The sequence below is a fragment of the Arthrobacter sp. TJ-217 genome, from assembly GCF_058269255.1.
The window spans coordinates 223,869-281,539 of record NZ_JBZCNJ010000002.1 but is presented as its reverse complement, the minus strand read 5'-3'; the positions used below and the strand labels follow the sequence as shown (position 1 = coordinate 281,539).

Annotated in this window: 46 protein-coding genes, 1 pseudogene and 1 riboswitch (2 of these 48 cut by a window edge); of the genes and pseudogenes, 22 read left to right on the top strand and 25 right to left on the bottom strand. The window is 65.9% G+C overall.

Annotated elements, in window-relative coordinates; genetic code table 11:
- On the top strand, positions 1–234 hold the 3' portion of the coding sequence (locus tag AC4D2R_RS04400; RefSeq protein WP_490937877.1) for a hypothetical protein. Its footprint begins 150 nt before the window's first position; the window shows 234 of its 384 coding nt (coding positions 151–384); the start codon falls outside the window, past its left edge; it ends in the stop codon at positions 232–234.
- A gap of 619 nt (positions 235–853) precedes the next feature.
- Here AC4D2R_RS04400 and AC4D2R_RS04395 read toward each other — a convergent pair.
- Positions 854–2,938 carry a hypothetical protein gene (locus tag AC4D2R_RS04395; RefSeq protein WP_490937875.1) on the bottom strand — a complete coding sequence of 695 codons (2,085 nt, stop codon included), beginning with the start codon at positions 2,936–2,938 and terminating at the stop codon, positions 854–856.
- Positions 2,939–3,280: 342 nt separating this feature from the next.
- Here AC4D2R_RS04395 and AC4D2R_RS04390 point away from each other — a divergent pair, with 342 nt between their 5' ends.
- Positions 3,281–4,408 (top strand): MvaI/BcnI family restriction endonuclease, encoded by a 1,128-nt coding sequence (locus AC4D2R_RS04390; protein WP_490938365.1) that lies wholly within the window; start codon positions 3,281–3,283, stop codon positions 4,406–4,408.
- On the opposite strand, the gene AC4D2R_RS04385 is transcribed toward AC4D2R_RS04390, so the two are convergent.
- The gene (locus tag AC4D2R_RS04385; protein WP_490938363.1) at positions 4,378–5,790 is read right to left on the bottom strand and encodes a DNA cytosine methyltransferase; all 1,413 of its coding nucleotides are present in this window, start codon (positions 5,788–5,790) and stop codon (positions 4,378–4,380) included. The two genes, AC4D2R_RS04390 and AC4D2R_RS04385, sit on opposite strands and share 31 nt — an antisense overlap.
- A 142-nt stretch (positions 5,791–5,932) precedes the next feature.
- On the opposite strand from AC4D2R_RS04385, the gene AC4D2R_RS04380 reads away from it, so the two are divergent.
- Both AC4D2R_RS04380 and AC4D2R_RS04375 read left to right on the top strand, forming a co-directional pair.
- The gene (locus AC4D2R_RS04380; RefSeq protein ID WP_490937873.1) at positions 5,933–6,382 is read left to right on the top strand and encodes a very short patch repair endonuclease; all 450 of its coding nucleotides are present in this window, start codon (positions 5,933–5,935) and stop codon (positions 6,380–6,382) included.
- Between the two features lie 875 nt (positions 6,383–7,257).
- The gene (locus AC4D2R_RS04375) at positions 7,258–8,067 is read left to right on the top strand and encodes an IclR family transcriptional regulator (RefSeq protein ID WP_490937871.1); all 810 of its coding nucleotides are present in this window, start codon (positions 7,258–7,260) and stop codon (positions 8,065–8,067) included.
- Between the two features lie 3 nt (positions 8,068–8,070).
- Here the strand turns inward: AC4D2R_RS04375 and AC4D2R_RS04370 are convergent, their stop codons facing one another.
- The gene (locus AC4D2R_RS04370) at positions 8,071–9,207 is read right to left on the bottom strand and encodes an aromatic ring-hydroxylating oxygenase subunit alpha (protein WP_490937869.1); all 1,137 of its coding nucleotides are present in this window, start codon (positions 9,205–9,207) and stop codon (positions 8,071–8,073) included.
- A gap of 37 nt (positions 9,208–9,244) precedes the next feature.
- Positions 9,245–10,432 (bottom strand): NAD(P)/FAD-dependent oxidoreductase, encoded by a 1,188-nt coding sequence (locus AC4D2R_RS04365; protein ID WP_490937867.1) that lies wholly within the window; start codon positions 10,430–10,432, stop codon positions 9,245–9,247.
- 220 nt (positions 10,433–10,652) lie between these two features.
- Between AC4D2R_RS04365 and AC4D2R_RS04360 the strand changes: the two genes are divergently transcribed.
- The 4 genes from AC4D2R_RS04360 to AC4D2R_RS04345 are packed head-to-tail and all read left to right on the top strand — an operon-like array spanning position 10,653 to position 16,353.
- Positions 10,653–11,003: a bifunctional 3-phenylpropionate/cinnamic acid dioxygenase ferredoxin subunit gene (locus AC4D2R_RS04360; protein ID WP_490901898.1), complete on the top strand. Its 351-nt coding sequence runs from the start codon at positions 10,653–10,655 to the stop codon at positions 11,001–11,003.
- A gap of 31 nt (positions 11,004–11,034) precedes the next feature.
- Entirely contained in the window at positions 11,035–12,939 is a 1,905-nt protein-coding gene (locus tag AC4D2R_RS04355) for a BCCT family transporter (RefSeq protein WP_490937865.1), read from the top strand.
- Positions 12,939–13,847, top strand: coding sequence for a formyltetrahydrofolate deformylase (purU, locus tag AC4D2R_RS04350; RefSeq protein ID WP_490937863.1), 909 nt, complete (start codon positions 12,939–12,941; stop codon positions 13,845–13,847). Before AC4D2R_RS04355 ends, purU begins: the two co-directional genes overlap by 1 nt.
- Positions 13,848–13,866: 19 nt before the next feature.
- Positions 13,867–16,353 carry a GcvT family protein gene (locus AC4D2R_RS04345; protein WP_490937861.1) on the top strand — a complete coding sequence of 829 codons (2,487 nt, stop codon included), beginning with the start codon at positions 13,867–13,869 and terminating at the stop codon, positions 16,351–16,353.
- 207 nt (positions 16,354–16,560) lie between these two features.
- Here the strand turns inward: AC4D2R_RS04345 and AC4D2R_RS04340 are convergent, their stop codons facing one another.
- Positions 16,561–17,967, bottom strand: a complete 1,407-nt coding sequence (locus AC4D2R_RS04340; RefSeq protein ID WP_490937859.1) for an LLM class flavin-dependent oxidoreductase — start codon at positions 17,965–17,967, stop codon at positions 16,561–16,563.
- Between the two features lie 41 nt (positions 17,968–18,008).
- A riboswitch (SAM riboswitch) is annotated at positions 18,009–18,128 on the bottom strand.
- 108 nt (positions 18,129–18,236) lie between these two features.
- Positions 18,237–18,788 (bottom strand): hypothetical protein, encoded by a 552-nt coding sequence (locus AC4D2R_RS04335; protein ID WP_490937857.1) that lies wholly within the window; start codon positions 18,786–18,788, stop codon positions 18,237–18,239.
- 386 nt (positions 18,789–19,174) lie between these two features.
- Between AC4D2R_RS04335 and AC4D2R_RS04330 the strand changes: the two genes are divergently transcribed.
- Both AC4D2R_RS04330 and AC4D2R_RS04325 read left to right on the top strand, forming a co-directional pair.
- Positions 19,175–19,549 carry an excalibur calcium-binding domain-containing protein gene (locus AC4D2R_RS04330; RefSeq protein ID WP_490937855.1) on the top strand — a complete coding sequence of 125 codons (375 nt, stop codon included), beginning with the start codon at positions 19,175–19,177 and terminating at the stop codon, positions 19,547–19,549.
- Positions 19,550–19,594: 45 nt separating this feature from the next.
- Positions 19,595–20,290: a class F sortase gene (locus tag AC4D2R_RS04325; protein ID WP_490937853.1), complete on the top strand. Its 696-nt coding sequence runs from the start codon at positions 19,595–19,597 to the stop codon at positions 20,288–20,290.
- A 60-nt stretch (positions 20,291–20,350) separates the two neighbouring features.
- On the opposite strand, the gene AC4D2R_RS04320 is transcribed toward AC4D2R_RS04325, so the two are convergent.
- Positions 20,351–21,907 (bottom strand): GntP family permease, encoded by a 1,557-nt coding sequence (locus tag AC4D2R_RS04320; protein ID WP_490937850.1) that lies wholly within the window; start codon positions 21,905–21,907, stop codon positions 20,351–20,353.
- 160 nt (positions 21,908–22,067) lie between these two features.
- On the opposite strand from AC4D2R_RS04320, the gene AC4D2R_RS04315 reads away from it, so the two are divergent.
- The 5 genes from AC4D2R_RS04315 (at position 22,068) to AC4D2R_RS04295 (ending at position 26,473) form a co-directional block, all read left to right on the top strand.
- Complete coding sequence (locus AC4D2R_RS04315; protein WP_490937845.1) at positions 22,068–23,510, top strand: four-carbon acid sugar kinase family protein; 1,443 nt, start codon at positions 22,068–22,070, stop codon at positions 23,508–23,510.
- A 43-nt stretch (positions 23,511–23,553) separates the two neighbouring features.
- Entirely contained in the window at positions 23,554–24,534 is a 981-nt protein-coding gene (locus AC4D2R_RS04310) for an NAD(P)-dependent oxidoreductase (protein ID WP_490937843.1), read from the top strand.
- Positions 24,512–25,228, top strand: a complete 717-nt coding sequence (locus AC4D2R_RS04305; RefSeq protein WP_490937841.1) for a FadR/GntR family transcriptional regulator — start codon at positions 24,512–24,514, stop codon at positions 25,226–25,228. The genes AC4D2R_RS04310 and AC4D2R_RS04305 overlap by 23 nt, the downstream gene beginning before the upstream one ends.
- A gap of 5 nt (positions 25,229–25,233) precedes the next feature.
- Positions 25,234–26,010: an SDR family NAD(P)-dependent oxidoreductase gene (locus AC4D2R_RS04300; RefSeq protein ID WP_490937839.1), complete on the top strand. Its 777-nt coding sequence runs from the start codon at positions 25,234–25,236 to the stop codon at positions 26,008–26,010.
- Positions 26,011–26,071: 61 nt separating this feature from the next.
- Positions 26,072–26,473 carry a GNAT family N-acetyltransferase gene (locus AC4D2R_RS04295; protein WP_490937837.1) on the top strand — a complete coding sequence of 134 codons (402 nt, stop codon included), beginning with the start codon at positions 26,072–26,074 and terminating at the stop codon, positions 26,471–26,473.
- On the opposite strand, the gene nagA is transcribed toward AC4D2R_RS04295, so the two are convergent.
- From nagA to murQ, 5 genes are read right to left on the bottom strand one after another with little or no spacing between them, the layout of a single operon-like run.
- Positions 26,448–27,584, bottom strand: coding sequence for an N-acetylglucosamine-6-phosphate deacetylase (nagA, locus tag AC4D2R_RS04290; RefSeq protein WP_490937835.1), 1,137 nt, complete (start codon positions 27,582–27,584; stop codon positions 26,448–26,450). The genes AC4D2R_RS04295 and nagA overlap by 26 nt on opposite strands.
- Before the next feature lie 5 nt (positions 27,585–27,589).
- On the bottom strand, positions 27,590–28,372 hold the full coding sequence (gene nagB / locus AC4D2R_RS04285; protein ID WP_490937834.1) for a glucosamine-6-phosphate deaminase: 783 nt from the start codon (positions 28,370–28,372) through the stop codon (positions 27,590–27,592).
- Entirely contained in the window at positions 28,369–29,859 is a 1,491-nt protein-coding gene (locus AC4D2R_RS04280) for a sodium:solute symporter (protein WP_490937832.1), read from the bottom strand. The genes nagB and AC4D2R_RS04280 overlap by 4 nt, the downstream gene beginning before the upstream one ends.
- Before the next feature lie 16 nt (positions 29,860–29,875).
- On the bottom strand, positions 29,876–31,114 hold the full coding sequence (locus AC4D2R_RS04275) for an anhydro-N-acetylmuramic acid kinase (RefSeq protein WP_490937830.1): 1,239 nt from the start codon (positions 31,112–31,114) through the stop codon (positions 29,876–29,878).
- 2 nt (positions 31,115–31,116) lie between these two features.
- Positions 31,117–32,076 carry an N-acetylmuramic acid 6-phosphate etherase gene (gene murQ, locus AC4D2R_RS04270; protein WP_490937828.1) on the bottom strand — a complete coding sequence of 320 codons (960 nt, stop codon included), beginning with the start codon at positions 32,074–32,076 and terminating at the stop codon, positions 31,117–31,119.
- Between the two features lie 142 nt (positions 32,077–32,218).
- Here murQ and AC4D2R_RS04265 point away from each other — a divergent pair, with 142 nt between their 5' ends.
- The 4 genes and pseudogenes from AC4D2R_RS04265 to AC4D2R_RS04250 form a co-directional block, all read left to right on the top strand.
- Positions 32,219–33,289, top strand: coding sequence for an N-acetylglucosamine kinase (locus AC4D2R_RS04265; RefSeq protein WP_490937826.1), 1,071 nt, complete (start codon positions 32,219–32,221; stop codon positions 33,287–33,289).
- Positions 33,286–36,102, top strand: coding sequence for an FAD-binding and (Fe-S)-binding domain-containing protein (locus tag AC4D2R_RS04260; protein WP_490937824.1), 2,817 nt, complete (start codon positions 33,286–33,288; stop codon positions 36,100–36,102). The genes AC4D2R_RS04265 and AC4D2R_RS04260 overlap by 4 nt, the downstream gene beginning before the upstream one ends.
- 297 nt (positions 36,103–36,399) lie before the next feature.
- Entirely contained in the window at positions 36,400–37,380 is a 981-nt protein-coding gene (locus AC4D2R_RS04255) for a hypothetical protein (RefSeq protein WP_490937822.1), read from the top strand.
- Between the two features lie 13 nt (positions 37,381–37,393).
- A pseudogene (locus AC4D2R_RS04250) lies at positions 37,394–37,561 on the top strand (AAA family ATPase); the annotation flags it as partial.
- Positions 37,562–37,654: 93 nt separating this feature from the next.
- Here the strand turns inward: AC4D2R_RS04250 and allB are convergent.
- The 8 genes from allB to aceB form a co-directional block, all read right to left on the bottom strand.
- The gene (gene allB / locus AC4D2R_RS04245) at positions 37,655–39,010 is read right to left on the bottom strand and encodes an allantoinase AllB (protein ID WP_490937820.1); all 1,356 of its coding nucleotides are present in this window, start codon (positions 39,008–39,010) and stop codon (positions 37,655–37,657) included.
- Entirely contained in the window at positions 39,007–40,173 is a 1,167-nt protein-coding gene (locus tag AC4D2R_RS04240; RefSeq protein WP_490937818.1) for a glycerate kinase, read from the bottom strand. The genes allB and AC4D2R_RS04240 overlap by 4 nt, the downstream gene beginning before the upstream one ends.
- Positions 40,174–40,183: 10 nt before the next feature.
- Positions 40,184–41,962, bottom strand: a complete 1,779-nt coding sequence (gcl, locus tag AC4D2R_RS04235) for a glyoxylate carboligase (RefSeq protein ID WP_490937816.1) — start codon at positions 41,960–41,962, stop codon at positions 40,184–40,186.
- Between the two features lie 13 nt (positions 41,963–41,975).
- Positions 41,976–42,878 carry a 2-hydroxy-3-oxopropionate reductase gene (locus AC4D2R_RS04230; protein WP_490937814.1) on the bottom strand — a complete coding sequence of 301 codons (903 nt, stop codon included), beginning with the start codon at positions 42,876–42,878 and terminating at the stop codon, positions 41,976–41,978.
- A 29-nt stretch (positions 42,879–42,907) separates the two neighbouring features.
- Positions 42,908–43,690: a hydroxypyruvate isomerase family protein gene (locus tag AC4D2R_RS04225; protein WP_490937812.1), complete on the bottom strand. Its 783-nt coding sequence runs from the start codon at positions 43,688–43,690 to the stop codon at positions 42,908–42,910.
- A gap of 160 nt (positions 43,691–43,850) precedes the next feature.
- A complete protein-coding gene (locus tag AC4D2R_RS04220) occupies positions 43,851–44,684 on the bottom strand; it encodes a bifunctional allantoicase/(S)-ureidoglycine aminohydrolase (protein WP_490901864.1) in 834 nt (277 codons plus the stop codon).
- Positions 44,681–45,961 carry a DUF6986 family protein gene (locus AC4D2R_RS04215; protein ID WP_490937810.1) on the bottom strand — a complete coding sequence of 427 codons (1,281 nt, stop codon included), beginning with the start codon at positions 45,959–45,961 and terminating at the stop codon, positions 44,681–44,683. Before AC4D2R_RS04215 ends, AC4D2R_RS04220 begins: the two co-directional genes overlap by 4 nt.
- Positions 45,961–47,559, bottom strand: coding sequence for a malate synthase A (gene aceB, locus AC4D2R_RS04210; RefSeq protein ID WP_490937808.1), 1,599 nt, complete (start codon positions 47,557–47,559; stop codon positions 45,961–45,963). Before aceB ends, AC4D2R_RS04215 begins: the two co-directional genes overlap by 1 nt.
- A gap of 247 nt (positions 47,560–47,806) precedes the next feature.
- Here aceB and AC4D2R_RS04205 point away from each other — a divergent pair, with 247 nt between their 5' ends.
- The 3 genes from AC4D2R_RS04205 to AC4D2R_RS04195 all read left to right on the top strand — a co-directional run bounded on the left by AC4D2R_RS04205 (position 47,807) and on the right by AC4D2R_RS04195 (position 50,803).
- Positions 47,807–48,568 carry an IclR family transcriptional regulator gene (locus AC4D2R_RS04205; protein ID WP_490937806.1) on the top strand — a complete coding sequence of 254 codons (762 nt, stop codon included), beginning with the start codon at positions 47,807–47,809 and terminating at the stop codon, positions 48,566–48,568.
- A 217-nt stretch (positions 48,569–48,785) separates the two neighbouring features.
- Positions 48,786–49,280, top strand: a complete 495-nt coding sequence (locus AC4D2R_RS04200) for a nucleoside deaminase (protein ID WP_490937804.1) — start codon at positions 48,786–48,788, stop codon at positions 49,278–49,280.
- 14 nt (positions 49,281–49,294) lie between these two features.
- Complete coding sequence (locus AC4D2R_RS04195) at positions 49,295–50,803, top strand: NCS2 family permease (protein WP_490937802.1); 1,509 nt, start codon at positions 49,295–49,297, stop codon at positions 50,801–50,803.
- Here the strand turns inward: AC4D2R_RS04195 and xdhC are convergent.
- The 5 genes from xdhC to pucL form a co-directional block, all read right to left on the bottom strand.
- The gene (xdhC, locus tag AC4D2R_RS04190; protein WP_490937800.1) at positions 50,761–51,636 is read right to left on the bottom strand and encodes a xanthine dehydrogenase accessory protein XdhC; all 876 of its coding nucleotides are present in this window, start codon (positions 51,634–51,636) and stop codon (positions 50,761–50,763) included. The genes AC4D2R_RS04195 and xdhC overlap by 43 nt on opposite strands.
- Before the next feature lie 133 nt (positions 51,637–51,769).
- The gene (xdhB, locus tag AC4D2R_RS04185) at positions 51,770–54,154 is read right to left on the bottom strand and encodes a xanthine dehydrogenase molybdopterin binding subunit (protein WP_490937798.1); all 2,385 of its coding nucleotides are present in this window, start codon (positions 54,152–54,154) and stop codon (positions 51,770–51,772) included.
- Positions 54,151–55,674, bottom strand: coding sequence for a xanthine dehydrogenase small subunit (locus AC4D2R_RS04180; RefSeq protein ID WP_490937796.1), 1,524 nt, complete (start codon positions 55,672–55,674; stop codon positions 54,151–54,153). The genes xdhB and AC4D2R_RS04180 overlap by 4 nt, the downstream gene beginning before the upstream one ends.
- Before the next feature lie 68 nt (positions 55,675–55,742).
- Positions 55,743–57,314, bottom strand: a complete 1,572-nt coding sequence (locus tag AC4D2R_RS04175) for a nucleobase:cation symporter-2 family protein (protein WP_490937794.1) — start codon at positions 57,312–57,314, stop codon at positions 55,743–55,745.
- 59 nt (positions 57,315–57,373) lie between these two features.
- Positions 57,374–57,671, bottom strand: the 3' end of a protein-coding gene (gene pucL / locus AC4D2R_RS04170; RefSeq protein ID WP_490937792.1) for a factor-independent urate hydroxylase. It continues 659 nt past the right edge of the window; only the last 298 of its 957 coding nucleotides appear in the window; its start codon lies beyond the right edge, outside the window — the gene reads right to left on this strand; the stop codon is at positions 57,374–57,376.

Below are 57,671 nucleotides of genomic sequence, written 5' to 3'. Positions count from 1 at the left end.
ATGGACTCCTTCGGTGGTATTCGCGGCGATATCGCGCATGGTCGATCGATCGATATCAGGCAAATGCGTCCTGTCCAGTTACGCGGTCCAGCTGGGCAAATATCTGTCGCCGTTCTGCCGCAGAGTCAAGGGCGTCCCCGACTCCGGCACGCTAGTTGGGATGTCGATCGGCAAGTGATGAATCTGTTACCTGAAGCTAATGCATGGGATGAACGCTGCTTGCGTCATTTTTGAGTGAGAGGTCGCGCTGCCTGATATACGAAATTGTATTCGTCTCATAGGCCCATCATCCGGCCGCGTTTCGGTGGATCTAAGTACAACTGCGCTTTTCCGCCTTCCAGGGTGTCGGTCGCGCTCGTTCATTCATCCAGCCAGTTTTCAACGCCTACCGGAACACCGGCGCCACGTCCCCTGCGGGAAATTTACATTCACCGGGGCACCTGTCCAGCATCAAGGGGTGCTGGCGAATGAATTCTGCCTCAAGATTATCTTCGTGACCTCGCCCGCACCGACGTCTCGTGAAGGTTCTTTTGTCGTTGAGGCCCTTGATCCCGATGTCGATTGGGTAGGTTCGAGCTGCCGGCTTCTCGCCCGGAGCCGCCAGGGCCCGCTCGGCGCGGCAGCACCTCCAGCGATCCAGCGAGACGGAACCCGCGTATCTTTGGAGGGGGTTCGTCGATGCCAAATGTCCCTTAACTATAAGGAGACGCCTCGCTAGCGATGGCAGCGTGGAGCTACGCACGGTTTTGGAAATCCGAACGTAACGCGAACCTCCGGCGTATCGGCAGCGGTCCCAATGCCGGTTGTTGGACGAGGAAGGCACCTCGCCCAACAACACGGGCTCAAGAGGTGATCAGCTTACGAAGTCCCCCTCATCGGCTTCATCGAGATCGAGCGCTTCGAAGTCATCACCCTCCACCAGATTTCGCAGCTCGATCTTAGCTCGCCTCTCCGCCAGAGCGGTCCAGCTCTCCAACTGACGGTTCAGACTGGATAGCATCGCAGAATAGGCGCCCAGGTCCGCACCCTGTTGAGAGATCAGTGAACGACCCTGACCGTCTTCCACGGCTTCAACCTCATGAACACGGCTTCTGAGATCATCGATGTTCTGTCCCAGCCTCTTCAAACTGCTACTCAGGATGTCCTCGGGGCCCTCCGCTTCAAAGACCTCTTCTATCGACCCATCCACAAATTTGAAGAGGGCCGCCTTATCGAGAGTCTCAGCGGAGGGGTCCACCTCATTCGTTACTTCAGCGTTTGCCGAGAGGAGCCTCGCCCGACGGCCGGCCCGCGCGTCGAGCACGATCTGGGCGAGCTGGCGAAGTCCATGACGAGATTTCACCATTTTCTCAATCACCTGCTGGGGCTCTGGTGCGTACGCGCCGGTACTAAGCCTCGCGGAGGAACGTTCAAGCAGCGGATGCTCAAATCCATCCACCAGACAGTATGCAGCCAAGACGCCGAGCGTAGCAGCAGCCGGCGAAGGAGAATCATCAACATTCGAGAAGTCTTTCGAGCGTGTTTCGATTGCATCGATCGCGTCTCCAAGAAGTTCGTCGATATCAACAACCCGCGATGACGCCTCCTTGAGTGCCGCAGCTGCCAGCACACGCCCAAGAGTGGATCGTTTACCCTTGAAAGCTGTGTCTTCCTCCTCCTGGCCTGCCGCGATGGCATTCACGCGTAGAGCAGTATCCGCGGCCAGAAGTGCCCGCTCGGCCTTCGGGGGAGTCTTACCAGTCAGATTGTTGATAGCGCTGTTGACGGTGCGGACTCTGCTCCCATTTCCGCTCGATGCACTGAGCAGAGCTTCGGTGGCGTAAAGAAACACTTCGTCCTTTTGCAACCTACCTCGGAAATCCTCGTCGGAATCCATCAATTCACCGCTCGGCTCAACTTCACCCTTGAGGAGCGATAGCATCTCGCTAGTCGAAAGCCATGCCGGCTTAGGTAGGGAACCACTCGCTTCGACAGCATCGAGCGCGATGTTGGCTTTCAACGCGAACTGAGTCGTGTCGGAAAACTTGAGGGGCGGCTCAAGGTGGATGTGTCCAACAAGCGCACGCCGGACCTCGTGGAAATCGATACCGATCCCGCTTGCCGACCCGACTCGACCATAGCCGACGATGACCCGAGCATTCGGCATGATGCTAGACCGGAGCCTTGCCGCAGCGACTCGGCCGTCCTCAGTGTCCAGATCTGCGATACCGCTATCTCGAAGGTCTACCAACTCCGTCCGAAACTTATTCTCCGCCGCATCCGAGGCAAGGGTCACCAACACATCGAAGACGTTGAGTCCACTCCCTTTATGAGCACCGACCGTACGACTGAAACCGTCAGTGGATTCCAGAATTCCTATCTTTCCGGCATCCGCCAGCCCGAGGCGAGCAATCGACAGCAGTCCTGGGTTTTCGATCCCCCGTACCGGGATAGACCGCGAATGTGGATTGCCAAGCCAAATGCGTCCCATATCTGCTGTGAGACGCTGCATAAACTTCTGGGGGTCATCAACTTTCATGGTCAGCACTGGTTGTCCCGGCGCGAAGGACTCAAATCGAGTCGCCGCACGTCCCATCCAGGCTCGCTCGCCCTCGAAGCGGATGTTTTCCGGGGAAGGAAGGACACGGTGCATCATCACATCGAACTCAATGTACTTGATTTCGATCTGCCCGAAACGCTGCACCCGCGGACTACGAGTAGCTTCGCGCAGTTGGCTCAGGTCGGCCGCAGAACGCGCAACAGTATCCGCGTCGAAAGGATGTAGTCCGAACTGTTCAACCAACAGCTCGGAAGCGTTGGACCGCGCTTTGGTCAACTGTTTCCGAATCGACCCGCTCATGAGCTTATGGGGGGTGGGAAGGGTTTGATGCTCCTGCGCAGCTTTCTCGGCTTCCATGAGGACGCGGCGGGCTGCAACGGTATAAGGATTGGTATTCATCTCTGTACCTTTCGTGTCTCCCAAGGACACCGCGTCCCCGGGGCAAAACTTGGGGGGACACCTCGAAAGGCACTAGCTCCCACCATTGCCATTCACGATCGATCAACCGCTATCTGGCATGTAGGGGCCGGCCGTCTTCCAATTGCATTAGGCAGACACTGAACTGTTTGACTAGCTGTTGCTAGGCAAACCAGTCCAGCGCAAAACCGAGTCGTAACTTGGAATTGAAGTTCAGCTGGCCGTACATGAGATAGTATTCCGCCTAGAATTCCATTTGTCAAAATCAGTTTCGGGGGCTCGGTGCGACGACTAACATCTCTTGAAGAGGCGAATGTGAAAACGATGAAACGACTCGGCATCCGTTTTGGTCTACTCGCCCAGACGGCTACGACGATCAGCAAGTTGACCACCGACGCCACACGCGACTTCCGGAAGTTCCTCGAGGAGTGCGATATCCATGACTTCGCCCGTCAAGGACGCGGACCCACCGCCAAGGTCACTAAGGAACTTACGCTGTATGCCGGCCTCGACGGCACGCTGACCGAGATCGCTTTTTATCGTCCATCCTCCGGACGCGGCGACCCGCGGCTACGGGTGAGTGGGGTTACCAAAATTTGCAGCCCAGACGATATATTGATTGTCGCTACGACTAACGGCAATCTATGGGCTGCACGCCTGGGAGATCCTGACCTGGGCGAGGCCCTTCGGTTGGCGGGCTCAAGCAGTAGGGATTCCTCGGCCCAAGACGTCGCCGCCGAGCTGGCGTCGAAGTTGGAGGCTTTCAACGCGGAGGGCTACATCCCGTGCCTTAAACCGGGCGCTGGCGCCGTAGGGAACCTTTTGGAGTCGCTGCTGGGCATCCCGACGAACTCGGCCAAAAATCCAGATTATCGCGGCATCGAATTAAAAAGCCACCGGGAATCTCAGACGAGGCGCCACACAATTCTTGCTAAAGCACCCGACTGGAAGAGCAGCCCGGTGACGTCAACGGCGTTATTGCTCGACATTTTCGGCTATTTTAGAACCGACAAGCTCGAGCTCAACTGTGAAGTCGGAAGCGAGCCAAACACTTTTGGCCTGCACTTGGCAGTGAGTGATTGTGGGCAGTACATGGAGGAGCGATCAAGCCATCCTCTATATCCCATCGTCCTTCGCTGGAGAATCGAAAAACTTGCAAGCGCTATCTCTGAAAAACATGCGGAAACTTTCTGGGTCGCTGCACGCACCAAGCAGGTTGGATCGATTGAATACGCCCAGTTTACGGAGATAGTTCACACGCGTGAGCCGAGAACGACGGTGCTGGCTGACCTCGTCCGTTCGGGAGACATTACCGTAGACCATTTGTGCTCCCAGAAATATCCTGAGGCCGCAAAGGAGAAGGGCCCCTTAATAAAGGTTTCGTCCGATGCATTTGGAGACCTGTTTCCTATCGTCGCCTCTCACCGACTCGGTTCGGGGCTTGAATCTTGAAAGCCCCGCCACCTTAGGAACAAGTCCTGCAGGCGCAATCCCACAGCGTATGCGAGCCAGGGAGAGACCGCGTTCCCTACCTGCGAGTACTGAGGCACCTCCAGCCGACGGCGCAGTGCACCTGTCGTTTCTTTGCCGACGAACTCGAATGCATCCGGAAAACCTTGGAAACGCGCCAGTTCGCGCACACTTAGAACGCGCGGTTCGGAGGGATGGACGTAATCATCCGGAAGGGTGACGACTGTACGAGCTGGACGGTCCCATTCCAAGACGCGCTGGGAATGTTTTCTAGTCGCGAGTCTACCCATCAATGCCGCCAGTTCGTCGTAGTCTGCCGCAAGAACTGAGCCAGAGACTTGCCGCAAGGGAAATGCGCTAGCGGGAACGCTCTGCTTCAGAGCGCGTAGAACTTCGCCAGCGTCTAGATCCGCTATCTGACGGAATAGCCGTGAGTCAATACCGTTACGCTGGAATGCCTGGTAAACCTGAAATCGCTCCGTCGTGGATGGCCGATGATTTCTTGCAACATGATTGCTGGGGACACTGGGGGCTTCATATTTTAACCCCCATGAAACGGAGTCCTGCATTTCTCGTAGATAGCTACCTTCAGGGGCGTTAGCAATTTTTCGATTCCTGCTCGACAAATCTTCGATAGCATCCCGCACCGTCCGAGCGGAATCGCTGCTCACAGTGGGCATCGGGGCCAAATCGGGTACGTCGCCATTGCCCTGACCTACGAAATGCGATTTCCAAATCGTTTCAGTCGCTTGAATTTTCACCATGCGGGCAAAGTCGTTGGAGACTGCAATAAGCATCAGCCTGGGGCGATGTTGGGGCGCCCCATAATGCATCGCGTTCACTTGAACTTTCTGGACCGTATAGCCGGGTTTCGTTTCCGCCAGTGCTCGACTCAGGTCTTCGAACGCAGTCACCTCAGCATTGGGAAATCGGTGGTTCATGCCCACGACATTCTCAATAACTACGGCGGACGGACGCACCCGTTCAACGAATTCGAGGAACTGCCAAGGGAGTTTGTTGCGAACGTCATCGACGTTTCGCCTGCCGGCCAGAGAGAAGCCCTGACAAGGGGGCCCTCCCGCCACGATATCGACGCCCTTACTCTCGACATCGCGCATCAGCTCATCGTCCTTGAGAACTGACTCTAGATCTCTGACGACCAGACCCTGCGCGGCTTGAGTCCGAAGGGTGGACGTCTGGTACTCGTCCCACTGCTGGTCGCTAGCCGTGCGACCTATAAAGTTGTGATGGTACGTACGAGCTGCCATGGCTGACTTCTCCACAGCCAGCAATAGCTCAGCACCTGCTCTCTCAAGACCAAGAGAGAGCCCGCCACATCCCGAGAACAGATCTACATATCGCATCACAAGATCCATTCTGCCGCACAAGTCAGCTGGTTCAGTCGCTCCTACAGTGTGAACGGTGTCCGGTACGCCCGGCCCGATGGGAGAGATGACTGCACCGTGCGGCCACGTCATGAAAGAACGCCACGAAAGGAGAGGGCGTGTGGACTCGATCACGCCGAAGCAGCGAAGCTACCTGATGTCACAGATCCGAGGTAAGAACACCAAGCCTGAACTACTCGTCCGACGAATTGTCCATGCGCACGGCTACCGGTTCAGACTTCACGGGTCGCACAAAGGCGGTCAGTTACCGGGCAGGCCAGACCTCGTTTTTTCTTCACGACGCAAGGTGATTTTCGTGAACGGTTGCTTCTGGCACGCCCATGCCTGTCCGGTCGGCGCCCGTGAGCCGCGTACAAACGTGGCTTTCTGGCATGACAAGAGAAGAGCAACCCAAACCCGGGATCGGCGCCAGCTCAACCAGCTCATTCAGCTGGGCTGGATTCCGCTCGTTTTGTGGGAGTGCGAGATGAAAGAATTGGACCAACTTACTGCGCGAGTGACTAGCTTCCTCGGGGATCAGCACCCTCGGCAACTTCAATTTGACGAATGAAGTCCACGCTGGGCTGTAGGTAAGCCTTTCCCCAACGGGGACAACCATCACCCGTATAGTCTCGGTACCACCCGTGGCTTCGACCTCGTCATCGGCGGCCCTCGGTTGGCCTATTCTTTGCACATCAGCATCTGCCCACTTGTTAGATTCTGACCAGCTGGGAGCACTCCGGGGAACTTTCGGATCCAGACTGACCAGTGTAAACAAGTTCCTCATTCCCGCCCACTATGTTTCACGTCTCGTCCAAGAAGTATGTGGCTAGCGGTCGGTCCCGTCGATTGGCAGCAGCAGTTCCTTTACCTATGGAGCCGTAGCCAGTAGCCCCTGCCCCTCCGAATACTGGAACACCTGGTTGAGGTTCTTTTGACTCCGTGCGAAGGTAGTCAATGCCTAAGGTCGGCTCGAATGCGGACTCATCGGGTGCCGGCGGGCCATCAATCTGTTGCTCCAACGGTCTCTTCTCGGCAATGTTCTTCTGCGTCGCCTCCCGGTTGTTCACGCCCTCCTCGGCGCGATCAGTCCGGCGCGTTCGAGCAGTCCCAGCCTGTCGTCCTTGTTCGCTGGATCCGAAGGCGCGACTGTTCCGCCGTCGCGAATTCCGTGACGCTCACGTACTTGTCCGACCAGATCCCGAACCTCCACCGGAGCTCCGGAGCAATCGCCATCTCCCTGAAGTTCGGATTGGCCTCAAGAACAGGTCCCAGCCACCGCTTTTGTTGGTAAATCCTGGCCGCCTTGAGGTGGGCGATACTGGCCAGACGCCGCCGGAGGCCTGAGTCTAGCCTCGACTGCCGTAGGACAAATGCGAGTCGAATACAGTCACGCACGCCTCGCCCCCAAACCGGCCACCACCCATTAGGTGAGAGCATGGGTTTATGGCTTCCGAAATTTCCCCCGACCCGGATCTCGACATCGAGATCGCCCAGTCCGGCGGCGTCCAGTCAGTTGACCGGGCCATGGCCATCCTTGAGATCCTGGCCCGCGACGGAAACGCCGGAGTCAGCGAAATCGCCGAAGAGATGCACATCCACAAGTCCACAGCATCGCGCCTGCTCGGCTCCCTCGTCGCACGCGAAATGGTCCAGCAGAACAGCGAACGCGGCAAATACCAGCTCGGGTTCGGCATCCTGCGCCTCGCCAGCTCCATCCCAGGCCGGCTCAGCCTCGTTCGGGAAGCCCGGCCGGTCCTCGAAGCACTGGCCGGCGAATTCAAGGAAACCGTCAACCTCGCGGTGCTCCGCTCAAACTTCGCAGTCAACGTGGACCAGGCGATGGGACCGTCAACGCTGGCAACCTACGACTGGATCGGCAGCCTCACTCCCCTGCACGCCACGTCGAGCGGCAAGGTGCTGCTCGCCTCACTGACGGCCGACGAGCGCGACCGGATCCTCAAGGAAACCGGCCTCCCCGCACGCACCCCGCTGACCATTACCAGCCGCAAGGAGCTTGAGACCCAGCTCCTCGACGTCGCCCACAACGGCTACGCCACGGTCGTCGAGGAATTCGAGATTGGGCTCTGCGCCATAGCCGTAGGTGTGCGGAACCATCTCGGCGTCGTCATCGGAGCCGTAAGCATCTCCGGTCCGGCCTTCCGCTTCGACCCCAACAACAAGCCCGGCCTGGTCGAATCACTCGCACAGGCCGGGCAGTTGATCAGTTCAAAGATGGGTTACACAGGACGCTAACTGTTACCGGGTCGGCACAATGTCGCCGACCTTGCTTTCGACCCAGTCGTGGAATTCACGGATGTGGTGTTCGCTGGGCACCAGCACCCCGCCCTTGGCGTAGACCTTCGAGTTCATCGCCGGCTGGCAGCGTTCACAGGCGTCGAAGTCCTGCTGGTTCACCCGATGGAACAGCTCCACCGAGGCGGTGAGGTCCTTCCCGGACTCAACGACGCTCGGCAGGTACAGCCAGTCACACTCAACAATTGTGTGATCGGCCGCCATCGGGAACATGCGATGGATGATCACGTGGTCCGGCACCAGATTCACGAACACCGTGGGCTTGATCGTGATTGCGTAGTACCGGCGGTCCTGGTCCTCCTCGATCCCCGGAATCCGGTCCAGGCCCTCTGAGCCGTCAACGGTGAACCCCTTGACATCCCCGCCGAACTCCGCCCCGTGGCCCACAAAGAACTGCGCCGCGAGCCCGTCGGCGAACTCCGGAAGCACCTCGGTCAGCTCCGGGTGGATCGTGGCGCAGTGGTAGCACTCCATGAAGTTCTCAATGATGAGTTTCCAGTTGGCCTTCACGTCGTAGCGAATGCGCCGGCCCAGGCTCAGGTGCTCCACGTCGTAGCCCTCGATGGCCCGCAGGTCACCGAGGCGCTCCTCGATCGCGCCCATCACCTCCTCCTCGAACGACGGCGGCTCGGCGGCAAGGCACACCCACACATACCCGAGGTACTCCCGCACGTGCACCTTCACCAGACCGTACTCGTCCCGGTCGATGTCGGGCATCTTCGTCAGGTTAGGGGCCGCAATGAGCTTGCCCTCGAAGTCGTAGGTCCACGCGTGGTACGGGCACTGGAACGACCGCGCCGCCTGCCCCGATTCCTCCATGCACAGCTTGACTCCACGGTGACGGCAGATGTTGTAGAAGGCGCGGATCCCGCCCTTGCGGGTCCGGGAGATCAGCACGCTCTCCCGTCCGATCTGCACCGTCTTGTACGCGCCGGGCTTATCAAGGTCAGCCGAACGCACGGCACAGAACCACATTTGCTCGAAGATCCGTTCCTGCTCGGCCCGGAACACTCCCTCGTCGACGTAGGTGTACCCCGGCAACGTCGGGAGCAGACTCGGTGTATTTACCTCAACAGACACAATTACTCCTCCCAGGAACAGGACTAGAAAGCAAAAATCAGGAAGACAGCACGGCCTCGGCCAGGACGTGGGTGGTGCTTAGGGAACGCCGCCACTTGGTGAACAGGCGTGGCTGGTTCATTCCGAGGACCGCCACCGGGCGGTCGCCGCAGTAGTAGACGGCGAGGAAGCTGTGGACGGAAGGATCTCCCGCCTCGATCACCAGCCGGTCGGAGCCGGTACGGTCTCCCGCGAACTGCAGTTTGACTCCGTGCTGGTCGGACCAGAAGTAGCCGGGCCGCAGCGGCAGCTGGAGGGTGTCCTCATTCAACAGGGCGGCGACGGCGAGCGCCGGCCGCTCAAGCGCGCCGGTCCAGTGCTCCATCCGGCGGTGGTTTCCGCAGGAGTTGTCGAACCAGGCGGCGCAGTCCCCCACCGCTACGATGCCCGGGACATTGGTGCGGCCCATGCCGTCGCAGACGACGCCGTTCTGCACCAGGACGCCCGAATCTTTAAGCCACTCGGTGTTCGGCTCAGCACCGATACCAACGACGACGACGTCGGCCGGAACATACCGCCCGTCCGCGAGCCGCATCCCGGTGACGTTGCCTTCGCTGCAGTAGTAATCCTCAACTGTCGCACCCGACAGGAGGTTCACGCCGTTCGCCCGGTGGAGCGCCGCGACATGCGCGCCCATCTCCTCGCCCAGCTGAGCGGCGAAGGGCACGGGCTTGGTGTCGATGATCGTGACCTCCATCCCGAGGCAGGCCCCTGTCGCTGCGACTTCGGCGCCAACGAACCCGCCGCCGATGATGGTCAACCTGCTGCCGGCCACAAGCTCCGGGGCGAGGCTTTGAGCATCGGCCATCGTCCGCAGTGTGAAGACGTTGTGAAGCCCGGCGAGGCAGGGAAGCGTCCGCGCCCGGGCTCCGGTCGCGATGACCACCGCGTCGGCCTCGATGGATCGCCCACCCTTGAGGTGGACGGTGCGCGTTGCGGCGTCAAGGGAGACGGCCGGCGCTCCGAGCACCCATTCGGCCTGCAGTTCGTTGAGGTCCGTCTCGAGGCCGAGCTCCTCGGCCGGGATTCTCCCGAGCAGGAAATCCTTTGAGAGCGGGGGCCGATCATAGGGCCGGTGGAGTTCGTCCCCCACAATGATTAGCTGCCCGTTGAAACCCTGGGCGCGTGCTGCCCGTGCTGCCGAAAGCCCTGCGAGGGAAGCTCCGACGATTACCAGAGTCTGCAAACCAGCTCCTTGCCATGTTGTGCGTAATGCGCAACGTACTTCGTCATACGGAACACTCTGCGGGAAGCGCAGAGACCGTGTCAAGAGGGGAAATTGCTCCGTCGCAGCCCTTGACATATCTCTGTGATATACCTCACGCTGTTGCTTATCGCGGTCTTCGTTGATTCATATGGAACAACCGCCGACCGGGCCCGCTCCTCACCATAGAGAGGCCACCTTCATGCATAAGGCATGCCCCCTCACCGAACTAGCGCGGGGCGATGCCCTGCGTCTCGATACCTCGCCACCCATCGCCGTTTTCCATACTGAGGACGGCGAGCTTTTCGCGATCGACGACACCTGCACCCATCAGGATGCATCCCTCGCCGATGGGTGGGTTGAGGACTGCGAGGTCGAATGCCCACTACACGCATCAAAGTTTGACCTGCGGACGGGCAGGGTCGATGCCCCGCCGGCCAAGCTTCCCGTGCGCGTCCATGAAGTAACAGTGGTCGACGGCGACATCATGGTCGCCGAGTCAAGCGATGCCCCCAACCTCCCGCCCGGACTGAGCATCAACGGCCAGACCTGAACCGCCCGAGCATCCATCCAAAGGAAGAGCCATGGCAACCAGCAACGAAATCCCTGTCGCAAGAGGCACGGAGAATGGCCTTCGGGGTGGATCCTTGCACCCTGCCGGCTATGAACCCCTCCCGCCCAGTGAAGACAATGAGCGGATTCTCGACGAACTGCAGCAGGACGTCGGGCGTTCAGAATCCGCGGCGGCCCGCCCCCCGCGCCCGCTGGGGCTCGACAAGGTAATCTTCGGAATCACCGGTGTACTGGCCCTTGCCTTTGTGCTGTGGGGCTTCCTCGGCACCGAAAGCATGTCGACCACCTCCCAGACGGCGCTGAACTGGGTCATGCAGAACACGGGCTGGCTCTTCATCGCCCTGGCATCCCTCTTTGTTGTGTACGTGCTCTGGCTCGCCCTAGGCCGCTTCGGGGACATTCCCCTTGGCAAGGACGGCGAAAAGCCTGAGTTCCGCACAATCTCCTGGATCGCCATGATGTTCGCTGCAGGCATGGGCATCGGCCTGATGTTCTACGGGGTGGCCGAGCCGCTCTATCATTACGTTTCGCCGCCACCCGGGACGGTCGACGGACAGACGCCGGCCGCCATCCAGACGGCCATGGCCACCTCGATCTTCCACTGGACGCTCCACCCCTGGGCGATGTACGCCGTCGTGGGCATCGCCATCGCCTACGGCACCTTCCGCCTCGGCCGCCGTCAGCTGATCTCCGCCGCCTTCACCTCGCTGTTTGGCCGCCGCACGGTTGAAGGCCCGGCAGGCAAGTTCATCGACATCCTCGCGATCTTCGCGACGCTCTTCGGCACCGCCGCATCGCTGGGCCTTGGTTCGCTCCAGATTGGAAGCGGCCTCGCCTCCAACGGCTGGGTCGGCGAGCTGGGCACCCCGGTGCTCGTGGCGATCATCGCGATACTTACCGTCTGCTTTGTTGCCTCTGCCGTCTCCGGCATCCGCCGCGGCATCCAATGGCTCGCCAACATCAACATGGTGCTGGCCGTCCTCCTCGCCCTGATCGTTTTCGTCGCCGGCCCCACCCTGTTCATCCTGAATTTGATCCCCGCAGCCATCGGGGACTACGCCCGTGACTTTGCCGAAATGGCTTCACGCACCGAGGCCGTCGGTGACGAAGCGCTGCGGGAGTGGATGTCCGGCTGGACCATCTTCTACTGGGCCTGGTGGGTCTCATGGACGCCCTTCGTGGGCATGTTCATCGCCCGGATCAGCCGCGGCCGCACCATCCGCCAGTTCGTCACCGGCGTGCTCCTCGTACCGAGCATGGTCAGCGTCATCTGGTTCGGCATCTTCGGCGGAGCCGCCTTCGGCGTCCAGCAGGCAGCCGATGCAACCGATGACCCGAACGACGGGCTCGTCACAATTGTCGACGGCGCACCCTCGATCGACTTCGACGGCGCCCTGTTCGACCTCCTGAGGAACCTGCCCCTCTCCAGCGGAATCGCCGCCGCAACAGCAATCCTTGCCATGGTGCTTGTGGCAATCTTCTTCGTCACCGGCGCCGATTCGGCCTCCCTGGTGATGTCGTCACTCAGCTCCAACGGCACCGAACACCCGACCCGCGGACTCGTGATCTTCTGGGGCGTGCTCACCGGGGCGGTCGCGGCAGTGATGCTGATGGCAGGAGGCGACGAGCCGGCGGAGGCCCTTTCCGGGCTCCAACGGATCACGATCATCGCCGCCCTTCCGTTTGTCCTGGTGATGCTGCTGCTCTGCTTCGCCCTGACGCGCGACCTCCGCAGGGATCCGCTCTCCCTGCGGAGGCGCCTCGCCAACTCCGTCGTCGAACGTGCCGTCCGCTCCGGTGTCAGCCAGCACCGCGGCGCGCAGTTCGACCTCGTCACCAAGCATCAATGCGATGAACGCTGTGCCACCGGCGAGCGGCGCTGTCCTGTCGCCGCCGAAACCTCAAAGGAGAATTAGTGACAACTGCTCTTGGAAGCCGCCCCTCCGGTGGCTCCGTGACAGACCCCCATACCCGGACCGCCCAATTCGTGCTGACCCTCGCCTGCCCGGAGCGCCCCGGCATCGTCCGGGCGATAACCTGCTTCCTTGCCGACCGGGAGTTCGACATCGTTGAACACCAGCAGTTCGATGACCACGTCAGCGGGAACCTCTACCTGCGCACGGCCTTTACCGGGGAATCTCCCGAGGTCACCGCCGAGGGCCTCGCCGAGGAGTTTGCGGCGATCGCAGCCGACTTCGGAATGGACTTCACCATCCACGACGGCCGCCCGCAGCGGGTGCTGGTGATGGTCTCCCGGTTCGGCCACTGCCTCAATGACCTGATCTCCCGGTGGAAGGCAGGCAGCCTCGGCGGGGAGCTCGCCGTCGTCGTCTCGAACCATGAGGACCTGCGTTCCATGGCGGAGGCCGCCGGCCTGCCTTTCATCCACGTTCCCGTCACCGCCGACACAAAGCCGGCGGCCGAGCGCAGGCTGCTGGAACTGGTCGAGGAATACGACGCGGACCTTGTGGTCCTGGCGCGCTACATGCAGGTGCTCTCCGACGAGCTGTGCACCGCACTGCGCGGCCGTGCCATAAACATCCACCACTCCTTCCTTCCCGGCTTCAAGGGCGCCAAGCCCTACCACCAGGCGTACGACCGGGGCGTGAAACTTGTGGGCGCCACCGCCCACTACGTGACCCCGGATCTCGACGAAGGGCCGATCATCGAGCAGGAAGTGTTCCGGGTTGACCACACCCAGGACGCCAACGCCCTAGTGACAGTGGGCCGTGACGCCGAATCGCAGGCGCTCGCCCGTGCAGTGCGATGGCACTGCCAGCACCGGGTCCTGCTGAGCAACACCCGCACCGTCGTATTCCGCTGACGCCACCAGGAGAACAAGAATGAACGCATCACCCCGCGTAGTCATCATCGGCGCCGGAATCGTTGGAGCGAACCTCGCCGACGAACTCGCGACCCGAGGCTGGACCAACATCACCGTCCTTGAGCAGGGGCCGCTGCACCTTGCCGGCGGATCCACGTCGCATGCGCCAGGCCTCGTCTTCCAGACCAACCCGTCCAAGACCATGACGGACTTCGCCAGCTATACAGTGGACAAGCTCCTCTCCCTGCGCGCCGACGGCACCTCCTGCTTCAACCAGGTCGGCGGGCTTGAGCTCGCCACAACCGAGGCGAGGCTTGGCGAGCTGAAGCGCAGGCTGGGATTCGCCACCTCCTGGGGCATCGAGGGCCGGCTGATCGACCCGGACGAGTGCGAGAAGCACTACCCGCTGCTGAAGTCGAACGCCGTGCTCGGCGGGCTGTATATCCCCACCGACGGCCTCGCCTCCGCCGCCCGTGCCGTCCAGCTGCTCATCAGCCGCGCCTCAGAGGCAGGAGTGAAGTTCATCGGCTCCACTCCCGTCACCGGCGTTACCCAGGCCAACGGCAGGGTCACTGGCGTCGAGACCCCCGACGGCGTCGTCCCCGCGGACATCGTGGTCACATGCGCGGGGTTCTGGGGCCGGGAGGTCGGAAAGATGGTCGGCATGAAGGTGCCGCTGCTGCCGCTTGCCCACCAGTACGTCAAGACGACGGCGCTGCCCGGGCACGGTGCACAGAACGAGCCCGGAGGCGCCCGGCTGCCGATCCTGCGTTACCAGGACAAGGACCTCTACTACCGCGAACACGGCGACCGGATCGGGATCGGCAGCTACGCGCACCGCCCCATGCCGGTTGACCTCGATACCCTCCCCCGCGTCGGCGCCGACGAGATGTCCGAGCACCGCATGCCGTCCCGCCTCGACTTCACCGAAGCCGATTTCCTTCCCTCGTGGAAAGACAGTCAGGATCTGCTCCCCGCGCTGCAGGGGGCGCAGATTGCGGAGGGCTTCAACGGGATCTTCTCCTTCACCCCCGACGGCGGTCCGCTCCTTGGCGAATCGGCTGAGGTCGACGGGTTCTATGTTGCCGAGGCCGTCTGGGTGACCCACTCGGCCGGCGTGGCCAAGGCCATGGCGGAACTGCTCGTCGAGGGGCAGTCCCGCACCGACCTTCACGGGTGCGAGGTGACCCGCTTCGAGAAGGTGCAAACGAGCGACGCCTACGTCAGCGAAACCTCGCAGCAGAACTTCGTGGAGATCTACGACGTGCTGCATCCGCTTCAGCCCCGGGAGTCCCCGCGTGACCTTCGCGTCAGCCCGTTCATCTCCCGCCAGAAGGAACTTGGAGCGTTTTTCCTTGAGTCGGCGGCCTGGGAACGCCCGCACTGGTTCGAAGCCAACCGCCCACTGCTCGCTGAGCTCCCAGAGGAATGGCAGGCGCCGCCGCGGAGTGAATGGGCTGGGATGTTCCACTCCGAGATTTCGGCGGCCGAAGCCTGGCGGACCCGCACCGCCGTCGGCCTTTACGACATGACGCCGTTGAAGCGCCTCGAAGTGAGCGGGCCCGGGGCGCTGTCGCTGCTCCAGCGGCTCAGCACGGGAAACATCGCGAAGAAGCCCGGGGCGGTGACCTACACCCTCCTGCTCAACGACGACGGCGGCATCCGCAGCGACGTCACGGTGGCGCGGCTGGGCGAGGAGACTTTCCAGTTGGGCGTCAACAGCAACGTTGACCTCGAGTACCTGCGCCGCGAGGCCCGGGAGCAGGCCGCGGGCGATCCCGGGCAGTGGGCGCACATCGCCGACATCACCGGCTCCACCTGCTGCATCGGACTGTGGGGGCCGCTGGCACGGACCGTCATGGCCAAGGTCAGCGATGACGACCTCAGCAACGAGGCGTTGCGCTACTTCCGCGCCAAAGAGATCAGCATCGGCGGAATCCCTGTCACCGCAATGCGCCTCTCGTACGTCGGTGAGCTCGGCTGGGAGCTCTACGCAACGGCGGAACACGGGCTTCGGCTCTGGGACCTGTTGTTTGAGGCGGGCCAGGAGCACGGCATCATCGCCGCCGGTCGCGGGGCCTTCAACGCCATGCGTCTTGAAAAGGGCTACCGGTTGTGGGGTGCCGACATGACCTCGGAGCACCACCCCTTCGAAGCCGGGCTCGGTTTCGCGGTCAACAAGGACAAGGAAGGCTTCAAGGGCTCCGACGCCCTGGCCTCCCGCCGGGAGAAGGCTGCGGCCCGGGCGCTGCGCTGCCTCACGGTTGACGACGGTGTTTCGGTGGTGATGGGCAAGGAGCCCGTGTTCGTGAACGGTGAAGCCGCCGGGTACGTCACAAGCGCCGCCTACGGGTTCTCGATCGGCAGGCCGATCGCCTACGCCTGGTTGCCCGCCGCGGTTGCCGAGGGCGACTCCGTTGAGATCGAATACTTCGGCGAGCGGGTCCGTGCCACCGTCGCGGCCGAGCCACTGTTCGACCCAGGGATGGAGCGCCTGCGCGGCTGAGCATCTCCGCCACAGCAAAGGCTCCACAACAAAGGCCCCGCTTCCGGAAGGAGGCGGGGCCTTTGCCGTGCCGATTGAACCGGCCAATCACGCACGGCGCGGCCAACCTCGAAGCTGGGCCGGTCCAGCCCTCACCGAATCCGCACCGTGTCGGTAGGTTTTGGTCGGTTTACTAATTCAGGGGCCCGCTAGTTTCTCCCCGGGAAGTCAGCGGGCAGCGGGCTGGAGGCGGTAGCTGCTGCCGTGGTGCTCGGCGGGCAGCCGGTCGCCGCGGCCGAAGAGCTTGTGGCGCAGCGTCCCCTCGACGTACTCGGTGGGATAGGCGCCGCGTTTCTGCAGTTCGGGTACCACGTACTTCACCACGTCCTCGAACGAGCCCGGCGTGATCGCGTAGGCGAGGTTGAACCCGTCGACGTCGGTCTCCTCCACCCACGCCTGGAGCTCCTCGGCGACCTGCGCGCCGGAGCCGACGACGCGCGGGCCCAGCCCGCCGATGCCCGCCCACTCGGCGATGTCGCGTACCGTCCACGGCTTGCCGTCGTCCTCCACCTTGGAGAAGTTGGCGACGGCCGACTGGATGGCGTTCGACTTCACGTTCCCGAGCGGTTCGTCCGGTCCGTAGACGGAGAGGTCCACGCCGAACCAGCCGGAGACCAGCACCAGGGCTCCCTCGTAGCTGACGTACTGCTGGTACTCGGCGTGCTTGGCTTGCGCCTTCTCCTCCGTCTCGTCCGTGATGACGGTGAGCAGCGTGTAGACGCGCACGGAGTAGCGGTCGCGCCCTGCGGCTTCGACGGCGTCGCGGATCTTCGTGACGGTGTCCTTGAGGATCTCCTTGGTCGGCGAGCCAACAAAGACGGCCTCGGCGTTGCCTGCGGCAAAGGCGATGCCCCGCGGTGAAGCCCCGGCCTGGTAGATCACGGGGGTGCGCTGCGGGGAGGGTTCGCTGAGGTGGATTCCCGGCGTCGTGAAGTACTTGCCCTCGTGGCCGATCCCGTGGACCTTCGCGGGGTCGGTGAAGACGCCGGTCTCGGTGTCTCTTACGACGGCGTCGTCCTCCCAGGAGCCTTCGAGCAGCTTGTAGAGCACCTCGAGGTACTCGTCGGCGTGGTTGTAGCGCTCGTCGTGCTCGAGCTGGTCGGTCTGCCCGAGGTTCCGCGCCGCCGACGGCAGGTACCCGGTGACAACGTTCCAGCCGAACCGCCCGTTGGTCAGGTGGTCGAGCGTGGAGAGGCGGCGGGCGAACGGGTACGGGTGCTCGTAGGCGGTGCCTGCGGTGACGCCGAACCCGAGATGTTCGGTCACCAGGGCCATGGCGGAGACCAGGAGGAACGGGTCGTTCACCGGAGTCTGGGTGCCCTGGCGGAGAGTGGCCTCGTCGGAGCCGCCGTAGACGTCGTAGGTGCCGAGGACGTCGGCGATGAAGATGCCGTCGAACAGTCCCTTTTCGAGCGTCTTCGCGAGGTCTGCCCAGTAGCGGAGGTCCTTGTACCGCCAGGACTGGTCCTCGGGGTGGCGCCACAGACCGGGAGACTGGTGGCCGACGCAGTTCATGTCGAAAGCGTTGAAGCGGATCTGACGGGGCGAGTTGGAGGAATGTGGGGATAAGGACATGGCAAAAGAACCCTTGCATTAGGGCACTTGCCAAGAGGTAAGTGCCGTACTTGCCCTCCGGTCATCTCCGCCGGCCGGGCCGAATCCTCACCTGGGGCACCCCGCTACAGCGAGAGGGTTGCCGTCCAACAAACCAGGGTTTTGCGTTGGAACTCTTGATTCTGAATTCGACCCTACGGGCAGGACGGCGCCCGCGTCGAGAACGGTCCGTCACAGAAAGTCACGGAGTGCGTCACTGCCCACTTTTCCTGAGATTCCGCGCAACCTCCCTACCCAAGGGCTAGCGCCTTGTGCAGGAAATCCAACATCACCCGCCCCTGTGCCGTTAGTGACAGCTCTCGGGCGAGGTTCTCCTGCATTGACTGAACTGCAAGGACGCGTCCGGCATCGCTCATTTCAGCGTTGCGGTATCGAGCGCCCCTGACATCGCCGTTCAATTCCTCGCCAAGCAGAGCGCTCTCCAGGACTGCAAGGATCATCGCCGCCGCTGGGACGCCGAACAAGGGTTCAATTTCGGTGGCGGCCAGCCCAGGGCCGGTTACATCTGCGCTGATGATTACCTGCCTTTCCAAGAGCCCACGTGCCTCCAGCTCTGAAAGCGTCAACGGCGTCTCCTCGAGTGGGATTATCAACTCCTCCATCAGGTATCGCCCGTCGGGCCCGTATACCCAGTTGCCCTCCGACGACACACCGGTGACGGCCACCGGGAACATCGCAATAGTCAGAATGGGCAGGCCGTGCTCGTCGCGTTCATCGGCGAAGAATTCCATGAAGAAGCTTCCGTCAACGTAAAGCTCCGGGTAGTCCTCGCAGTTGTTCATCGTTGCTCCTTTGTTCTAGACGACAAAAAAGCCCTGCCGGTGACACCGACAAGGCTCTGCGCTTCTATGCACATGAAACTATCTTCGCTGAACTTCCGTTACAGCTGCAATCGCGATTCTTGACCAGGTACTGCACGACTGGATTGATTGCCATTATCCCTAAACTTCCGGGACACATACAAATTAGCACGACACTCCGTCTCGCCCGTTCCCAGGGTATTGCTCGAAGCCTCCGCATGGCTTATCGGCGATGAAAGTAGCTAGATATCCGATCCGATATCCGTTTGCATAAGGGTCTTCTCAGGGAGTGTTAAGGGTGCTTACAATCGTTGTGTAACCCGTCACATAAGTAACTCTTGTAACTCAACAATCTGTAGGGAAAACCAATGAAAAAGAGCTCAGCAGCATTTGCCCTGGTGGCAGCAGCCGGTTTCACAGCACTTTCAGCGGCACCCGCCATGGCGGTACCTTTCGCCAACTGTTCCGCTGCTGCGGCAGCCGGTGTGTACAACATCCCTTCAACTGATCCCCGTTATGGCACCCATCTGGACAGCGACCTCGACAACGTTGGGTGCGAAAACGCGAACTACCCCATGGCAACACCGCCACAGGTAACCCAAATGCCCAACGGTGGAGCTGACACCGGCGTGGCACAGGAGCCACAGAACGACACCACGGGGGCCGTTCTATTGGGCGGTGGCTTCGTCCTCGCCGCCGCAGCCGGCGGAACATTCCTCGTACGCCGCCGCAGCAACGTTTAGGAGGAGTCCCACCACCATCCGAATCGATCCGATATTGTCCTACGCATGACGCGTTTCACCGGCTACCGCCGCAGGGGCCCGCTCGCCGCTGCGGTGGTAGCCCTTCTCTTGCTCACGGGTTGCGGTTCCACCGTCCAGTCCGACGCTCCTACTTCACCTTCCGCTGCCCAGGCAGCACCTCCGCCATCGCCATCAGCCGAGCCGACACGGCTGCCCTCGCCGTCTGCGTCGGCGAAGCCTTCGCCGAACCCGTCCGCCACCGCCACCGACCCGAAACTTCCGGTCCTTGCGGCATCAGCGCCGGTGTCATTCAGCATTCCCTCAACTGGCGCGAAATCGGAGCTGCTCAGCCTTGGCCTGCGCACCAACGGAACTCTTGAAGTGCCGCCCGACGGCCCGGGCGCTCCTGCCAGCTGGTACAACCAGTCCCCCACTCCGGGCGAGCGTGGACCATCCGTTCTCCTCGGGCACGTCAACGCCACCGACGGCGGGCCCGGCATCTTCGCTTCGCTGCGGCAGCTGAAGGCCGGGGACAAAATCGAGGTAACCCGCGAGGACGGCACAACGGCAGTATTCGCCGTCGACCGCGGCGAGCAGTATCCGAAGGACGCCTTTCCCACCACCGAGGTGTACGGCAATACCGACGGGGCCGAATTGCGCCTGATTACCTGCGACGGATTCGATCCGGCGACCGGCCAGTTCGACGACAACTACGTCGTTTACGCGAAGCTCGTCGGCTAGTCGCCACCAAAGCAAAGGCCGCCGCCGCTTCCGCGACGACGGCCTCCCCCAAGTACCCCGTTACCCGAGCACGAGGTTCGCGAGGAACAGCAGGGGAATCGACCCGGCCCAGACGGCCGTGGTGATCCCCGACCACCCACGCAGGGCCGCCGTGCCATCCAGACCGGCGAAACGGGTCACCACCCAGAAGTAGGAATCGTTGAAGTAGCTGAACACCATCGAACCGGCGGTGCAGGCCAGGGCTGCGACGATGGGATCGATGCCAAGGGAGACGACCAGCGGAGCGGTGACTGACGCGGCGGTGATCATTGCGACCGTTCCGGAACCCTGGGCAATGCGCACCAGTGACGCGATGAGGAACGGAACGAGGAAAGCGGGCAGCGGGGTCGCAGCGATGGCCACGGCGAGGGCGTCGCCGACGCCGGAGTCGCGCAGCACCTGTCCCAGTGCGCCACCGGCGCCGGTGATCAGGAGGATGAGCCCTGCCGAGGCCGCGGCGTCAGCGAACCAGCCCTGCACCTTAGAGCGTGGGGTCCAGCGCGGCAGCAGGACGTAGACGGCGAGGAGGACGCCGATCACCAGCGCGACGACGGGGTTGCCGATGAAGGCCAGCGGCACGGCCCAGGCGGACGGCTCGTACTCACCGGTGCCGACAACGCCCTGGTTGTTCTGGTCAATGGCGCCGCTCACCGTGTTGAGGATGATCAGCAGCAGCGGGATGAGCAGCGGCAGCGATGCGACAAACGCCCCTACCCGGTGCGGTTTCGCCCCCTCGGGAGGCGTGCCGAGTTCGGCGGCAGGATCCACCGGAGCGTCGCCGGCGCCGGGGTCGTCGTCGCGCCCGTCGGTGTGGGCACCTGCCGGGGCGGCGTCCGCCGTTGCGGTTCGGTCAGCGAGCGTCGTGCCGGTTGATGCTCCGCCGGATGCGCCGGCCGACCGCCCGCCGGTCGACACCGCTGCGGCCGAGCCGTAGACGGCAGTGCGGACGTTGGCGTTGATCTGCGACTCGAGCTTCGGACCCATCCACTTGGCGTAGAAAACCACGACCGGCAGCAGGATCACGGTGAAGACGAGCCCGGCCAGGATGAGCGCACCGAGGTCCGCCCCGAGGATACCGGCGACGGCGAGCGGCCCCGGTGTCGGCGGGACGAGGTGGTGGGTGAGGGTCATGCCGCAGCCGAGCGCCAGGGCGAGGACGATGTAACCGCCCTTCTCCACGCGCGCAATCGACCGGGCGAGCGGGTTCATGATGACGTACCCGGAATCGCAGAACACCGGGATCGAGACGAGGGCTCCAACGCTGCCCATCGCCCACGGCTCCCTGCCCTTGCCGAAGACCTTCAGGAACGCGAGGGCGAGCGCTGTCGCCGCACCCGACACCTCGAGGATCTTGCCGATCCCAACGCCGAGGCCGATCACGATTCCGATCGTGGCCAGCGTATTGCCGAACCCTGTGGTGATCGACGAGACGATGTCCAGCGGCGCCTGACCTGCGACCATGCCGGTCACCAGAGCCGCAATAAGGAGGGCCACAAAGGCATCAAGACGCGTGCGGAGCACGAGGACGATGATTGTGGCAATTCCCAGAACCAGTGCCAAAAGAAGTTGTATATCCACGGTGATGTACCCCTCGACGGAACGCTGGCCAAGCCCCGTTGCCCGGTCAGTGACTGTTCTGCAGCAACGCCCCCAATTCGTTGACGGGCTAGATGCTGGCTGAAACACTAACACCACACATATGACGTCTGACAAGGTCTTCCCGAGGATGTGAATACTCTTGACACGCGAAGCAGCGTTGCTCGCCCAGTATCCGGGCACCGTCCCCACTGATCCTCGGGAAATTGCCGCCGCCGTCGCGGCCTCGGGGCGGGTTCTGGTGGTCCTCGATGATGACCCAACGGGCACCCAATCCGTGGCCGACCTCCCGGTCCTCACCGCCTGGGAACCCGACGATTTCCGGTGGGCCTTCTCGCACCGCATCCGCGGTGCAGCCGCTCCGGCGGTGTACGTGCTGACGAACACCCGCAGCCTCGACCCGGCTGAGGCCGAGCGGAGGAACCGGGAGATCGCCACCAACGCCCTTGCCGCCGCCGACTCGACCGGCACCACGATCGGTTTCGTCAGCCGCAGCGACTCCACCCTGCGCGGGCACTTCCCGCTCGAACCGGACACCATCGCGGCTACCCTGAGGGACGTCAAGGGCATTCCCACCGACGGCGTCGTGGTCGTCCCCGCCTTCCCCGAGGCCGGTCGCATCACCATCGGAGGCGTCCACTATGTGCGGGACGACGACGGCGGGCTCACCCCGGTCGCCGAGACCGAATTCGCGAAGGACGCTACCTTCGGCTTCACCTCCTCGAACCTCGCGGAGTACATCGAGGAGAAGTCCGGCGGGCGCCTCCCTGCCGCACGGGTGATCCTTCTCGACCTCGCCACTATCCGCAGCGGCGCAGGCGCCATTGCCGACGCGATCGAAAACGCGCGGGAGTCGACGCCGATCATTCCCGACATCGTCAACGAGGACGATCTCCGCGCCCTGGCGCTGGGGCTCGAAGAAGCGGAGCGCCGCGGCAGGAAGCTCCTGTACCGGGTGGGCCCACCCTTCGTGCGCGCCCGCATCGGCCAGAGCGAACACGCTCCCCTCACCGCGCCCGAGGTCTTCGCCGGCCTCGATGCGCCAGAGGCGGGAGGTTTGATCGTGGTGGGTTCCCACGTCGGGCTCACCACCCGCCAACTCGACGCCCTCGTGCGCCGGCACCCCGCCGTGCGCGTCGAACTGTCGGTCGAGGCACTCCTTGAGCCGGACACGCGGGAGGCCGAGATCGGCAGCACCACAGCCGCGGTCGTCGAGGGGCTGAGCCGCGGCGAGGTCATCCTCCATACAAGCCGCCAGCTGGTGCGCTCGGAGGATCCGGAGCGGAGCCTGCAGATCGCCCGGCTCGTGTCACAGTCGGTGGTCGACGTCGTCCGCGCAACGATCGCTTCAGCCAAGGTGCGGTTCGTCATCGCAAAGGGCGGCATCACCTCGTCCGACGTCGCCGCCCACGGGCTTGAGATCCGCCATGCGGTGGTGCGCGGACCAATGCTCCCGGGCATCGTCTCGCTCTGGCAGCCCGTGGACGGGCCGGCCCGCGGAGTCCCCTACGTCGTCTTTGCCGGAAATGTCGGAAACGACGAGTCACTCGCCGACGTCGTGCAGACGCTCAGCGCGCATTCGTGACACCGTGCCACAGCCGAGAAGTCCCGAAGGAGAGGAAGCGGAAATGAGCAATCCACCGGATGCCATCGTCCCCACCGTTGCCGTCCTTGGCCTCGGCGCGATGGGCCTGCCAATGGCACGCCGGCTCGCCGGATCCTTTCCCGTGCGGGGCTTCGACCCCTCCGAGACCCTGCGCCAAGCCGCCGGCGCGGCCGGAGCGACGTCATATGAATCCGCCCGTGCCGCCGCAGCCGAATCGGACGTCGTACTGCTCGCTGTACGCAATGCCGCCCAGGTCGAGGCGGTGCTCTTTGGCGCCGATGGCGTGGCCGAGGTGATGAATCCGGGCGCCGTCGTCGTGATCACCAGCACCGTTGGCGTTGACGCCGTGCCGGCCTGGGCCGAGCGCCTCGCCGCGCTGCAGCTGGGGCTCGTCGACGCCCCGCTCTCGGGCGGGCCGGCGCGCGCGGGTGAGGGCGACCTGCTGATCGTGCTCGGCGCCGAGCCCGCCGTTCTCGAGAAGGCCCGGCCCGTCCTCGAACGGCTCGCCTCGACGCTGACGGTTGTTGGAAACAAGCCCGGTGACGGGCAGGCGATGAAGACGGTCAATCAGCTGCTGTGCGGGGTGCACATCGCCGCCGCAGCCGAAGCGCTCGCCTTGGCCGACGCGCTGGGGCTCGATCAGGAATTGGCGCTGCGTGCGCTTGAGTCGGGAGCCGCGGCGTCGTTCATGCTCTCAAACCGCGGACCGCGCATGATCGAAGGCTATGACGGCGGTACCGAGGTCCTGAGCCGGCTCGCCATCTTCGTCAAGGACATGGGCATCGTCGGCAAGGCCGCCCGGGCGGCAGGCCTTGCCGCACCGGTCGCTGCGGCGGCCGAGCAGCTGTTCCTGCTGGGGCAGACGCACGGGCTCGGCACGGCCGACGACTCCTCGGTCATTCAGGTCGTTGCGCCTGCTCGAAGGACGACGGACAGCCAGAACGCAGGGACCAACCAGGCAGCTGAGGGAGGAGCCCCTGATGGGCCGGCAGTCACTCGCTGAGTCGGTCTTCGAGAACCTGCTGCAGCAGATCATCGAGGGAAGGTTCGCCCCCCATGAGGCGCTGCCCCCCGAGGCCGAACTGGCCAAGGATGCCGACGTCAGCCGCCTCACCGTGCGTGAGGCGCTGAAGAAACTTGAGGCGCAGAACGTCATCTCCATCAAGCGCGGTCTTGGAACCTTCGTGAATCCCCCGGCCCAGTGGACGAACCTTGAGGCAATCCTCCGCTCGGCCTCGCTGGGCATCGGGTCGAGCGAAGTTGCGCTGCGGCTCCTCGAGGTCCGGCGCATGGTCGAGATCGGAGCCGCCGAACTCGCCGCCCGGCATTCGAGCGAGGACGACCTGGCGAAGATGGCCGCCGCAGTCGAAGCCCTGAAGGCCGCCCACGAGGCGGACGACCTTGACGCCGTCACCGTCGCCGACCTCGACTTCCACGACGCGGTGCTGCGTGCCTCGGCCAATCCGTTCGTGCCGGTGATCCTCGGCCCGCTCGGGCAACTGCTCTACACAATGCGGCGGGAAACGTCGTCCTTCCGGGAGGTCCAGAAACACGCGATCCGGCACCACGGCCTCGTGCTTGACGCAATCCGGTCCGGTGACCCCGAGACGGCCCGCAAGGCGATGGAGGCGCACATCGATCAGACCTACGACGACTACGAGCACTTCATCCACCACACGAACAGTTCAAGGAGCTGAGCAACATGACAGAAACGGCAACCTTCCCGGCCGAGCGCACGGCGGTCCTCACCGGTGCAGCTTCCCCGCGCGGCATCGGACGCGCCCTGGCAAACACTTTGGCCGGCCAGGGCTGGTCCATTGCCATCCTCGATATCGACGCCGGCGCTGCGGAAGCGGCTGCCTCGGACATCGCCGACCGGCACGGCGTCAGCGCCCTTGGCGTTGCAGCCGACGTCTCGGACAAGGAGTCGGTCGACGCCGCCATCGGGCGCGTCGAGGCCGAACTGCCGCCCATTGTCGCGCTCGCGAACCTCGCCGGCATCAGCTCGCCCACCGAATTCATGAAGGAGACGAAGGAGGCCTGGGAGCGGGTGTTCGCCGTGAACATGACCGGCACCTTCCTCGTCACCCAGCGGGTGCTCGGCGGCATGATCGACCGGAAGCTCGGACGGGTGGTAAGCGTTTCCTCTATTTCGGCCCAGCGCGGAGGCGGCACCTACTCGAAGGTGGCCTACAGCGCCTCGAAGGCGGGAATCATCGGTTTCACCCGGGCGCTGGCCCGCGAGATGGGCGAGCACGGCATCACGGTGAACTGCGTTGCCCCCGGCCCTGTCGACACCGACATCATGGGCGGCACCCTGACCGAGGAGCGGAAGCAGGAGATGTCGCGGGACATCCTGGTGGGCAGGGTGGGTACCGTGGGCGAAGTCGCTGCGCTGATGGCGTTCCTCGTCGGCGAAGACGCCGGCTACATCACCGCCGCAACCTACGACATCAACGGCGGCCTCCAGGTCTCCTAGTGCTGCTTTGACCGGCCTGAGGCGGGGTGGAAAACTGATGGCAATGCAAGGAGAGGAAACCATGACCAGCGGCACAGGCGGGCAGGCAGGCAGTTCAGCAGGCACCCCGGAAGAACAAAACGAACTAGGCGAACAGGGAACGGCAACCGGCGCTGAAGACTCCCAGGCGCAGCTCGAGGTCACGGACAACCCGGAGAAGAACCGCTACATTGCCTACCTCAACGGGGACGCCGTCGGACTTGCCGCCTACCGCCTCGAGAACGGCGTCATCAATTTCACGCACACCATCGTGGACGAGGACTTCGAGGGCCGGGGCATAGCCACCGCAATGATGCACGAAGCCCTCCGGGATGCCCGCGCAAAGGACCTAAAGGTCGTCGCCGGGTGCACCTTCGCGGAGAACTTCCTCGAGGAACACACGGAGTACCAGGACCTGGTCAGGACACCACCCGCAGCACCCTGAACCCGTCGTCAAGCAGGACGACGCCGCCGCGCGCCCCGACCTCGGTGGTGCCGATCCACGAATCCACCAGCCCGGCGGCGCGCGCCGGGACGATCGTCGCCGCGGCGACCGCCTCGGCCTCTCCAACGCCTGCCGCAACCGCCCTGCGGACCGCGGAATCCATCGTGAGCGTGCTTCCAGCGATCGAGCCGTTGCGCTCGAGCCGGGCCTCGCCGTCCGCCACAGTGACGTCGAGGGAGCCGATCCGGTACCGGCCGTCCCCGACTCCCGCCGCTGCCATCGCATCGGTGATCAGGGCGACCCGGCCGGGCGCCGACGCGAACACCAGGCGCAGCATCGGATCGTGGACATGGATACCGTCGGCAATGATTTCAAGGGTGACGTGCGGTGAATCGAGGGCTGCGGCGATGGGGCCGGGCCTGCGGTGGTGCAGCGGCTCCATCGCGTTGAACGTGTGGGTCAGCAGGCTTGCACCGGCGTCGAAGGCCCGCAGCGCGGTCTCGTAGTCCGCCGCGGTGTGGCCGACTGCCACCCGGACGCCGTGCTGCACGAAGCGGCGGAGGGCCGCGAGGTCCGGGTCGAGCTCCGGTGCCATGGTGACCTGTACGAGCGAGCCTCCGCCGGCCTCGACGAGCCGGTCAACCGCCTCGACGGTCGGCGCAACGAGGTAGTCGGGGCGGTGCGCACCGCAGTGGCTTGAGGCAAGGAAGGGTCCCTCGAGGTGAAAGCCCCGGAGCATCGGATCCCGGACGGCGCCGAGCGAGCGCAGGGATGCTTCGAGGACCGGCAGCGGGTTGGTCACCAGCGACGCGACGAGGCTCGTTGTGCCGCCGGCCCGGTGGACGCGCAGCGCCTCGGAGATGTCGGAATCCTCGAAGGACGCCCCTCCCCCTCCGTGGCAGTGCAGGTCCACGAACCCCGGCGCCAGGAAAGCTCCGGCCGCGTCGAGGACTTCCGCGTCCTTCGCGAGCTCCCGCCAGGAGTCGCCGGTCCCGGCGTCGGAGATGACGCCGCCGTCGATCCTGAGCCAGGAGTCGGGAATGACGGCGGTGTCGGTGAAGCGGCGGGCCGAGTGGAGGACGAGGGGCTTGCTTGCCGGAAGTGTGGTCACCGGACTCAGGGTAGCTGCCAGGCGGGCCGGTTCGCTTCGGTGTGCCGGTAGTAGGCGTGGTTCCGCAGTTCGGAGGCGGCGTCCTCGTCGATGATCACCGTCGCGTGGGCGTGCAGCTGCAGGGCGGTCGCCGGGCAGAACGCGCCGAGGGGACCCTCGACCATCTGGGCCACCGCCGCTGCCTTTGCCGCCCCGGTCGCCACAAGCACAACGGCCTTCGCGTCGAGGATGGTGCCGATGCCCTGGGTAAGGCAGTGCATCGGCACCCGGGAGATGTCGCCGCCGAAGAACCGGGAGTTGTCTTCGCGGGTCCGGGGCGAAAGGGTCTTGACGCGGGTCCGGCTGGCGAACGACGACGTCGGCTCGTTGAAGCCGATGTGACCGTTGGCGCCAATGCCCAGCAGCTGCACGTCCACCCCGCCGCTGCGCCGGATCGCCTCCTCGTACTCCCGGCAGGCGGTCTCGAGGTCCGCCGCCGCGCCGTCCGGCACCTTGACGTTCTCCGGTGTGAGCCCGAGCCGATGGACAACTTCGCGCTCGATCACCGAGCGGTAGCTCTCAAGATGGCCTGCGGGCAGCCCCACGTATTCGTCGAGCGCGAAGCCGCGCACCCGGTCGAAGGCCAGCCCGTCCCGGCGGTGCCGGGCGAGCGCCTCGTAGGTGGCAACCGGGCTCGATCCCGTGGCGAAGCCGAGGACGGCGTCGGGCTTGCCCGCAACAACATGGGCGAGAATGCGGGCGGCGTGCTCACCGACCGCTGCCGCGTCGGGCTTGATGCTGATTCTCATCGGACGCTCTCGATCTCCTCGGTTGTCGCAGCGGCGTCGGCGGGAGTGCGGTGGCGCAGCGACAGCAGGAAGCCAAGGGCCACTGTGACAACGACGCCAATCGCCGTGTACCAAGTGAAGCCGATGAGGGTGCGCTGGAAAAGGAACAGGTAGGTCATCAGCGCGACCGCTGTGGCGAATCCGATGATCGCGTCCGTCTGGCGGGCCTTCGGCACCCAGAGTCCGAGGAAGAACGCACCGAGCAGGCCGCCGTAGGTGAGCCCGGCGACTGAGAGGCCAAGTTCGACGACGGGGTTGTCGGTTCCGGTGAACAGGGCACCGGCGCCGATGAACACCACGCCCCAGCCCAGGGTGAAGATCCTGCTCAGGCGCAGGCCCTCGGTCTCGGAGAGTTTCCGGGCGCTGAACTTCTCGAACAGGTCCGACATGGTCGAGGAGGCAAGGGCCGACAGCGAGGACGACAGGGTGCTCATGGCCGAGGCGAGGATGCCCGCGAGCAGCAGCCCTGACAGGCCGCTCGGGAGGCCTTCGACGATGAAGGTGGGGAAGATCTGGTCACCGCGCTCAAGGCCGAGCTCCTCGACGGACTTGCGCTCGTAGTAGCTCCAGAGCGCCAAGCCTACGGTGAGGAAGAGCGCGAACTGGAAGAACACGATCACCGCGCTGCCGATCACTGCCTTCTGCGCGTCCCGCAGGGTGCGGGTGGTGAGCAGCCGCTGCACGATGATCTGGTCGGCACCGTGGGAGGCCGTCGACAGCAGGGCGCCGCCGATCACCGCGGTGATGAAGGCGTAAGGGGCGGAGATGGGGCTTGAGGCGAAGTCGAGGACCTGGGTCTTGCCGGCGTCGGCCGCTTCGGACCAGAAGTTCACGTCGAGGCTTGTGGTGATGAAGATCAGGGCGATGATGCCACCCACCACGTAGAGGGCCATCTGGAGGACGTCGACCCAGACGACGGCCTTGATGCCGCCGAAGAAGGTGTAGGCGATTGTGACGACGCTGAGGATCGCGATGATGGCGAAGAAGTTGAGGTTCAGGCCATAGGAATCAAGGATCACCTTCACCGGGATGGCGGCGGCGAAGAGCCGGACGCCGTCGGCAAGGAGCCGGGTGAGGATAAACGCCACCGAGGCGGTGCTCTGCATCCCGCGGCCGAAGCGCTGGCCGAGGTAGGCGTAGGCGGTGGTCATCTCGCCGCGGTAGTAGCGCGGCAGGAGGACGAAGGCGACGACGATGCGGCCCAGCAGGTACCCGATGGCCACCTGGATGAAGGTGATGTTCCCGAGGTAGGCGACGGCAGGGACGCTGATGACCGTCAGGGCGCTGGTCTCGGTGGCGACGACCGAGAGGCACACGGCCCACCAGGGCAGTTGCCGGTTGCCAAGGAAGTAGTCCTTGACGTTTGTCTGCTTGCCAGAGAGTTTCAGTCCCAGCCAGGCGGAGCCCACGAGGTAGGCAATGATGACGATCAGGTCGAGGGGTTGCACGAATTCTCCAGGAGGGCTAGAGGTGGCGGTCAGTGACCGGGTGGAAAACGGTCAGTCGCTGCGGTGCGACGGTGACCGGTGGGGGAAGGCGCAGGGGGTTGGCGCCCGGGGTGATGCGTCCTGCGATCGGCGGAGTGGTGCTTCCGGTGCAGCTCCCCAGGGTGCCGGGGAGCCCGTGCCAGGTGAAGAACCCAAGCAGGGCGAAGAGGTAGGCCTCTTTGGCGTCGGCGTGGACGCCCAGTTCTGCGGCATTGCGCACCGCCGCCCGATCAAGGTGTGCCTGCAGCCGCTCCAGCAGGTACGGGTTGCGGGTTCCACCACCGGAGACAAAGACCTCGCCGACGCCGAAGGGCCGGAGCGCGTCGGCGACGGTGCGTGCGGTCAGTTCGGTCAGGGTGGCGAGCAGGTCGTTACCGCTGATGGACCGGCCCGCCGTCGCTTCTTCGATGTAGCCGCCGTGGAAGATCTCCCGGCCGGTGGACTTTGGTGCCGGCTGCGCATAGTAGGGATGCGCGAGCAGCGCAGCCAGGAGGTCGGCGTCAACGGTCCCGGAGCGGGCGCCGCGGCCGTCGCGGTCGACGGACTCGGCGCCGCCGCTGGCCGCGCGTACCGCGGCGTCAAGGAGTGCGTTGGCCGGGCCAGTGTCGAAGGCGACCGGGGCCTGCCCGGGGCGGATCACCGTAGCGTTGGCGATCCCGCCAAGGTTGAGGGCGGCAGAGTTGAGGGCGGCAGAGTTGAGGGCGGCCGAGTTGAGGGCAGCGGAGTTCAGGGCGGCTGCGTCCTCCGCGCGCCCGGCGAGCAGCAGGGAGTCGAAGATGCTGACGAGCGGGGCACCCTGACCACCGGCGGCAATATCGTTGCTGCGCACGTCGGAGAGGACGGGAAGCCCCGTTGCCTGGGCAATCCAGGCGGGCTGGCCCAGCTGAAGCGTTCCGCAGGCCTTTCCGTCCTCGATCCAGTGGAAGAGGGTCTGCCCGTGGGAGACAACGAGGTCGGCGGTGCCTGCGGTCTCGGCGAGGTAGGCCTTCGCTGCGGCGGCGAATTCCTGCCCGATGAGGGTGTCGAGCCGGGTGACGGCCTCCATGGAGGAGGCCGCCGGCGGCATTGCCGCAAGGATTTCCTCCCGAAGGCGTTCGCTGTAGGGGACCTCCCGGTGGCCCAGCGGGGTCATGCGCAGCTCGGTGCCGTCGAGTTCGAAGTCCGCCGCCGCGACGTCGATTGCGTCAACCGAGGTGCCGGAGGACAACCCGAGCACCCTCACTGCTGCACCGGAGCTGCGCCAAGGATGGCCCGCACATTGCCCGCGTGCTCGTCGAGGAGGCGGCGGGCCTCGGTGGCATCCACCCCGTTGAGGAGCATCACGATGGCGGTCTTGGCATGCCAGCCGGAGGCTTCGAGCGCGCCGGCGGCGTCGGCGGCGGGCACCCCGGTGGCCTCGATGACGATCCGCTGCGCCCGCTGGCGCAGCTTGCCGTTTGTGGCCTTCACATCGACCATGAGGTTCCCGTACGTCTTCCCGAGGCGGACCATCGCCGCTGTGGAGATGGCGTTGAGGACGAGCTTCTGGGCGGTGCCCGCCTTCATGCGGGTGGATCCGGCAACAACTTCGGGCCCGGTGAGCACCTCGATGGGGTGGTCGACTGCGGCGCTGAGCAGCGTGCCGGGGTTGTTCGAGAGACCTATGGTCACGGCTCCGGCGGCCCGGGCGGCCTTGATTGCCCCAAGGACGTAGGGGGTCCGGCCCGAGGCCGCGATCCCGACCACGGCGTCGAGCCTGCTCACATCGAGGCCCCGCAGGTCGGCGGCGCCGGCTGCGGGGTCGTCCTCGATCCCTTCGACGGCGGAGACCAAGGCGGCCGGCCCGCCCGCCATCAGGGCGACGACGAGCCCGGGTGCCACCCCGAAGGTCGGGACGCATTCGGCGGCGTCGACCCCCGCGAGGCGTCCGGGGGTGCCCGCGCCAACGTAGATGAGCCGGCCTCCCCGGCTCAGCCGGTCGACGACGGCGTCGACTGCGGCGGTGATGGCCTCGCCGGCCGCGGCGGTGGCAGCAGGGACGAGGGCGTCGTCGGCGGCAATCTGGGCGACGAGGTCGCGGGTTGACCGCAGGTCGAGATCGGCCAGGTCGGGGCGGGACTGCTCGGTTTCCAGGCGGTCGAGATCCGCCGGTGCTTCCTCGCGGTCCGCCGTCTCCTGGGCGTTGTAGGAGTTGTTCACGCTCCAAGGAGAACACAGGCCGCAACGTGTGGTCAATCACTTTCATCAATGTGTAAGGTTATGAAACTTAGTTTCATCGAGATGGAACTGCAGGCCGCGTTACCGTTGACGTTGTCTGCCCCCACCGCCTGAGAGGACCTCAATGAGTCGCCCCAACGACCGGCCGGGGACAACGCACCGCGAAACCGAGCCGCGGCAGGTCCACGACGCGGGCGTCGAACGTCCCGGTGCCGCCGTGTGCGGCATCGACATCGGCGGGACCGGGTGCCGGGTCGCCGTGGTTTCCACCGGCGGGCAGCAGGCCTCCGCCACGGTCTTCACCGGAACCGGCCTGCGGATCGGCGGCACCGGACTCGATGTCGAGGAGCTGATGCGCACCCTTGAACCACTCGTCGCCTCGGCGCGCGACGCCTCGGGTGCCGGAACCCTCGACACCGTTGTGCTTGGCGCGGCGAGCCTCGTCACCCTGCTGCGCAATGCGGGCGGGGTCCACGCAGAGCTCAGTGCCCGGTTCGGTGCGCGCACCACTGTCCTCGCCTCCGACGTCGTCACCTCCCACATCGGCGCACTGTCGATGCAGCCGGGGGTCGTTGTCGCAGCAGGTACCGGGGCCGTGGCCCTCGGTACGGACCACGCCCGGCTGTGGAGGCGGGTGGACGGGTGGGGCCACCTGGTCGGCGACGCCGGCAGCGGCGCATGGATCGGTGCCCGCGCCCTTGATGCCGCCTACCGCAGCTACGACGGGCGGAGCGGGGGCTCGGCCGGACTGCTCGACCGCCTGCGCTCCCGGTTCGGCTCCCCCGAGGACCTCATCCGCAGCGTCTACACACGGCAGGACCGCTCGGCGGTTCTCGCCTCCTTCGTACCCGACGTCGCCGCCGCCGCTGCGGACGGCGACGCCACCGCCCTTGGCATCTTCCGCTCCGCCGGCCGGGAACTGGCCTGCACCGCCAGCGCCGGCCTCGTCGACGGCCTGCCGCTGCGGATCCGCTGGGTCGGCGGACTCTTCGAAGCTTCCGCGGACCTCCTTGATGAATTCGGCGGGGAGCTCCACCGGAGGCACCCGGGCCTTGACCTGGCCCCCGGCGAGGGGACCTCCCTTGAGGGAGCGCTGCGGCTTGGGGCAGCCGTCGCCCTGGGCACCGGGCCGGAGCAGCGGGAAGGATTCCTCTCAACGCAGCACCACCGGACGCGTGCGGGGAGGACCGCATGATCACCGCGCTGCGCGCCGCCGTCGGTGATCCCGCCCGGATCAGCGAACGGGCCATCGACCTTCACGCTAACGCCCACGATGCCTCCCACTTCCTCCTGATCCCGCAGGCGGTGGCAACCCCCGTGAACGCCGCCGAGGTCGGTGCGCTGCTGCGGGCCTCGGCCGCCCAGGGGATCCCCCTCACGCTGCGCTCGGGCGGAACCAGCCTCAGCGGCCAGGCTGTCACCGACGGGGTGCTCGTGGACGTGCGGAAGCATTTCCGCGGCATCGAGGTGCTCGACGGCGGTGCCCGCGTCCGGGTCGAGCCCGGGGTCACCGTGCGGATGCTCAACACCCGCCTGGCCCGGTACGGGCGGAAGTTCGGGCCGGATCCCGCCAGCGAATCGGCCTGCACCATCGGCGGCGTTGTCGCGAACAACTCCTCGGGCATGCAATGCGGTACAGCCGACAACGCCTACCGCACCCTTGAGTCGGTAACAGTGGTGCTCCCCAGCGGCACCGTGATCGACACCGGTGCGCCCGACGCCGACGGGCGTCTGCGTGCCCTCGAACCGGCGCTCCACGACGGCCTGCTGCAGCTCGCCCGGCGGGTGCGCTCTAACCCAGCCTCGGTGCGGACCATCGAAGACCAGTTCTCCCGCAAGAACACGATGGGCTACGGGCTGAACTCGCTGCTCGACTTCGAGACTCCCGCGGAGATGCTGGCGCACCTGATCGTCGGCAGCGAAGGCACCCTGGGCTTCGTGGCCGAGGCCGTGTTCCGGACGGTCCCGGTCCGGCCACATACAACAACGGGGCTGCTCGTCTTCCCGGACCTTCAGGCCGCCAACTCCGTCCTGCCCGCGCTTGTCGACTCCGGCGCCGCCACAGCGGAACTCCTTGACGCGCTGTCGCTGAAGGTGGGCCAGGGGCTCCGCGGCACGCCCGCCCTCGTGCGCGACCTGGCCGTCCGCGACCACGCAGCCCTGCTCGTCGAGTACTCGGCGGACACCCCTGAGGAACTGGCGCACGCCTCGGCAGCCGGCGAGGCTGCCCTGGCGCCGCTGGGCCTGAGCACCCCCGCCCGGTTCAGCACCGACGCCGCCGCCCGGGCCGAGCTGTGGCGGCTGCGCAAGGGCCTCTACGCCTCGGTGGCCGGAGCCCGCCCCCAGGGAACGACGGCGCTGCTTGAGGACGTGGTCGTCCCGGTGCCCGCGCTGGCGCGCACCTGCACCGAGCTCACCCGGCTGTTCGGGACGTACGGGTACCGCGACAGCGTCATCTTCGGCCATGCCAAGGACGGCAACATCCACTTCATGCTTACCGACGGGTTCGCCTCGGCAGCGGAACTGGACCGGTATGCGGCGTTCACCGAGGACCTCGTGGATCTGGTGCTCGGCGAGGGCGGCTCGCTGAAGGCCGAGCACGGCACCGGCCGGGTCATGGCGCCCTTCGTTCGCCGCCAGTACGGCGATGAGCTGTACGACGTAATGCGCTCAATCAAGGCACTGTTCGATCCGGCCGGCGTCATGAACCCGGGCGTGATCCTCAATGAGGACCCGCAGGCGCACCTGCGCCACCTCAAGGCCGTGCCCGCCGTCGCCGAGGAGGTGGACCGGTGCGTGTCCTGCGGCTATTGCGAGCCGGCCTGCCCAAGCAAGGACCTCACCCTGACGCCCCGGCAGCGGATCGTGACCCTGCGCGCCATCGAACAGGCGCGGCTCGACGGCGACACCGCCCTGGCCGCGGAGCTGGAGAAGGACTACGACTACGAATCGGTGCAGACCTGCGCGGTCGACGGCATGTGCCAGACCGCATGCCCGGTGGACATCAACACCGGCTCCCTGGTCAAGCGGCTCCGGCGGGAAAAGGCCCATCCGGTGGCGGCACGGATTGGCGCGGCTGCCGCCGACCACTGGGCCGGCGTCACCCGCGGTGCCGGTGCCGCACTGAGCCTCACCGCGAAGCTTCCCTCCCCGGTCGTCCGCGGCCCGAATTCCGTTGCCCGTGCGGCCCTGGGGGCCGATAACATCCCGCTGCACTCCCCCGAGCTGCCCGCGGGCGGCTCGCGGCGGCGCCGGCCCGCGCCTGAGGGAACGGCTGACGCCGTGTACTTCCCGGCATGCGTGGGGACGATGTTCGGCCCCGCCGCGCCCGGGGGCAATCAGGGCCCCGGGGTGCAGGTGAGTTTCGAGGAGCTCTGCGAACGGGCAGGGCTCACCCTGCTGGTGCCCGAGGGAATCGACGGGCTGTGCTGCGGGACGCCGTGGTCCTCCAAGGGACTCGCCGCGGGCCAGGAAGCGATGGCCGCCCGGACCCTTGCCGCCCTGCGGGAGGCCACCGGCGACGGCGCCCTTCCGGTGGTCTGTGATGCGACCTCCTGCACCGAGGGGCTGCTTGCCGTGATCATTGGCGACGGGCCCGCACCGGGGCAGCGGCCGCTGCGGGTCGTTGACGCTGTTCAGTTCACCGCCGAACGGATCCTCCCGGTGCTCGGACCATACGAGAAACGGGAATCCCTGGCCCTGCACCCCACCTGCTCCTCAACCCGGCTGGGACTCAACCCGGCGCTGGAGGCCGTGGCAGGGGCCGTTGCCTCCGAGGTGTCGGTCCCGGAGAGCTGGGGATGCTGTGCCTTCGCCGGGGACCGCGGCATGCTGCACCCCGAGCTGACGGCGTCGGCCACGGCGCGGCAGGCAGCCGAAATCGCCGGGTTCGGCGCCGGCGCCCACGCCTCGTGCAACCGCACGTGTGAGCTGGGCATGACCCGGGCCACGGGCGAGCAGTACCAGCATGTGCTCGAACTCCTCGAGGAAGTGTCCCGGAAGGCCTGAGAGCCCCGGGGTGCGGGCGGCACCGGGGGCCGGGACGGAATTCCGCGGGTAGCTGCGGAGCAGGCGACTGCAACGTCCGCGCCATTAAGGACCGCGTAAGGACAGCGGGATTCGCGTATTCATGACGGGTCTTGTGCACCCATCGGGCGGAACTCGACCGGAGCCTTTGGGGGCCAAATGAGAGGGTTCATGTGAGAAGATGATTCTCGCCCAGCCGGAGAATGCCGGTGGCCGGTCGGTCTAGCGTGATTGTCGAGCGCGGGAATAACATGACTAGCAGGTCTCCACAATCCGGATGTGGGAGGACTGATGGGGCTTCGCAGCAGAAGGAAACGCTCCGACTCCGCGGCAGCCGCTTCGCAGACCAACCCCGCGCCCGCACCCAACGCTGCCGAGAACACAGCAGCATCGCAGCAGCCCGCGCCCAGTGGCCCGACCGCCGGGAGCACAGGCTTCGAGCCCGGCCGCGGCGAGGACACCAAACAGGTGAACGTAGCGCTGCGGGTAGCCATTTATGCTGGCTTCTCGCTTTTCATCGCCGTCCTGGCGGCAATCGGCATCGAAGGCGAGATCCTGCAGCGCATGATCCGGAACCAGCCGGTCTTGTTCGCGCTCTGCGCTTCACTTGCGGCCGTCGCCGCCGCGCTCCCCGTCCTCATCACAACGAAACAATGGAAACTCAACAAAAGTCTGCGTTCCGGACTCGAACTCGCCAGCGCAGGACTGATCGTCCTCGCCGTGGGCGGGAGCATTTTCCTTGGTGCGTACGTCATCACGAACCGTGAAGCGCCATCCCTGGATCTGGCGGTCGGCCGGACGTCCGAGGGGGTCCTGCACATCAGGGCAGAGACGAGCGCGTCGGCCCTGCGGACGTACGACACCTTGCTGCTTAGGATCATTGCCGTCCGCACCGACCCAACAGCACCGGATGGCTCCGTGCTGGCGAGTGAACTCGTCGATCCGAGGGCCTGCGATGTCTTCACCACGCCGGACGCGGCCGGCGACCACTCCTTCTGGGTCGTCTTCTGGGGTTCAACCGGTGCGAACATCGAGGGTATTGCCCACACGGCGTGGGAGGGGGACATAAGGCTCTCCGGAGTGCGCTTTGTGTGCGCCGACGCGGCGCTGAGCCTCGACAAGACAACCTCCTTCCGTCGTGATGGGAACCTCGAGGTGGTGGCCTACGAGGACGTCACTCCTCTGGCAGTGCCGGCTGCGCCCAGCACGGCACCCACCCCGTCGGCAACCCCGTCGGCAACCCCGTCGCCGCGCAGCTAGGGGACGCCGCACGCGGCTGATGGAGTCGTTCCTGCTCTCGAACCCCGGCCTGCGTTCCCGGTTCGCGCGCGAGATCACCTTCCCCGACTACTCGGTCGACGCGCTCCAGACGATCTTCAACCAAATGCTGGCCCAGCACGAGTACATGCTGGAGCCCGGCGCGGACCAGAGACGGAGCCGGTGCCCGAACCGCCACGATGGTGGCGCTGGCTGACTGACTGATTCAGCGACATCCGCGGCGATCAGCGCGCGGCCGCGTCGTCACCGGGCGTGTTCAGGCCTCGCCGCGGCGGAGCAACCGGCCGCGCGGCGACGCACCGTCCACCTCGACCCCCCGCAGGTAGGTGCGCCGCACGACTCCCGTCAACTGCTTGCCGTCGTACGGGCTGACGGCGTTCCGATGGTGGAGGGAGTTCATGTCAACCGTGAAGCTCTCCTCCGCCGCGAAGACAACGAGGTCCGCGTCGAAGCCCACCTCCAGCCTGCCCTTCCGTTCAAGGCGTGCGAGATCGGCGGGCCGCTGCGACATCCATTGCACAACGCGCTCAAGCCCGATCCCCCGCCGGCGGGCCTCGGTCCACACCAGCGGAAGCCCGAGCTGCAGGGAGGAGACGCCGCCCCAGGCAACCCCGAAGTCGCCGTGTTCGGGGTCCTTGAGGTCGGGGGTGCTCGGCGAGTGGTCCGAAACGATGCAGTCGATGACGCCGTCCTGGAGCCCCTTCCAGAGCAGCTCCCGGTTGGCGGCCTCGCGGATCGGCGGGCAGCACTTGAACGCCGTCGCCCCGTCCGGGACCTCCTCGGCCAGCAGGGTCAGGTAGTGGGGGCAGGTCTCGACGGTGAGCTTCACGCCGTCACGCTTGGCACTCGCAATCAGGGGCAGGGCGTCCGACGACGACAGGTGGAGGATGTGCGCCCTCGCCCCTGTCGACCGTGCCCGTTCGATGACCTCTGCGATCGCGGTGTTCTCGGCGTCGCGGGGCCGGGAGGCGAGGAAGCGCTCGTACCGGTTCCCCTCGGCGGGCGGAGCGCTGCCGATGACGCGGGGGTCTTCGGCGTGGACGATCATCAGCGAGTCGAACGTGGCGAGCTCCGCCATGTCCTTTTCCATCTCGTCCGCTTCGAGGTGAGGGAACTCGTCAACGCCGGAGTGGATCAGGAAGCACTTGAAGCCGAACACCCCTGCGTCGTGAAGGGCGCGCAGGTCGGATGTATTGCCGGGCACAGCGCCGCCCCAGAACCCGACGTCAACGAAGGCCTGTGGTTCTGCAACCTGGCGCTTCTGAGTGAAGGCCGCAACGTTGACGGTTGGCGGGATGCTGTTAAGCGGCATGTCGATGATGGTCGTGACGCCTCCGGCGGCAGCGGCGCGCGTGGCGGAGGCAAAGCCTTCCCATTCGGTGCGGCCGGGTTCGTTGACGTGCACGTGGGAGTCGACGAGCCCGGGCAGCAGGATTTCGTCGTCCCGCAGGTCAATGACGCGCGCGCCGTCCAGCCCGGCGCCCAGCGGCGCAAGGGCCGCTACTGTTCCGCTGCGGACACCGACCTCCCACTCCCCTACTGAAGCACCCATCAGCACGCGGCGCCCGCGGATCACGAGGTCGAAGCCCTCGGTTGAAACGGCTTCGGTCATGAAACACTCCTTGGGGCGAAAGCTTCGGCGGGGTCGCGCTCCCGCAGGTAGGCGCCAAGCGACTGTCCCACCCGTTCAAGCAGCGCGCCGGCGTTCTTCATGCTCCGGGAGACGTCGGGCTCGAGTTCGGTGAGCGCATACGTTCCGGCAAAGCCCGCTGCGGCAAGCTCGGCAGGGGTGAGCAGGCTCCGGCCGCAGACGGCGACGACGGGAACCCCCGCAGCAGCGGCGGCCCTGGCAACCCCGATGGGGGCCTTTCCGAGCAGGCTCTGCTCATCGAGGCTTCCCTCGCCTGTGACCACGAGGGACGCCCCGGGCAGGTGATCGGCCAGGCCGGTCAGTTCGAGGACGACGTCGATACCCGGGCGCCGTTCGGCCTCGAGCACGGCGAGCGCCGCGTACCCGGTTCCACCGGCGGCACCGGCGCCGGCACTGAGGGCGGTGGTGGCCGCCACCGGACCGATTTCCGCGGCGAGGACGTCGACGAACCGGCTGAGCGCTCGATCGAGTTCGGCGACCTCGGCGGCTGAGGCACCCTTCTGCGGGCCGAACACGGATGCCGCGCCGCGCCGTCCGAGCAGGATGTTGTCGACGTCGCTGGCGAGGACGAACCGGGTGTCGCTGAGCCGCGGGTCGAGGCCCGAGAGGTCGATTTTCGCGAGCCGCGCCAGGGCTCCGCCGCCCAGCGGCAGTGGATTCCCCGCTTCGTCGAGGAGGCGGGCACCGAGTCCGGCAAGGAGCCCGGCCCCGCCATCGGTGCTGGCGCTTCCGCCTACCCCTAGCACCACCTCGGTGCATCCCCGCTCGAGTGCGGCGACGATCAGCTCTCCGGTGCCCTTTGTCGTCGCACCGAGCGCGTCGAGGACACCCAGCGGCAGGACGGCGAGCCCCGACGCCACCGCCATTTCGATGACCGCCTGGCGTCCGCGCACCGCGAAGGCCGCCGCCACCGGCTCGCCCACGGGGCCGGTGACTACCTCCTCGTGGCGCTGGTAGCCCGCAGCGAAAGCCGCCTCGAGGGTTCCCTCACCGCCGTCGGCCGCGGGCATCGCGAAGATCTCGGCGTCGGGAAGTTCTTTCAGCAGTCCCGCCGCGAGATGCGTTGCCACCTCCGTTGCCGTCAGCGAGCCCTTGAATTTGTCAGGAGAGAGAACAATCCGCATGAGCGCAATCCTAGACGAGCAGCGAAATGGCGGTCGGGGCGTCGTCCGCCGACACCGCGAGCTCCTCGAATTCGTTGACCGCGTCAATACCTGCGGCGCCCATCGATATGTTGGTCACCCGTTCGAGGATCACCTCAACCACAACGGGCACCCGGAACTCCTCGATGAGCAACCGCGCCTGGGCGAAGGCGGCCTGGAGATCCTCGGCCTCTCGGACGCGGATCGCCTTGCAGCCCAGCCCCTCGGCCACCTTGATGTGGTCGACACCGTAGCCCTCAAGCTCCGGGGCGTTGATGTTTTCGAACGCGAGGGACACGTGGTAGTCCATCTCGAACCCGCGCTGTGACTGGCGGATCAGCCCGAGGTAGGAGTTGTTGACCACGACGTGGATGTACGGGAGGTGGAACTGGGCTCCGACGGCGAGCTCTTCCATCATGAACTGGAAGTCGTAGTCGCCCGAGAGCGCAACGACAGTGGCACCGGGGTCGGCCGTTGCAACGCCGAGGGCTGCCGGGCCGGTCCATCCAAGCGGTCCTGCCTGGCCGCAGTTGATCCAGTTCCGGGCCGCGTAGACGTGGAGGAACTGGGCGCCTGCGATCTGGGAGAGCCCGATGGTCGAGACATACCGGGTGTCCCGGCCGAAGGCCCTGTTCATTTCCTGGTAGACACGCTGCGGCTTCATTGGCACGTTGTCGAAGTGGGTCTTGCGCTGCAGCATCGACTTCCGCTGGGCGCAGTCCTTCACCCAGGCGTTCCAGTCGGGAAGGCCCTGCCGTTCCTTGCGCTCGCGGGCGACGTCGATCAGCCCGCGCAGGGCTTCCCCGGCGTCGGAGACGATGCCGTAGTCGGGGGCGAACACCCGGCCGATCTGGGTCGGCTCGATGTCGATGTGGATAAAGGTCCGGCCCTTCGTGTAGACGTCGAGGGCTCCGGTGTGGCGGTTGGCCCAGCGGTTTCCGATGCCGAGGACGAAGTCCGATTCGAGCATCGTCGCGTTCCCGTACCGGTGCGAGGTCTGCAGTCCCACCATTCCCGCCATGAGCCCGTGGTCGTCGGGGATGGAGCCCCAGCCCATGAGGGTGGGGATGACCGGGATGTTGAGCAGTTCGGCCAGCTCAACGAGCTCGGCGGCCGCGTTGGCGTTGATGATTCCGCCGCCCGCGATGATCAGCGGCCGCTCGGCGGTGGTGAGCATGTCGAGGGCCTTTTCGAGCTGCGGCCGGGTGGCCGCCGGCTTGGAGGGGCGCAGCGGTTCGTAGGTGTCGGGGTCGAAGTCGATCAGTGTCTGCTGGACGTCGATTGGGAGATCGAGCAGCACGGGACCGGGGCGGCCCGAGCGCATCTCGTAGAAGGCTTTTTGGAAGGCCCCGGGAACCTGCGCGCCTTCGAGGACGGTCATCGCCATCTTCGTGACCGGCTTGGCGATTGAGGCGATGTCGACGGCCTGGAAGTCCTCCTTGTGGAGTTTCGCCACCGGTGCCTGGCCGGTGATGCACAGGATGGGAATCGAGTCGGCCCAGGCCGAGTAGAGGCCGGTGATCATGTCGGTTCCGGCCGGCCCTGAGGTTCCGATGCAGATGCCGATGTTGCCGGCCTTGGCGCGGGTGTAGCCCTCGGCCATGTGGGAGGCGCCTTCGACGTGGCGGGCCAGTACGTGGTGGATTCCGCCGTGTTTCAGCAGTGCGGAATACAGGGGGTTGATTGCCGCGCCGGGGAGCCCGAAGGCCTGCGTGGCTCCCTCTTTCTCGAGGATGAGTACCGCTGCGTCTACTGCGCGCATCTTTGGCATGGTTCGGGTCCTCTCAGGATGGTTGGTTGGGTTGCCCTGAGGCGCGGCCGGAGAGCTGTTCGACGAGGAGCAGAAGCGCCGAGTGGTCGAGTGAGCCGTGGCCCTGGGCGCGAAGCGATCCCATGAGCTGGGCGGTGAGCGCTCCGAGCGGAATGGCGACTCCCGCCTCGCGTGCAGCGGCTGTGACGATGCCCATGTCTTTGTGGTGAAGGTCCACCCGGAAGCCCGGCTCGAAGCTGCGGGCCGCCATTGATGCTGCCTTGCGGTCGAGGATGCGGTTGCCCGCGAGGCCCCCGGCGAGCACCCGCACTGCGGCTTCGGTGTCGACGTTGTGCGCTTCGAGGAACACAAGCGCCTCGGCAACGAGCTGGATGGTGCCTGCGACGATCAGTTGGTTTGCCGCCTTGACGGTCTGCCCCGAGCCGGCTGGACCGACGTGGACGATCGTGCCGCCGACGGCCTCGAGGATCGGGTGGACGACGTCGAAGTCCTCAGGGGCACCGCCGACCATGATCGAAAGGCTCCCCTCGATGGCTCCCTGCTCACCGCCCGATACCGGGGCGTCGAGTGCCCGGATTCCGGCCTCCGCCGCCGCTGCGGCGAGGCGGACGCTGACGTCGGGGCGGATGGTGCTCGCGTCCACCCAGTACGCTCCGCGCGGTGCGTTGGCGAAGACACCGTCTTGCCCGGAGACCACTGATTCGACGTCGGGAGAGTCGGGGACCATGGTGATCACGACGTCGGCGTCCTTGACCGCCCCGGCGATGTCCGCCGCACCCTTGCCGCCCTCGGCGGCGAGCCGGTCCACCCGGTCCTGGCTGCGGTTGAACCCTGTGACGTCGTGCCCGGCCTTGACCAGGTTCACCGCCATGGGCAGGCCCATGATTCCGAGTCCGATGACTGCGATCTTGCTCATTGTCTGCGTCCTTTGGTTGGGGAGGTTGTTCAGCGGGTCAGCCAGCGGAAAGCGGTCTCCGCCGGCTCCTTGTATTCGAGGCCGATGTAGCCGGAGTAGCCGGCGGACCTGCTGGAGTCGATCCAGTCCCCCAGCGGGAGCGATCCCGTGCCGGGGGCTCCGCGGCCGGGCGAATCGGCGATCTGGATGTGCCCGAAGTCGGCGCCGTAAGCGCGGATGACGGCGGCAACGTCGTCGCCGTTCACTGCCAGGTGGTAGAAATCGGCAAGGAGCGCGATGTTGGCGGCGCCCTCAGCCCGGACCTTGGTGATCACGTCAAGTGCCTGCTGCGCGGTGCGCAGCGGGTAGCGCTCGGCTCCGCTGACGGGCTCGAGCAGCACTGTTCCGGAGACCGCCGCGACGGCCTCCGCCGCAAGGGTGAGGTTCTCGATCGCGAGGGTGTCCTGCTCCTCCGGTGTCGACTCCTCGGTGCGGTTGCCGTAGAGGGCGTTGAAGGCCCGGCAGCCGAGGCGGCCTCCGATACCGGCGACGACGTCGAGGTTGTCCCGGAATTCCTGTGACCGTGCCGGCCAGGACACGAGTCCCCGGTCACCGCCGGGCATGTCGCCAGCAAAGAAGTTGAGCCCGGTCAGCTGCACGCCGGCACCGGTGATCGCCTCCTCAAAGGCGCTTACCTCGGCGTCGGAGGGAACGGCTTCGGGGAAGGGCCACCAGAACTCGACGTTGTCGAACCCGGCGGCCTTGGCTGCGGCGGGACGCTCAAGCAGAGGCAGTTCGGTCAGGAGGATCGAGCAGTTGACTGTGTAGGACATCGGCGTTCCTAGCTTCAAAAGATTTCACTTCGTGGAAGATTATTTCCCTTATATGAAAACCCTAGGGTCGATGCGGAAGGCCTGTCAATGGCGGGGACACAAAAAAACTCCGCCGCGGATCCGGGGGTCCGCGGCGGAGCGAGGCATTGAGCCTGGACGGTCAGAGCACGATCTGCCGGTTGACGTCCTTGTAAAGCAGGTAGCGGAAGTTGGCTGGACCCCCGGCGTAGCAGGCCTGGGGGCAGAAGGCGCGCAGCGACATGTAATCGCCCTCTTCGACCTCGACCCAGTCGCTGTTTAGCCGGTACACGGCCTTTCCTTCAAGCACGTACAGCCCGTGTTCCATCACGTGGGTTTCGGCGAAGGGGATCGACGCCCCCGGCTCGAAGGTCACGACGTTTATGTGCATGTCGTACGCGAGGTCCTCGACCGGCAGCATGCGGGTGGTGCGCCACTTGTTGTCGGTGCCGGGCATCCCGTCGGGCTCGATGTCCTGTTCGTTGCCGACGACGACGGCGGGCTGGTAGCCCTCCAGCGGCTGGTAGCGCTTCCGGATCCACTGGAACTTGGCGTGGCCGGCTCCCCGGTTGTGCGCCTTCCAGCGGGCACGGGCCGGAAGGTAGGCGAACCCTCCGGGCACCAGGGAGTGCTCCACGTCGTCGATCGTCACCTCGAGGGTTCCCTCGAGCAGGAAGACAAACGATTCGACCTCGGGCTGCGGCTCGGGGGCGCCGGAGCCCCCGCCGGGCGCCACCTCCATGAGGTACTGGGCGAACGTCGTCGCACCGCCGGCCACCGGACGGTTGAGGATCCAGGCGCGGGTCCCCGTCCATTCCGGAAGCACGCTCGTGACGATGTCCCGGAGCACTCCCCGCGGTATCACCGTGTACGCCTCGGTGACAACGGCACGGTCGGAAAGGAGCGCGGTCTGCGGCGGGAGCGCGGTCGGCGGAGTGTAGTAGGAGGACCGGGTGGAGGAGGCGGGGCTTGTCATGAAAGTCCTTTGCGTTCGCGGGCCAGCCCGGGGTGAGCGAGCAGGGTCAACTGCGCGGCGTCGATGCCCGTGCGTTGTTCGATTTCATTTTCGTCGAGCGCACCGCAGAGGAGCCCGCGGTGCAGGAAGCGCGCAAGCGCCCTGGCGGTCGCCGGTTCGTCGAGCACCGTGCTTTCGAGCCGGTGAACGTAGTTGCGCAGCCGCGAGGCGGCGTGCTCGAACCCGCGCAGATAGAAGAAGTACGTGGCGATGAACCGGGTGGGCAGCTGCGCCGGATGGAGGTCCCAGCCCTGGTAGAAGCCCCGCTCCAGGGAGCGCCGGACGAGGCTGGCGTGCAGCTTCCATGCCTGGACGGTGTTGTCGGCAGAGCCGATCGGGAGGATGTTCGTCGACCCGTCGGACAGCCTCACCCCGGTTCCAGCCGCTGCCACCTGCATGACCTGCTTGGCGTAGTCAGCGGCCGGATGGTCCATTGCCTGGTAGGCCGCGGCGATCTCGAGGGAGGCGCTGTAGTCGTAGGTTCCGTAGTGGAGCCCGGACACCCTGCCGTCGCCCGAGTGGAGCAGCCGGGCCACCGGCACCGTGCCGTCGGGGCCGAGGATCAGCTGCGGGGTTTCAACCTGCACTTCGAAGCGAAGCCGCCCGTCCCCGAGCCCGTGTGCCTGTTCGAGGCGCCCGCACAGCCGGGCCATCACCTCCACCTGAGCCACGGTGCTGACCTTGGGCAGGGTCAGGACAAGTCCCTCCGGCAGTTCACCGTGCTGCACAAGGCGGGAGAGAAACAGGTCGAGGGTGCGGATACCCCGTGCCCGCGTCGGCTGCTCGAAGGACTTGAACCGGATGCCGAGAAAGGGCGGGGCGGCCGAGTCGGTGGCGCCTTCGGCAAGCTGGTCGGCCGCCGCAAGCGCTGCGGCATCCTCCTCGGCGTCGGGGCGGTTCCCATAGCCGTCCTCGAAGTCGATGCGGAGATCCTCGATCGGCTCGGCGAGCAGTTTCGCCTTCACCTTCGCACTGATCGGTCCGATCATCTCTGCGGGAAGCTCGGCGGTCCTGCAAAGGGACTCAAGGCCTCCCTGCGCCTCGACCGCGGCCAGTGCCTCCCCGCCCCAACGCGCGGCGAGGCCCGCTTCGAACCGGTCGGCCGGAATGTAGACGGTGTGTACGGGCTGGCGGGTGCCGGCGTCGCCCGGGTAGTTCCGCACCAGCAGCTCGTCGGTTTCGGCGAGCTGCTCGGTTGCGTCGGAGTAGTCATCTGCGCCGAGGACGGTCTCGGGCATCAGCGCACCAGCTCGTAGGCCGGGAGGGTGAGGAACTCGGTGTACTCCTCCGAGAGGCAGATGTCCGCGATCAGGTTGCGGGCCGGTTCGTAGTACCGCTCGAAGGTTCCGCTTTCGACCTCGGTGCGGAGTTTTTCGAACTCCTCATCGAGCAGGGCCGTGACGAGCTCCGGGGTGACGGTGTTTCCGGTGTCGGTGAGCACCGCCTTGTTGCGCAGCTGCTGCCACACCTGGGACCGTGAAATTTCGGCAGTCGCGGCGTCTTCCATCAGGTTGTGGATGGCGACGGCGCCGTTGCCGGACAGCCAGACCGCCACGTAGGCGATGGCCACATACAGGTTGGAGCGCAGGCCCGCTTCGGTGATCGAACCGCCCGCGGAACGGACGTCGAGGAGGTCCCCTGCGATGACGCTGACGTCGTCGCGCTGGCGGTCAAGCTGGTTGGGCTGGTTTCCCAGCACCGCGTCGAACACCTCCCTGCACACCGGCACGAGGTCGGGGTGTGCCACCCAGGAGCCGTCGAAGCCGTCGTCGGCTTCACGGGTCTTGTCGGCCCGCACCTTGGCGAAGGCTTCCTCGGTGACGTCGGGTTCGCGCCGGTTGGGGATGACGGCCGCCATGCCGCCCATGGCGAAGGCGCCCCTGCGGTGGCAGGTTTTCACGAGGAGCTCGGTGTAGGCGCGCATGAACGGGGCGGTCATTGAAACGCTCGCGCGGTCCGGCAGCAGGTAGGCGGGTCCGGCGTCGCGGAAGTACTTGATGATGCTGAAGAGGTAGTCCCACCGGCCGGCGTTGAGCCCCGATGCGTGGTCCTGGAGCTCGTAGAGGATCTCGTCCATTTCGAAGGCGGCGGGGATCGTTTCGATGAGCACTGTCGCACGGATTGAGCCGTGAGGCACTCCTACGTATTCCTGGGCGAAGACGAAGATGTCGTTCCACAGCCGGGCCTCGAGGTGGCTCTCGAGCTTGGGCAGGTAGTAGTAGGGTCCGCTTCCGGTGTTGAGGAGCTGCCGGGCGTTATGGAAGAAGTGGAGGCCGAAGTCGACGAGGGCGCCGATGGCCGGCCTGCCGTCGATCAACACGTTCTTTTCGGGGAGGTGCCATCCGCGCGGACGGGCAACGACGACGGCAAGGGGCGCGTCGAGGCGCAGTGAATACTCCTTGCCTTCCGGCGAGGTGTAGTCGAGCCGGCCGCGGGCTGCCTGATAGAGGTTCAGCTGCGAGTCGACAACATTGTGCCAGGTGGGCGTGCTTGCGTCCTCGAGGTCGGCGAGCCAGACCTTCGCCCCGGAGTTGAGGGCGTTGATTGCCATCTTTGCCGGGGAGGCGGGTCCGGTCATCTCCACCCGGCGGTCCCGCAGGTCCGGCGGCGCCGGCGCCACGTGCCATGCTCCGTCGCGCACGCCCCGGGTCTCGGGGAGGAAGTCGAGCCGGCCGGTCCTGGCGACCTCCGTCCGGCGGGTGACGCGGGCCGCGAGCCGCTCGTCCCGCTCGGCGCGGAACCGCAGGTGCAGCTGCTCCACGAACTCCAGTGCTTCGGGGGTAAGGATTGTGTCCGCCCCTTCGACGGGCGCGGGATCGGTCAATTCGATGGCCATGCTTTTCGCTCCTCGGGATCGTCGGTGCCGCCCGTCAGCGTGCCGCTGCCCCGGCATCGTCGCCGAACAGCACAGTACCGCGCTGAAGTTTTCGTATTATGGATATTATTGTCTGCCACGTGGAAGCACAAGGAAGAATGCTCCGACACGGGGGTGTTTCGTCATGCTGGACCAGAAATAGATTCCACGATGCGGATAAGCGATATCATGAACCAGTAACCGGCGGCGCAAAACACCAGGAGTATTCATGACGGAAGCCCCAGCCCGAGGCGGCGTGCAGTCCGTCGAACGCGTCTTTGAACTGCTCGAGCTGATCACCGACGCCGGGGGCGAGGTGACCCTCAGCGAGCTCTCGTCGTCAACCGACCTGCCGCTTCCCACTATCCACCGCCTGCTGCGCACCCTCGTGGGCAAGGGCTACGTCCGCCAGCTGCCCAACCGCCGCTACGCCCTGGGGCCCCGGCTCATCCGGCTGGGAGAGGGAGCGAACAAACAGCTTGGCGCCCTCGCCCGGCCCCAGTTGAAGTACCTCGTCGACAGTCTCGGTGAAACCTCGAACATGGCCGTCCTCGATTCGGACATGGTCGTCTACATCGCGCAGGTGCCGTCCTCCCACTCGATGCGAATGTTCACCGAGGTGGGCCGGCGGGCGCACACGCACGATACCGGCGTCGGAAAGGCCATCCTCGCCCAGCTCGACGACGAGGCGGTGCGCGCCATCGTCGCCCGCGCGGGAATGCCCACTCCCACCGAGAAGAGCATCGGCAGCGTCGATGCACTCCTGGCGGAACTCGGGAGGATCCGCGAGCGCGGATACGCAATCGACGACGGCGAGCAGGAGCTGGGGGTGCGCTGCTTTGCGATTGCAGTTCCCAACGCCCCCACCCCTACGGCGATCTCCGTCTCGGGACCGGTGAGCCGGGTGGACGAGGACTTTGCCGAGCGCGCCATCCCCTTCCTCAGCAAGGCGGCGCAGGCCATCTCGGACGACCTCAATGGCGTCTCCTAACTTCCACATTGCGATAAAACTTTTTCAGAAATAGTGTGTTCCGCGTCACATGATGGTGTTACAGTCTGAGGACGAAGCCAACGGCGGGCACCCCTCCCGGGGGTAGCTATCTACCAGGCGGACCTGCAAGCCAAATCCCCGCAGCAGTCTTGCCAAGCCACCTGCCCCGTTCGGCATCGGTGGTGCGGAAGGGTTGTTGCCTCGCTTGGGAGGACCTGTGAGCACCACAACCAAGGAAGAGCAGTATCTGGGGGAGGCAATCTCCCTCGCCATAGCCAATGTCTCAAACGCCGGCGGCCCGTTCGGCGCCGTCATCGTGACTCCGGACGGAAGCGTCTTCAAAGGCGTCAACCGGGTCACGGCGACGAACGACCCGACGGCCCACGCCGAAGTGATGGCCATCCGTGCCGCGTGCACCGCCATTTCGTCGTTCGACCTCTCCGGCTGCGTGCTTTATTCAAGCTGCGAGCCGTGCCCCATGTGCCTCGCGGCCGCCCTCTGGGCCCGCGTTGACCGTGTTGTGTATGCCGCCGACCGCGATGATGCAGCTCGCGCCGGCTTCGACGACGCCGTTTTCTACGACTACTTCTCCACCCCGGTCGAGGAACGCTCAATGTCGTCCCTCCAACTCCTCCCCTCACCGTCCGGGGGCTTCGACGCCCGTGCGCCTTTTGACGCCTGGACCTCATACACCGGCCGCGTGGCCTACTAGGAAGGCGCAGCGCCATGGCACTCACGACGCGCGACAATGAATCCCACGACGGGCGCTCCCCACGGGGTGCCCGCCGCCGCCCGGCGGACGGAGGACGCTTCAGCTCGGTCGACGCCTTCTTCCAGATCACCGAACGTGGCTCCAACAAGGCCCGCGAAGTGCGCGGCGGGCTTGTCACCTTCTTCACGATGGCCTACATCGTCATCCTCAACCCGCTCATCCTTGGCGGATTCAGCGCCGACGCGGCAGCAACCGACGTCGAGGGCGGGTGGCTTGCCGCCGCGCAGGTGGGCGCCGTCACCGCCCTGACGGCGGGGGTGATGACGATCCTCTTCGGCATGGTCGCCAACCTGCCGTTCGGCATCGCGGCGGGGCTGGGCATCAACTCCTTCCTCGCCGTCTCCGTGATCGGCGAGGTGACCTGGGCCGAGGCGATGGGCCTCGTCGTCATCAACGGCCTGCTGATCGTCCTCCTTGCCGTCACCGGGGCCCGAACGGCGATCTTCAACGCGGTTCCCCCGGAGCTCAAAGCGGCAATCACCGTGGGCATCGGCCTGTTCATCGCATTCATCGGCTTCGTCGACTCGGGCTTCGTCAACCGGACCGAGGGCGGGCCTCCCGTTCAGCTCGGAGACAACGGCTCGATCACCACCATGCCGACCGTCGTCTTCCTGATCGGCCTGATCACCATGGGCATCCTCGTGGCCCGGCAGGTCAAGGGCGGGCTGCTGATCGGCATGATCACCACGACGATCGTCGCCGTGATCATCGAGGCCTTCCTGAAGCTCGGGGCCGGCGGCCCCGACAACCCCGGCGGGTGGCACCTCAACGCACCGGCAGTGCCCGGCGGCATCGTCTCGGTCCCGGACTTCGGGCTCCTGGGGCAGTTCAGCTTCGGCGCCTTCGACCGCATCGGCGTGCTCGCCGCAACGATGCTTGTGTTCACCCTGGTCTTCACCAACTTCTTCGACGCGATGGGCACAATGACCGGGCTTTCCAAGAGCGCCGGCCTCGCCAACAAGGAGGGGACCTTCCCCCGCCTGAAGTCGGCACTGATCATCGAAGGCGTCGGCGCGGTGGCCGGGGGCTCGACGTCGTCCTCCTCGAACACCGTCTACATCGACTCGGCTGCCGGCATCGGTGAGGGCGCCCGCACGGGTCTCGCCTCGGTGGTCACCGGCGTCTTGTTCCTCGCCGCGATGTTCCTCACCCCCCTGACGGCGGTGGTTCCCTTGGAGGTTGCCGCGGCTGCGCTCGTCGTGGTCGGGGCGATGATGGTGGCCCAGATCCGGGAGATCGACTTCTCGATCTTCTCGGTGGCGCTTCCCTCGTTCCTCACCATCGTCACAATGCCGCTGACCTACTCCATCGCCAACGGCATCGGGGTCGGCTTCGTCACCTGGGTCCTCATCCGTGCCGGCTCGGGCAAGGCGCGCGAGATCCATCCCCTGCTGTGGGTTGTTGCAGCGGGTTTCCTGGTCTACTTCGCCCGCGGGCCGGTGACCGCCTGGATGGGCGGCTGAACCGACGTCGCAAGATCCGCTCCGGAAACCCTCGCCTCTTCGGAGGCGAGGGTTTTCAGCAGTTCGGCGGCAACGCTGACGGCGATGACGGCGGGTGCCTTTCCCTCGAGGCCGGGAAGCCCGATGGGGCAGGTGATGGTGTCGATGACGGCGTCGGCGTGCCCCTCAGCGCGCAGCCGCTGACGGAACCGCGACCACTTGGCGCGGGAACCGATCAGCCCGACAGTGCCCAGGTCGGCCCGGCGCAGCGCAGCGTCGCACAGCAGGAAGTCCTCGGCGTGGTCGTGGGTCATGATGAACACGTGCGAGCCGGCCGGCAGCGTGCCCAGCACGGCCTCCGGGGCCGGACCGGCCGAGGGCCGGACGTCGGCGGTGCCGGCCCTGACATCGGCCAGGCGCGCGGGGCTGACCTGGTCGGGCCTGCTGTCAACAAGGTGAAGCTGCAGGGGCAGGCGGGAGAGGATCCGGGCCAGCTCGTACCCGACATGGCCAACGCCGAACACGGCGACAGTGGGGCGCGGCAGGAACACTTCGAGGAGGACCCGGACACCGCCACCGCAACACTGCCGTCCGTGCTCGGTGGGGGCATGCTCGTTGAGCGCGAACTCAAGGGACTCCGGGCCCGAGGCGCCCGCGGCGAGCAGCGCCCGGGCGCGCTCGACCACGGTGGCCTCGAGGTTGCCGCCGCCGATGCTGTCCCACGTGGCCCCGGCGCCCACAACCATCTTCGCCCCGGCTTCCCGGGGCGCGTGGCCGCGCACCTCGGTCACCGTGGCGAGGACGCCCGGTGATCCGTCGGCGCGCAGGGCCTGCAGCGCTGTCAGCCAGTCCATGTCACTCCGTCCATGTCACCCGGTCCATGTCACTGCTTCCACATCACTCTGTTCACATCAGCTGGTCACTCGGTTCATGCCGTCCGGCCTGCATCTCCCGGGAAATGTCGCCCTGCAAATATCACTGGAGATATCACTGCGCCGATGCGGGAACCGAAGCTTCAACCCGGACCCCGTCGGCCTCCGCGGTGGCGTTCCGTGCCTGCTCCACCGCCCAGTAGACGGCCTCAGGGGTCGCCGGGCTGGCCAGCTCGACCGTCCGGGCACCGGGTCCGAAGGCGCCGGCGGCTTCGCGCAGGGCCTCCCTCACGCTCAGTGAGAGCATGAAGGGCGGCTCCCCCACCGCCTTGGATCCGTAGATGACCCCGCTCTCGGTTGCACGCTCGAAGAGGTGGACGTTGAACTCCTCAGGCATCTCGGAGAAGCTTGGCAGCTTGTAGGTGCTCGCCGACTGTGTGTCGAGCCGCCCGCGCCGCTGCCCGTCGGAGACGTCCCAGCGCAGCTCTTCGAGCGTCAGCCACCCTGCGCCCTGCACGAAGCCGCCCTCGATCTGACCGATGTCGATGAGCGGCGAAAGGCTGTCACCGACGTCGTGGACGATGTCGGCCCGCAGCAGCCGGTAGGCCCCGGTGAACCCGTCGACCTCCACCTCGGAGACCGCGGCCGCGTAGGTGAAGTACTTGAACGGCTCGCCCTGCATGCGCGCGCCGTCCCAGTGAAGGCCTTCGGTCCGGTAGTACCCGGCCGCCCAGAGCGATACGCGCTGGAAGTATGCGTCGTTCACGAGGTCGGCGAAGGCGATGTCCCGGTCGGTGAAGCCGATTCCCGTCACGATCCCGTTGTCGAACCGGACGTCGGCGGGGTGGATGTTCAGCTTCCGGGCGGCCACCTCTGCGAGGCGGTCGCGGATCTGGTCGCACGCGTTCCGGATCGCGGCGCCGTTGAGGTCGGCACCGGAACTCGCCGCCGTCGCCGAGGTGTTGGGCACCTTGTCGGTGCGGGTCGGCGCGAGGCGGACGGTCTCAAGGGGAACGCCGAGCGCCGTCGCAGCCACCTGGCGCATCTTCGTGTGGAGTCCCTGGCCCATTTCGGTGCCGCCGTGGTTGATCAGCACCGAGCCGTCCTTGTAGACGTGGACGAGCGCCCCGGCCTGGTTGAACGCTGTGAGGTTGAAGGAGATGCCGAACTTCACGGGGGTGATGCCCAGCGCGCGGCGGACGTGGCGGTGCGACGCATTGAAGGCTGCGATTCCGGCACGGCGGTGCTCAACGTCGGCGCGCTTGAGCAGCTGCTGCCACACCATGTGGAGCCGCTCGGCGTGCCGGACGGGCTGTCCGTAGGGGGTCGCCTGACCGGGCAGGTAGAAGTTGCGCCGGCGCAGCTCGCTTGGCTCAAGCCCGAGCAGCGGCGCGCACCGGCCCATCACTTCCTCGATGACGAACATTCCCTGCGGGCCGCCGAAACCGCGGAAGGCCGTCTGCGAGGTTTTGTTGGTCTTGGCGATGCGGCCGTGGACCTCGACGTTGGGAATCCAGTAGGAATTGTCGATGTGGCACAGGGCCCGGGCGAGGACAGGCTGGGACAGGTCGAGGCTCCACCCGCCGTCGCTGGTGAGTGTTGCCTTCAGCGCAAGGAGCTTGCCGTCCTCGTCGAATCCGGCCTCCCAGGTCGCGGCGAACGGGTGCCGCTTGCCCGTCATGGTGATGTCCTGCGTGCGGTTCAGCCGCAGCCGCACCGGCCGCCCGGTCAGGGTGGCGCCGAGTGCCGCGATGGCGGCGAATCCGTGCGGCTGCATTTCCTTGCCGCCGAAAGCCCCGCCCATGCGCAGGCATTGCACCGTCACCTCGTGGCTGGAAAGCCCGAGGACGTGGGCAACGATTTCCTGGGTTTCGGTGGGGTGCTGGGTGCTGCTGTGGACGAAAACCTGTCCGCTCTCGTCGACGTAGACGAAGGAGGCGTGCGTTTCGAGGTAGAAGTGCTCCTGCCCGCCGAACTCGACCTCCCCGCTGAACCGTCGGGCGGCACCCATCAGGGCGGTGTCGGCGTCGCCGCGGGCGACAGTGGGCTGGTCGCCCTGGAAGCTCTCCTGCTCGATTGCTTCGGTCAGGGTGAGGATCGAGGGCAGCGGTTCGTAGTCCACCTCGACGGCCTCGGCCCCGAGCCGTGCTGCCTCGAGGGTGTCCCCCAGCACCCAGCACACGGCATGGCCGTAGTACATGACTTCGCTGGGGAACAGCGGTTCGTCGTGCTTGGTTCCGGCGTCGTTTATGCCGGGCACATCGGCACCGGTGAGGACCCGGACCACGCCCGGGACCGCCAGGGCGCCCCCGGTGCGCAGTGCGCTCACGAGGGCGTGTGCGTGCGGGGCCTGGACCGGCCAGGCGTGGAGAACGTCCTGGCTGCGGATGGGGAGGTCGTCGGTGTACAGGGCTGTGCCCGTGACGTGGAACGCCGCACTCTCGTGGGCGACCGGCACTCCGACGACGGGGTTGATTGGGCGGTCGGCAAGGGATTTCACCGGGTCACCTCCAGGGTGGGTGCTGAGCTTGTCTGTGCGTAGAACCGCAGCATCGACTTTCCGAGCATTGCCGAGCGGTAGCGGGCGCTGGCCCGCAGGTCATCGATCGGGGTTCCCTCGGTTTCCATCACCGCGGCGGCCGCCGTGGCGGTTTCCTCGGTCCACGGCCGGCCGATGAGCGCCTCCTCGGTCCGCAGGGCCCGGATCGGTGTTGCAGCGATCCCGCCCATGCCGATCCGTATCGAGGCCACAGTGCCGCCGTCGAGGCGCATCGCGAAGGCGACGGCGACGCTTGAGATGTCGTCGAAGCGCCGTTTGGCGATCTTGTAGAAGGCGGTGCTTTCGGCGAGGGGAAGCGGGACGTGCACCGCGCGCAGGACCTCCCCGGGCTTTCGGACGCTTTGGCGGTAGCCGGTGAAGTATTCAGCGAGCGGCACGTCCCGCTCCCCTCCGGAGGAGGCGAGGACCACCGACGCGTCGAGGGCCAGCAGCGCCGGCGCGGTGTCACCGATCGGGGACCCGGTGGCGAGGTTGCCGCCGAGGCTCGCGGCGTTGCGGATCAGCCGTGAGGCGAACTGCGGGAACAGCTGGTTCAGCAGCGGCACCCGCCCGGCCAGCCCGCGCTCGGCTTCCGAGAGGGTGAGCGCAGCCCCGATTTCGATGCGGTCGGTGCCGACTGTGAGCGTCCGCAGCGGCTCAAGCCGGTCGATGGCGATGACCATTGGGGGCCGGACGTGCCGGATGTTGACGTCGACTCCGGCATCGGTGGCACCGGCCACGACCTGGGCGCCGGGGTTCTGCTCGAGCAGCTCGAAAAGCTCCTCCATGCTGGTCGGCCGCACGAACCGGGATCCGTTGCTGCCTGCCCGGGTGTTCCGCGCGTCGGGAGCCGGGCGTTCCTGGCGCTGCAGCAGGGTGTCGTTCTCCGCCGGGGCACCAAGCGCGTAGGCCGCGTCGCGGATCGGCCGGTAGCCGGTGCAGCGGCAGAGGTTGCCGCTGAGGGCGTGGAGGTCGAACCCGTTGGGCCCGCTCTCGTGGTCGGTTGCATGTTCCTCCCCGACCACCGCCGTGCCGGTCTCCACCCGATCCCCGGACCCCGTTGCGTCCCGCTCGGGGCGGTAGTATTCGGCAGCCATTGAGCAGATGAAGCCCGGGGTGCAGTAACCGCACTGGGAGCCTCCCCGGTCCGCCATCTCCCGCTGCACGGGGTGGAGGTCCTCCTCCGCGCGCGGGCCCGGCGCGGTGCCGAGGCCCTCGGCGGTGAGGATTTCCTGCCCGTCGAAGGCCAGCACCGGCGGCAGGCAGGCGTTGACCGAGGTCCACCGAGTGCGCCCGGATCCGTCGGGGCGGGCGACCATCACGGCGCACGCGCCGCACTCACCCTCGGCGCAGCCTTCCTTGGCTCCGGTCAGGCCTTCGGCGCGCAGCCAGTCGAGCAGCCGCTCGTGCGGGTTGACCCCGCCGCAGGGCCGGACCTCGCCGTTGACCGTGATGTTGATAGCGTCAGTAGTGCCGTCCATGCTTTCCACTCCTCAGCGGTGTGAGCAAACTATACAACTCGTGGAAGTGGGCTTCCACGATCCGGATATCAGCGGGGCTGCTCCGGATGGTCGGTCTCGCAGGCCCGGCGGACATCGTCGATCGTGCGGATCTCGCCCTTGTCAATCTTTTCCTTGACCATCGTGTACCGGGCAGCGTCGACAACCGGAACTTCGGTGCCCGAGGCGTCGATCAGCTTGCCGTCCTGGTAGTAGTCACCGTCCCGGAATCCCTGGAGCTCCTCGGCCCGGACGACGCGCGGCGGGCTTGCCGCGAACACCGACTGCTGGCTTGAGTTGCCGGCCTTCAGGTGGTTGAAGAGCAGGTTGAGCAGGACGGCCATGATCGCGGCCGAGCTGATGCCGGAGTGGAAGATCACGCTGAACCAAGTGGGGAAAGCGTCGTAGAAGGTCGGTGCGACAACCGGAATCATGCCGAAGGCCAGGGACACGGCAACGATGACAAGGTTCATGTTGTCTTTGTACTCGACCTTGGCGAGGGTGCGGATACCGCTGGCTGCGACAGTGCCGAAGAGGACGACCCCGGCCCCGCCGAGCACCGGCGTGGGCACCGCGGCGACGATCCGCGCCAGGATGGGAAGCAGCCCGAGGACGAGCATGATGACGCCGCCTGCCGTCACCACGTAGCGGCTCTTGACCCCGGTGATCGCGACGAGGCCCACGTTCTGGGCAAACGCCGTCTGGGTGAATGAGTTGAAGACGGGGGCGACGGCGCTCGAGAGCATGTCGGCCCGCAGGCCGTCGGCGATGCGCCGGGAGTCGACCTTCGTTCGTGCGATCTCGCCGACGGCAAGGATGTCCGCGGTTGTCTCGGTCATTGTCACGAGGACCACGATGACCATTGAAATGATTGCCGCCACTTCGAAGGTCGGCCAGCCGAAGGCGAAGGGGCGGGGAACGGCGACGACGTCGCCCTCGGCCACGCCGGAGAAGTCGGCAAGCCCAAGGATTGCGGCGATGATCGTTCCACCGACGATGGCCAGGAGGATCGACAGCCGGGAGATGGCCGAGCTGCCCAGTTTGCTGAGCAGCAGGACGAGGGCGAGGGTGCCGGCGGCGAGTCCGATGTTGGAGAGCGAGCCGTAGTTCTCGGCCGCAGGGTTGCCTCCCATGGCCCAGTTCGCGGCAACGGGCATGAGCGTCAGCCCGATCGTGGTGATCACGATGCCCGTCACGACGGGCGGAAAGAACTGGATGATTTTCGCGAAGAACGGCGCGACGATCAGGCCCAGCAGCGACGCAACGAGCACCGAGCCGAACACCGACTGGATTCCGCCGCCGGCATTGAGGATGGCGATCATCGTGGCGACCCCGGCGAAGGACACCCCCTGGACGAGGGGGAGCTGCGAGCCGAAGAACGGTACGCCGAAGCTTTGGAGGATCGTCGCGGCGCCTCCGATGAAGAGGCAGGAGGCGATCAGGAGGGCGATCTCTGTCGAGTCCATGCCGGCCGCGGATCCGACGATCAACGGGACGGCTATGATCCCGCCGTACATGGTCAGGACGTGCTGCAGCCCGTAGGTGAAGGTCCGTCCGAGGGGCAGTCTTTCGTCTTCGGGGCGTGAACTTGCTGAGTTACGAGTGGTGCTGAATGCTTTCATAGCTGACTTCCTTGTCCGCTTGATGGTTGCCTGCGCCGGGAGCCTGATCCCGGCCTTGTTCAGCAGAAGCCGGGGACGTGGGCCCAGACTCCGGGTTCGCCGGTGCTGCCTTCGCGCTCGACCGTTGCCTCGATGAGCCCGTAGGGCCGGTCAGCCGCGAAGAACACTTCGTTGGGGTTCTCGAGCCCGAACGGTGAGAGGTCGACCAGGAAATGGTGCTTGTTGGGAAGGGAGAGCTTGACTTCCTGGATTTCGGGATGGGCCTCGAGGACGTTCTTGCCCATCTGGAACATCGTCTGCTGGAGTGCGAGCGAGTGCGTGTTGGCGAACGCGTCGAGGAGGATGCCGCGCACGCTG

Bases quoted from the DNA above. Each gene is read 5' to 3' on its own strand.
- AC4D2R_RS04355 (WP_490937865.1), top strand. From the start codon at position 11,035: ATGGCAACCAGCAACGAAATCCCTGTCGCAAGAGGCACGGAGAATGGC.
- AC4D2R_RS04205 (WP_490937806.1), top strand. From the start codon at position 47,807: ATGACGGAAGCCCCAGCCCGAGGCGGCGTGCAGTCCGTCGAACGCGTC.
- AC4D2R_RS04375 (WP_490937871.1), top strand. From the start codon at position 7,258: ATGGCTTCCGAAATTTCCCCCGACCCGGATCTCGACATCGAGATCGCC.
- AC4D2R_RS04195 (WP_490937802.1), top strand. From the start codon at position 49,295: ATGGCACTCACGACGCGCGACAATGAATCCCACGACGGGCGCTCCCCA.
- AC4D2R_RS04260 (WP_490937824.1), top strand. From the start codon at position 33,286: ATGATCACCGCGCTGCGCGCCGCCGTCGGTGATCCCGCCCGGATCAGC.
- AC4D2R_RS04310 (WP_490937843.1), top strand. From the start codon at position 23,554: ATGAGCAATCCACCGGATGCCATCGTCCCCACCGTTGCCGTCCTTGGC.
- AC4D2R_RS04265 (WP_490937826.1), top strand. From the start codon at position 32,219: ATGAGTCGCCCCAACGACCGGCCGGGGACAACGCACCGCGAAACCGAG.
- AC4D2R_RS04220 (WP_490901864.1), bottom strand. From the start codon at position 44,684: ATGACAAGCCCCGCCTCCTCCACCCGGTCCTCCTACTACACTCCGCCG.
- AC4D2R_RS04325 (WP_490937853.1), top strand. From the start codon at position 19,595: ATGACGCGTTTCACCGGCTACCGCCGCAGGGGCCCGCTCGCCGCTGCG.
- gcl (WP_490937816.1), bottom strand. From the start codon at position 41,962: ATGCCAAAGATGCGCGCAGTAGACGCAGCGGTACTCATCCTCGAGAAA.
- AC4D2R_RS04225 (WP_490937812.1), bottom strand. From the start codon at position 43,690: ATGTCCTACACAGTCAACTGCTCGATCCTCCTGACCGAACTGCCTCTG.
- AC4D2R_RS04360 (WP_490901898.1), top strand. From the start codon at position 10,653: ATGCATAAGGCATGCCCCCTCACCGAACTAGCGCGGGGCGATGCCCTG.
- AC4D2R_RS04175 (WP_490937794.1), bottom strand. From the start codon at position 57,314: ATGAAAGCATTCAGCACCACTCGTAACTCAGCAAGTTCACGCCCCGAA.
- AC4D2R_RS04345 (WP_490937861.1), top strand. From the start codon at position 13,867: ATGAACGCATCACCCCGCGTAGTCATCATCGGCGCCGGAATCGTTGGA.
- xdhC (WP_490937800.1), bottom strand. From the start codon at position 51,636: ATGGACTGGCTGACAGCGCTGCAGGCCCTGCGCGCCGACGGATCACCG.
- AC4D2R_RS04395 (WP_490937875.1), bottom strand. From the start codon at position 2,938: ATGAATACCAATCCTTATACCGTTGCAGCCCGCCGCGTCCTCATGGAA.
- AC4D2R_RS04240 (WP_490937818.1), bottom strand. From the start codon at position 40,173: ATGCGGATTGTTCTCTCTCCTGACAAATTCAAGGGCTCGCTGACGGCA.
- AC4D2R_RS04230 (WP_490937814.1), bottom strand. From the start codon at position 42,878: ATGAGCAAGATCGCAGTCATCGGACTCGGAATCATGGGCCTGCCCATG.
- AC4D2R_RS04215 (WP_490937810.1), bottom strand. From the start codon at position 45,961: ATGCCCGAGACCGTCCTCGGCGCAGATGACTACTCCGACGCAACCGAG.
- AC4D2R_RS04300 (WP_490937839.1), top strand. From the start codon at position 25,234: ATGACAGAAACGGCAACCTTCCCGGCCGAGCGCACGGCGGTCCTCACC.
- aceB (WP_490937808.1), bottom strand. From the start codon at position 47,559: ATGGCCATCGAATTGACCGATCCCGCGCCCGTCGAAGGGGCGGACACA.
- AC4D2R_RS04305 (WP_490937841.1), top strand. From the start codon at position 24,512: ATGGGCCGGCAGTCACTCGCTGAGTCGGTCTTCGAGAACCTGCTGCAG.
- allB (WP_490937820.1), bottom strand. From the start codon at position 39,010: ATGACCGAAGCCGTTTCAACCGAGGGCTTCGACCTCGTGATCCGCGGG.
- AC4D2R_RS04180 (WP_490937796.1), bottom strand. From the start codon at position 55,674: ATGGACGGCACTACTGACGCTATCAACATCACGGTCAACGGCGAGGTC.
- AC4D2R_RS04295 (WP_490937837.1), top strand. From the start codon at position 26,072: ATGACCAGCGGCACAGGCGGGCAGGCAGGCAGTTCAGCAGGCACCCCG.
- AC4D2R_RS04385 (WP_490938363.1), bottom strand. From the start codon at position 5,790: ATGCGATATGTAGATCTGTTCTCGGGATGTGGCGGGCTCTCTCTTGGT.
- AC4D2R_RS04330 (WP_490937855.1), top strand. From the start codon at position 19,175: ATGAAAAAGAGCTCAGCAGCATTTGCCCTGGTGGCAGCAGCCGGTTTC.
- AC4D2R_RS04335 (WP_490937857.1), bottom strand. From the start codon at position 18,788: ATGAACAACTGCGAGGACTACCCGGAGCTTTACGTTGACGGAAGCTTC.
- AC4D2R_RS04340 (WP_490937859.1), bottom strand. From the start codon at position 17,967: ATGTCCTTATCCCCACATTCCTCCAACTCGCCCCGTCAGATCCGCTTC.
- nagB (WP_490937834.1), bottom strand. From the start codon at position 28,372: ATGAGAATCAGCATCAAGCCCGACGCGGCAGCGGTCGGTGAGCACGCC.
- AC4D2R_RS04390 (WP_490938365.1), top strand. From the start codon at position 3,281: ATGAAACGACTCGGCATCCGTTTTGGTCTACTCGCCCAGACGGCTACG.